The following is a 57,671-nucleotide window of genomic DNA, read 5'->3' as shown; positions in this document are numbered from 1 at the left end:
CTAAAGCTGTCGAGGTTAGTGTACGCCCAGCAGGTAGCTCAAAGCCTGCAGATAACACTGAGGGTCTTCTTGAAACCAGCTTGCCAGGAGTTGGTTTACAAATGAGCTGGCATGACGGCAAACTCGTCTCGTTTGCCACAGACAGTTCGCGCAGATTTGAAGCAGGAAATAGTCAGATCTGGGAGCTCGCGATTACGGCTAAGCCCGTTGCTACAATCACAGAATTTGTCAGCGGTGGTAGATATGTTGGGACAATATCGGTCAACCTGACATATTTATAACTGTATTTATTTTGTTAGCTAGATTATGCGCTACGAGAAATTCCCCACCATAAGTGGGGTGAACCATTAAAGATTGTGGGCCCCACGTTTGACCTTAAGCGAGTTTAAATAATCTAAAATTCACTGGCAGTAAAATTAGGATTTTATATCTATTTACATGAGTTTTGACTGGCTCTGCTTTATAAGTTTATTCCTAATTTACCTAATGCAATACTACTTCCCTTAGCTTTGGACCATATTTAATATCATCGTTTAAGTTCATTACTATTTTAATCATAAAAGGTAAATTTAAAGATGAAAGAAAATATCACTACAAGCCCGCCAATTATTACACTACCTACAATAAACGCATTGCGTCAATTCATGCCGGAACGTGACGGACAATTGGTATACGTAGAGGAATACGACAGTGGATACGTTACAGGCGGTGGCTTGTTCCGCTATCGAGATAAGGGTAGACTCATGGAGGATCGCGGTTATTCTATTATTGGTCTTTATAATAAACACTGGGAGCGTCAACTTGACAGCCCGGATGAACTAAATGTCTGCCATTTTGGTGCAAAAAATGATGGCAGTGCAGACTGCACTAATGCCATTCGAGACATGCAGCGCTGGTCATGGAACGGTTCTGGTAGCGAACGTCGTGTTGTGATACGTTTCCCTCCAGGCCGTTTTTTGATGTCTTCTTTAGATATAACTATGTTAGGCGAAATCCAATATTTTACCTTCTCGGGTGCGCCAACAAGTTTAGGATACACAGCAGCAACCACTCTCATCTCAGATCTTGCCCCGGGAATGATGTTAAGACTTAACGCACGATATTGTGAAATCAGTAACCTGTGTATTGATGGACGCAACGCCCCCGAAGACAAAAAAGAAGAGACCGCTCCCAACACACGTGGATTTTACGAAAACATAAAAAAAGAGGGGCAATATCTTCAAGCAAAATATCTGTGGTTTAAAAGACTAGGGGGCACAGGGCTTTCATTAATTGATACCCTGGATACATCTATAGATCACTGGTATGCTAATAGTTGTGAGGCTAGCGTTATAAAAGCTCGTTGGTCGGGAATTAAATCGTGGGACCATAACACTGCTATAGAGTTATCTAATTTCAATGTACAATATTGTACAAAAGAGCCTGTATTGGATCTCCCTCGCTGCACACAGTCTTTTATATTTAATGGATGGATTGAGCACAGCGATTCACCGGGAGACCTCAGCGAAGGACAATGGGTTATCGATGGTCTAAGCTTAGAAGATTGCAAAAAAGAGAAATTAAAGCTGTGTTCGACAAGATATGTTATTAAACAGCTAAATTTGCAAAGTGGCAGCGGAATCGACAGTAATGATAGTGGCAACACGTTTAGCTGGTTGAGCGAATATGAATCTGGTAATGTCAGAATCGAAAATCATGGCATTAACCTTGTAGGTTCCCTCAGTGTTGACGTAATAACTTCGCAAAAGAGATTAGACAATAATACGCAAAATCCTCGTTGGTTTCATGTCGGACATTTTTTTTTACCAACTCGTGGCGACGTTGTTAGCGTTAAATTACTTGCATCAGCAGGTTATAATGGGATTCGCGAAACCCAAAAAAAATTCTCTAACGCAACGGGTCAGGGGATGACCGAAATTGCACTACAAAAGAACAGCAGTGATTTACTTCAAGGCACTTGGTATGGTATGGGGGCATCACCAGTAAAAGCCGTACAAATAACTAGTGTAACACCTGCTCGTGGAGATCTTTATGTCCAATTAAATGCTTGGACAACTAATGCTGTCGCTTTGGTTGAAACCAATGCTAAAGATCACTATGCTCAAGGAGTGAGTTTCCGATTTAACAAGTTTTTCACACCATTAAGTGATGAAGAATTTAGCAAAATTCCATCTAAAATAACTTGTTATGAACAATTTTGGTTAGGTAATGAAAAAGTGGGAATTGGCTACAATGCCGAGAATTCACTTTTACTCAGTGCCGCAACTGCAGACTCCAAAGAATATAATGACTCATCCTTGGGTTTATCGGTAATTATAAATGGGAATACTTATCTACTACCATTGCTGAAGAAAAAGTAACGTAAATCCCTTTATAACTTAACTAACAACTACCACATTTAGTTTACGTAAGGCCATTTATTCTTAATGGCCACATTTTCATCTTGTGATTGAGGGTGTTCCTTTTACTACACGAGGCATAGATTCAGAAATTTTGTCAAAAAGAGAAACAACTTTGTGACGCTCCTTTTGATAAATTTATACTCAATCTAAGGCCTGATTGTTACTTTTGCTAAGAGAGAAGAGTGAATGCTAATAATTAGCTTAACCAACAAATAATTAACTTAATTGATTTACATTTAACATAACTATGTTTATGCGCACTCAGGTTGTAACGGCTAAATTCAGATGTCCGCTCGGAGATGCGGATGTTTTGTTGGACTGGTTATGTTGAGATCCTCAGATGCTGCCGGTACTTCACCGGGCTCATTGCACCTAATGAGATTTTGATAGACTTTGCCTGCTGGGATCTGGAACTCGGTTATATCGGTCAGCCACTTTTCATTTGGCCTGCAGGATCGAAAATTTCTGGCGAGAAGATTTTCAGGTGCCAGACTGATTTCTCCGCAATAAGCGTTGTAGCGACGCCTTCCGGCTCGTTTAACAACAAGCTGCTCTTCAGCCATCAACCTGCGGACGACCTTCTCAGAGATATGCATGTTATTTTTACGCAGCATCGCGTGCAGACGCCGGTAGCCGTAGCAACGGTAATTCCCGTCAAAGAGTTTTGCCATCGTCACGCGTATTTCAGCGTACTTATCGTGCCGGCGCAGCTTTGCTTTGTGATAGATATAGCAACTGCGCGCAAGTCGCAGTGCATTAAGCAGCTCAGCTAAAGGATATATTTCCTTAAGGGCATCAACAACCTGGGTTTTGTCCCTGTTCTTCAGGGTCTGGAAGCTGATGCCCATGTCTTTTTTTATCAGTTCATTCGCTTTAGTCAGAATGTCACGCTCAAGCTGCAGCTGATGAACTTGCTGTTTGAGCCGTGCGACCTCTTCTGGCAGTGCATCCTGGTTTTTATCCTGAGAACCTGATTTACGTTTACGCATGGATTGATAAGCCTCATCGTCGATTAAGTCTTTCTTCCACTTGTACAGAACCGGAACGCTGACGCCTATATTTTGTGCAACTTTAAGAGCCGTCCCGCGCCAGTTGCAGAGTGCGCGAACAGCCTGTGTTCTTTCGTCCGGACTGAAGCATTTGTTGGTATTCGAGCGAATAATCAGCGGACGTCGTCCCGGATAAATCTCTATGACCCAGCGTTTAAGCACTTCGCTGCTGGGATAGCCGATGGCGCGGCAAGTGAAAGCAAGACATCCACCATGCGTAAGATAATGCTCAACAGCGGCGACTTTCTGCGCATAAGAGTAACGTTCCCTTGGCTTTAATTCTCTCGGTAAATCACCCTTCTCTTCATAAATACGAACCCAGCGGCCAAGCTGTTTTATGGACGGGTAACCTAATTCCCTGACTACTACAGACGCTTTTCTGCCATATAGATAATAGAGTTCAACAGCGCGAATCCGGTCCTCATAAGAATGCATAAATCATCTCCTGAAGGTCCAGGAAAACATCCGCACTCCCTTTTAGCTGGTTCATAATGTCACCCAGATATGGCGCTTTTGCCACCTTTTCTGGGAGATCTCTGCTGATGCTGGTGACCATGTCGAACAAAGAACTTCACCGCCTTCTCGTCATTCAGGCCGTTATCGAAAAACGTCTGCGCCGTCGCAATGCTGCTTCACAGTTGCAGCTCACTGAACGTCAGGTTCAGCGGTTGATGAACCGCTATCGCGAGTCCGGCGCTGCCGGGGTTACGAACGCGCGCCGTGGTAAACCCGGCACTCACCGGATTGATGATGCGCTGCGATGCCAGATACTGACGCTGCTACGTGAAAATTACGTCGGTTTCGGGCCCACACTTGATGCTGAAAAGCTTTAGGAGCGTCACGGGATTACGATTTCTATCGAGACTCTTCGCTGATGGATTACTGCGGCCGGACTGTGAATCCCGCACGCTCCCCGTCATCTCCGCATTTATCAACAACTGCTTCGTTGTACTAATCCATATTAATAGTTTGGAGAAGGTATAGACGCGTCAGCTGGTGCAATTTTCTTGAGTCAACAAGTTGAAAATTGCTCGTAGCCGACGCGCCGTTTTTAAACCTTATCTCAATATCTTTATTTTACTTGCTCCCAGACGTCGCTGCTACCTGGCAGATCCCCCTTAGTCCACCATTTCGCTTTCCAAAGTTTACCTGCATACTCAGCCTGTTCACCGCCAACGTAAGTAACGTCAGCATTCCATTCTTCTTTGTCCGCCTTGCTCATATTCTCCCAGACGTCGCTGGTGCCCGGCTGGTTGTTCTGCGTCCACCAGCGTGCCTTATAATCTTTTCCTTTCCAAATAACGGTATCACCACCGACGTAGACTTTGTCGCTTTTCCAAGTAGTTTGCACGTCGCTATCAGGCTTGTTATCGTCCACCGGCTTGTCATCATCAACCGGTTTATCGTCGACGGGCTTGTCATCATCGACCGGTTTATCGTCAACAGGCTTGTCATCATCCACTGGTTTCTGATCGGCTTTGTGCGTGATGGTGAATTCAAACGGGACAGAATCATGCGCGCCATCATTAACCGTCAGGCGGAAGCCTAACTCATAATCTGAATCGGTGCTGTTGAGATCAATGCTAGCTTTCGGCTGATCGTTATTAATCAACGTTACCGCCGGGCCTGAAATTTGTTCCCAGCGCCAGGTTAAGGCATCGCCTTCAGGATCGTAGGATTGAGAACCATCAAACTCAACATGTGCAACGCCGATGACGACAGGATTAAATTTTACTACGGCCGTTGGCTTGTGATTTTCCACTTCGCTGTGACCCTCACCAGCAGCCTTCTTCATATCATTAATATATTCAACCTGATCGCCAAAGAGGATACCGTTATTATTAGCGCCCAGCGTCCAGACAAAGAAACCGCCGTAGCCATTTTCTGCTTGCCATGCTGCACGTGAGAGGTTGTTTTGACGGGTTTCAGTAAAGCGCCCTTCAGGACCCCATTGGCTGTTGATGGTATTACCAAGTAAAATTTTACTGGCGTTGCCAACGGCTTTGGCGTAGTTCTCCAGCGCGACCTGATACCTGAAGTTTTTGCCTGCGTCATAAGTCATGACGTTGAAAAAGTCAAAAGTATCTTTACCGTTTTTCAGTAGCGGCAGCACTTCACCATGATGAGAAGAACGTTTATCTTCGATAAACGAGCAGTTATCCATCACGGTATTGCTCATGCAGGCTTCTGGATCTGCGCCAACGTGATAGGTGGTTAGACTCAGCAGCTTATCGCTTTTCGGGCCCAGCAGTTCACGCACTCGCTGAGCCAACTTCAGCAGATTATCATTCTCTTCGGGGGTCAAACGAGCCTGTTTTTCATAGTCAAAATCGATACCGTCCAGTTGCACAGAACCGGCTTTCTGATAGTTTGAGAAATTGCAGGTGCCATCCCAACTCGCGTCCAGGCAAGGGCCATCAAGCTCGGTTGGCTTTAGATTCTTTTTATAAACCGGGAAATTGGTTTTCAGTAATTTAACCAGTCCCTGAGCAATTTTTTCGCGGTTCGCTGCGTTGTCAAGGTGTGACCACATTGATTCATAAGTTTCGCCACCAAACGCAACCATCATTTTTTTCTCAGGATGAGCCAGTTTAGTTTGCGTCCATAACAAGTAGCCTTTTTCAAAGTAATAGGCGTCATAGGCGGGAACTTCGATGATCTTGTCTGATGAGGAAATATTTCCTTCCGCATCCCAGCCTCCAAATGAGAGCAAGAATGTATCGACACCAGACTTTGATAAGTCAGCCACTGCGTCAGACGTATAATCTCCCCACGAGGTCAGATAGCTTAGTGTGCGATTATTTTCAGCGCTAAGTGCTGATCCTGAAATGATCGCAGAACCAACAAGGAGCGCGAGCGTTAATTTTTTCAAAATAAATCCTTAACAATAAATATTATTTGATTGCCTATAAAAAATCAGGTCGGCAAAATGAGTAACTTCAGTTATTTCGTTAGTCAGAATACTCTTCGAATAAGTTAACTGAAATGTACTAATTCTACATTTCATAAAGATTCTGCCAGCTTCCGTTAAGGAATATCTTACTGTGGATTTATAACTTTTGTCCTGAGCGATTAATAAAGAGCATGCTCTGGCGCAGTGACTTTAAAATAGGCGGCCAGTTAAATACTCTTGCGCTAAAAAATTTATTAACATAGTAGGATTAAGAAGGCATTCAAAAAGATTTAGACGTATTTTATTATCGTCACGTAGGCCGCGAGCCTAATAATATTCATTCTTCCCCTACAGCTAATCCGCTGACGAAACAGTGCACAGTCTACTGAAAAGCGTTATATGATCCCAGAATGTTAGTTATCGAAAGTATGCCAATAATTTATATCCCAAATCCTTAATAATATTCTATGAATATATTCGCGGTAGACTCGATGGCATTCCACAAGGTTAGCGACGCAGCATTAAAAAATATTAATTGCTGAAATATTAACGCTCAGCTTAGCGATCACCGTACTATACTGTGTATTGCAACGGAGTGAATGTGCAGCACCTTGCTGAAGTTTAGATCGCTATGTCGAACATGCGCGTCTGGGCCAACAGGCAGTAAAGTTGGCAATCGCTCTGCACACCCAGCTTTTCCATTGCACGCAGCTTATGAGCGCTTACCGTTTTATTGCTCAGGTGCATCTTGCCTGAAATTGCGGTCAGCGACAGGCCACGACACAGCATGCGCAGCACGTCATTTTCACGCGCCGTCAGCTCCTGACCCGCCAGCGTGTCGCGGCGAAAAAGGGAATCCATCAGACCGCGCTCAATATACACCTCATCATCCAGCACCGTGGAAATAGCCCGCGATAGCATGCGTTCGCATGTGTCGCGACTAATATATCCTCTGGCACCCGCTTCCAGAGTCATCCGAATGATATTGGTGTTACGGAAGGGCGATAGCACAACAATCCGCGTTTCCGGGAATTTGCGCGCCAGCCATTTCACCAGCGCGGTGCCGTCAAGCTCGGAAACTGGGCTTTCCGAGCGTCGAGTATTCAGCGAAAATCCGAGAAAAACCACATCGACTCGCTGCCCGGACATAACGTTAATCAGTTCAGCCGGCGAATCGGTATCGCTGATCACGTTGTAGCTTACGCCGTCCATTGCGCTGGCGGAGAGGGTATTAATCATTGAGGCGATGCCCCGGCGGATAAGCGTGTGTTCGTCGGCAATCAGGATATTAACAGACATAGTATTGTCTCCGGATATAAGTAAACATGCATCTGATGTGGAGAAATATACCGGGCGAAGTAAGATGTTTCTATCATACCAGTCAGAAAAATATTGTCTTCGACATAATTCCTCGGGAGAACCTCTAAATTAAGATTAAAAAAAAAGCCCATTCAATGATATTGAACGGACTTTCGTCATTCCCAGAGTGAAGTAAAATGATAGCATGGATAGAACGGTAACCCGCCGTTTTCCAGCAATTATTTAATTATCCAATAAGGTAATAGAGTGCAACACACCCACACCAAAACAAAAGGGAAAACAAAAACATGCCGACCCAAGCCTGATTCCTTGCCCCCTTATCCTTATGGATATTATTTTTTTCCCTCGAATTTGATATCAGACTTGTCATTTTCATCCATTCCGATAGATTATTTTAGATCACCACTTGACATAGTTTTTTAATGCTAAAATAAGCATCTTTAAAATATGGCATTCACATTCCCGGTTAGTCAGGTTATTTTGCAGCAAGTTGAAATGATGGCCTATCTGACAAGTCAGAAAGAGAGTCAGTATTTTTCTCGAAAAAAAATAATATAATTTACGTCAGATTGAGCGAGCGAAGTAATACAGCAGTAGAAGCCATCAATTTAACATTGGCAATCTCACCATCATATTTCTGGTTTATCGCCGTTATTTGATGATTGAAATGATCGTTTTCCGCCGTCAACACATCTAATAATGTGCGCTTACCCAACTTTAGCCACTGATCAAAAAAGATTTTACTCACCTTCTCACTCTCAGCGGCCAGCGACTGATAATTTTCAGCCTGTAACCGTGATGAATCGCGTGTTTGCACAAGGTCATGGATCTGATGCTGCATATCAAGGCGGGCTTGGTAATACTGCTGCTCATTACCGTTCGCTCTGGCTTTTGCTGCTTGATGCGCGGCCTTTTGCGCTCCGCCAGAGAAAACATTCCACTGTAGGTTGATACCGGTCGCCCACTCTCCCTCATCGCTAAGGGCACCGTGTTGAGCTATTTTACTTACGCTCCAGTTGATCTGAGGATAACGGCTGGCCTCAACGGCGCTGGCCTGAGCATGCGCTGCGATGGTTTCAGCTCTGACTTTCAATAAAACTGGATGATCGCGCAAATGTTCCAGTAATTGCCGGGCGGTATAGCGCGGCATACTCCATTTTAATCCAGACGGAATAATCGTCTCCTCTCCCGTAAGACGCTGCAGCTTAATTTCGGAGAGACGCAGCGCGTTATCAATACTTTCCTGCGAAGACTGCGCAGATAATAATTTTGCTCTAGCCTGAGTGAGCTCATTGCCACGCCCGGGATCGACCTTAATGATCGCCTCAAGCATATGCGCTAGCTCGTTCATTCTTGCGACATAGTTCTTCGCAATTTTCTGCTGTTTATGATAACGATCCAGATTCATTAACTCTGTTAGCGTGCTATAGGCGATCTGTTCATTTACCGAAGACAGATTATATGCAGACGCCGCTTCCAGATGCTCAGCTCCGGTGATTTGAGCCGCCGTTTTTCCCCAGTCGTAAAGTGTGGTATTTACCGAAAGGGAAAGATTGCTAGAATTAATATTATTCCGTACAGATCCCGTTCTCCCGGATCCTGCCAGCGGACTAGTTCCGCCTAATTGAATCTGCGGCCAGCGCTGCGCTTTAACCTGATCGATATCCCAGCCAGCGGCCTCTTTATCAGCGCCCGCGCGCTGTATTTCCGGGCTGTGGTTTAGCGCTTTTTTTATCTGGTTAATAATAAAAGGCGAAGGTGAATTGTCCGCTGCTGATGCTATAGCAGATAGTCCCGCTATTACGCATACCATAATTTTTATCTTTATTAAATTCCACATCACAACTCTTTATCTCTCTCTGAACGCTTCTTTCGCTTTAAGTACAGGCTTGAGTAAATAAGACAGAATGTTCTTTTCGCCGGTTTTTATTTCAACGCTAGCAGTCATGCCCGGCATAATTGGAAAAGTTTTATTTTTGACGCTCAAATAGGCGCGGTCGGTACGAATATAAACACGATAATAAGTCTGATCGTCACGTCCCGATTTTGCACGGCTTTCGTCAACAAGCGTATCCGGACTGATACTTTCGACTACGCCGTTAAGCCCGCCATAAATAGCGTAATCATAAGCGGAGACTTTTACCGTTGCAGGCAGGCCGGGACGTAAGAAAGCCACGTCTGCCGGTCTGATCTTTGCTTCGATTAGTAATGTATCCTCCAACGGAATCAGCGTCATAATCGGTTTACTTTGCGTAATCACGCCACCAATGGTGGTAAAAGCGATGCTATTAATTGTTCCTCTTACCGGCGCAGTCAGCACGCGCCGCTCCATAAGATCGCGGCGCTGCGTCAAACGTTCCTCGCTTTGCGCAAGCTCAGTTTCGAGTCGTGTTAGCTCGCCGTTCGCATCAGAGTGATATTTATTGGTACGGTCAGCAATTTGCAGGCGCAGATCGTTGACTTGACGACGCAGGCGTAGGATTTCCATATCTGAAATCAGCCCTGCCTTTGCCAGCGGCTCAGAGAGCGCAACCTCTGACTGAGACAGTGTTAAATTGCGTGTCAGCGCCGCAATGCTCTCATCAAGCAATTTACGCCGGGTTTTATAGGCGCGCGTCTCATCTTTCACTATCGAATGAAAGGTTTTGATTTCATCCGGGAACGTAAGCTGCAGATCAAAGGCCTCGGCCCGCAGGCGTGAAATAGCGCCTTTAAGGCCATAGACTTTCGATAGCTCCTCGCGGTACTTCGCTTCGGTACTGGTGGCGTCCAACTTCAGCAGTGGCTGGCCTTTTTCCACAATATCTCCTTCACGTACCAGCAGCGTTTCAAGAATGCCATCCTCAAGACTTTGAATTACCTGCTCATGACTTGCTGGTATCACCTTCGCTTCACCACGCGTCACCTCTTCGACGCGGGCAAAGTGCGCCCAGATCAGCCCTATCGAGACCACGATGGCTATCAACCACAGCATTACCATGGTGAACGGGGTTTTTTGCATAATGATTGCGCTTTGTAAATCATCCACAAAGCGCATCTCTTCTATTTTAAGTCGTTGTGCCTGCTTCTTAGCGGCCGCTCGGCGTATTTTAAAAAAATGATATAGATTAAGCCTTTTCATCACGGACTAACCTGTGTGTGTAGTGGTTGGAGAAGGCCGCACAGGACGATCGCGACGCGTTGGATTGAGTGCGGCAAGCACCTGCTGTTTAGGTCCATCGGCAATGATTTTTCCATCATCCAGCACGATTAGACGATCCACGATCGAGAGCACGCTGTGACGATGCGTCACCATTACCAGCGTTTTCCCCAGAGTTGCCTGCTTCAGATGATCAACAAATTTTGCTTCGGTCTGTCCGTCCATGGCGCTGGTCGGTTCATCCATCAGGCAAACGTCCGGTTGCAGCAGCAGGCAGCGTGCCAGCGCAACCAATTGCTTTTGTCCGCCTGAGAGACCCAGTCCCATCTCACCGATGGGCATATCGAAGCCAAGCGGATGACGATTGGCAATGGTGTCCAGCCCGGTTAGACGCACGACTTCAAGAAAGCGCACGCTAGTTGCCGCAGGGTTGCCCAGCATGACGTTTTGCCTCAGCGTTCCCTGGAATAGATGGCACTCCTGGCTGACGTACCCCACACAACTGCGCCAGTCAGCAGGATCTATCTGCTGCGCATCCAAGCCATCCATTAGGAGCTGTCCGCCGGTAGGCTGATATAGTCGCGCCAGCAGTTTGAGCAGAGTGGATTTACCGCTGCCGACGTTGCCAAGAATGGCCACGCGCTCGCCCGGCTGAATGCGAATTGACATGGGCGATAACACCACGCTGGCATTATGTTGATCCGTTTTCGGGTAGCTAAAGGAGGCGTGCTTAAGCGCAATCTCGCCTTTCAGCTCTGGTGCAACCAAATAGTTTTGCTGCGGATTGCGCTCTATTGGCAGCTTCATCAGTTGGTTTAGCGACGTCAGCGCCGTTTTCGCCTGCTGATATCGCACTGCCAGCCCGACAACGGCGGCCAATGGAGAGAGTGCTCGACCGGAAAGGATCACCATCCCAACCAGCGCGCCCATCGTGATCTCACCGGCATGGATCAGGTAGACGCCCCACACCACAATAAGAATGGTACAAACCTGCTGGACGTAGCTCACCATATTAGTGGTGAGGCTTGAGAGATAGCGGGTTTTCATCGATGAAGCCGCCGCCAACGCGCTGCAATCATCCCAACGTTTCTGCATCACCCCTTCTCCCTTACAGGCCTTCAGCGTCTCCATGCCGGTGATTGACTCGATAACTAGTCCCTGCTTCTGAGAGATCTCCGCCACGTTCTCTTTCATAAAACGCGCGAGCGGCCACTGAATAGCTATGCTGAATAGAATGATTACTGGCATCGCTAGAAGTGGGACGACCGCCAGAGGTCCGCCGATGCAGTACATAATCCCCATGAAAAGTAGGCAGAATGGCAGATCGGATAGTGTCGCCAGCGTGGCGGAGGAGATAAAATCTCGCACTGATTCGAACTCTCGAAGCTGGTTCGCAAAAGAGCCGGACGAACGTGGCTTGTTCTCGAGGCGCAGTGCAAGCGTCTGACGAAATAGACGCGAGCCAACAAGCAGATCGGCTTTTTTTCCGGCAACGTCTATCAGGTAGGTACGAATTTGTCGGGAACAAAATTCAAAGGTGATGGCGATCAGTACGCCAATGGCCAGTGACCAGAGGGTGACGTAAGCTTGCGTCGGTACCACGCGATCATATACGTTCATGGTGAAAAAAGTGGTGGAAAGGGTAAGCACATTTGCCAGCAGCGCGGCCAACGCAGCGTTGAAAAAATAGTGGCGGTAGCGCCACAAATTAGCAAACAACCAGTGACCTTCCCGCTGACTTTCGGGGAGAATTTCGCTCTCGTGGCGAGCTACACGCTCTATTTTTGCTTTGGAAAGCAACACGAAATCAAGGTAGTTCTCATCCATTTTTTCCGCAGAGATGATCTCATCGCTGCCGTTTTCATGACATAAACGGTAGCCGTTTTCACAACGCTCCCTGACGATCGCATAGCGTCCCTGTTTATCCGTGACAGCAACGGGGAAAAGATGTGTTGATAGTTCGCCGATGGGGCGTTTTGTCCAAGCTGCATCAATACCGGCCTGCTCAAGCATGCGTATCGCCACCTGCGGAGTCAGCGTTTTATCGCGCGGCAGTCCGGCGCTAAGTGCTGCCTGACTGGCCGGCCGCCCATGATGTAGCGTCAGCCAGATCGTAGCCCACAGTAGAGTACTATCTTCCGGTTCTTCACTATTTTGAGAAATGTTTTCTGAATTATTTTCTGACATGTTTTCTGCTCTGGCGCTGAATGTATTCAGGAGATAGTTAATTATCAGGCTATTTTCTGTGATAACAGGCGAGACGGGATCAGGATATGGGGAGCCGATTCCGGGAATATTCTCAGAGCCTCATAAGAAAAAAAACGTTCACGCCCGTGGGGACGTGAACGTTTAGCCATTAGATAATTACAACACAGTAACGTGGATGCGATCGTCTACGAGGATCTGAGAGTGGGAACTGCTCTCCCAGGCCTGGTAAACCGTTCCGTTCACTTCCACTTTGCCGCCCTCATGCCAGCTGTCCTGACCGCCGGTCAGCGCAACGTTACCGTTTTCTCCTTCAACAGTCAGCGCTGGCGCGTTGGCATCCTGTCCTTCACTCAGCGCTTTCAGCTCGTTGCTGCTGACGGTAAGGGTGTTTTCCCCGTCGGCTAAATCAACGTGATGCAGCGCCTTTAGAGACTGAGTTAGCGAGGCCAGGTCGACATTCTGATGATCGCCATCCAGGATCAGCGCACTGCCCTCAGTCATCGCATGGCTGTCCGGCTCCAGACTCATCGTATTCATCGCAGCCGCCTTGCTCTCCATGACATCATGGTGGTTATAGATGATGGTGATGGAGCCGTTGCCTGTCGCAGTATTGTAATGACCATTAGCGCCGACGATAATATCCATACGCCCGTCGCCATTCATATCGGCAACGTCCAGATCGGATCCAAAATGGCCGTTGGTCACCTCACCCCAGTGCACTTCCGCCAGTCCTTTTTGCAGCAGCGTATCGATGCTGATTTCGTTATTGCTGTCCATCACATAGTCGGCGGTATGGCCTCCGTACACTACGTAAACTGCGCCAACAGCCTTGCCAGCCGCGTTGATGGCGGTCGGGTCAGAGATAATCAGATCCGGTATGCCGTCGCCGTTGATGTCATAGGTCCCCAAAATGCGTGAACCAAAGCTTTTAGTTCCGCTTTTATTCGAAGAAACAATGGCAAAGCCGTCATCAATGGCGAGATGATTGTTGCCGCTGGCACCAACGTGTAATTCGCCATGCGTACCGATTTCACTCTTCCCACGGAAAATCCAGACCTTACCGCGCACCGCATCCTGCGGAGCCGCGATGGCGAAGTCAGATGACTTATCGCCATCATTGTAAAAATCACCCAGACTCGCAATCACCTTCTGGTTTGGTTCGGTTTCAATACCTGCACCTGGCCCGCCGGCAATGACGGTGCCAGGATCGACCGCACCAAACCACGTCGTATTCATATTTTGAATACGCACCATATGGTCTTCATCCAGAGAGCTGATGTTAATAGTTTTATTAATACCCCCCTCTTGGCCGTAGATCAGATAGGCCGTTCCATAACATCCATCGTGTACAGAGACATCGTCAATGATAATGAAGTCTTCCTGTCCATCGCCGTTGACGTCGCCCACGCTCTGTATCGAGTTACCAAAGTTCTGGTTTTGGGTCTTGGATCCCTGCACTTCGTGATGAATGTAATACCCATCCTCTTCACCGTTAGCAGACGCGAAGCCGCCTCCGGGATGTTGAGCATCTTTCTCGGTTTTATTGAGCTTGATATTGCTCCATTTATGCTGAGGATCCTTCGAACCTTTTAAAACGTAGGCTCCGCCAGCGCCATCATAAGCTCCATCGATATTGCCAATCACCAGATCCTGTACGCCGTCGCCGGTATAATCGTAGGCGGTATTGCTATAGGCGAACCAGTCATCAGAATCGACGGTTACTGAGAAGCCGTAAACATTGTTGCCCAGATCGATATCATGAAGATCCAGTTCCGATAACTGCCCGTCACGAATCTGATCGCCCCAAATGACATAGAGTTTATCGTTCCAGTGTGAAGCAATGACCAGATCGTCAATGCCGTCTCCGTTAAGATCGACTTTCACAATATCCTGTGCCATGCGATCGGTGGTCGGGGTCGTAATATTATTTCCGTCCTTGACTGTGCCGGAGTTGTAAATCCTTAAACCGACCTCCGGATGCTCTTCAAACAGCTTGTGAACGTCACTATATTGGCTCAGCAGTCCGGTTTTATTACCGAACAGTACATAAACCATCCCACCATATCCGGTCTTGCCTGGCGCACCGCCGCTGGGGGCGCTGATAGCGATATCGTCATAGCCATCACCGCTAAAGTGGCCGATATTTTTCACCACGGTACCAAACTGCGCGATATTGCCTGTGGTCGACCCTTCGTTATAACCAGAAAGCGACGAGCGCTCAGGCGCATTAACCTCCAAGCTGCCGTTGGAGGAGCCATTCAAGTTGCTTACCTGCGAAGGGTTACCTGCAGCGTCCACAACAACGGCCTTGATGTGGTGTTCGCCTTCGGTCATCGATTTCAGCTGCGCCTTCCAGCTGCCGTCTACATCAATGCTGTCAACGGTCGCCAACAGTTTGTCGACGTTTTTATCATAGATGCCGTCGCCGTCCACGTCGTCAAAGATCAGTACCTTAACGCTTTCCGGGCTGTCGCCATCTTTCAGATCAACCTTGCCGCTCACACGGGGGATATCGGTATCGGTGCTGTTGCTACCATCCAGCGTATTCAGCGTGGTCATGTTATTGTTAGTAGTATCAACGCGCAGTGGCAGCGCAGTTTCATCACTGACGTTGCCGTAACTGTCTGTAGCCGTCACGACCAGGGTGTGATCGCCATCCTTCAGCTTTTTATCTTCCGGCAGTTCAAAGCGCCAGTTGCCTTCCTCGTCCGCCGTGACTTTGCCCAGCACGGTCTCACCGTCATGGATGGTAACGAGCGAGTTCTTTTCCGCATGGCCGGTCAGCACGACCGTATTGTCGTTGGTCAGACCTTCAATAATCGCAACGTCTGTGCCGCTCAGGTTGCTGATCAACGCGACGTTATCGGGCGCGTCAGGAGCGACCGAGTCAACGCTCACTTCCAGGCTAGATGAGACAGCATTGCCTACCGCATCTTTAACGGTCACCGTCAGCGTCTGGTCGCCGTCAGCCAGCGCTTTATCTGGCGTAATACTCCAGTGGCCATCCTTATCGGCTTTCGCTGAACCAATTACGTTACCCGCTTTATCAGTAATGGTCACCGCACTGTCCGGTTCCGCTTCACCACGAATCACCGGCGTTTTTGTGTTGGTGTCCGTGCCTGTAACGTCGTCGCCAGCTTTGTCGGTCAGCGTGATATTTTCAGCCGCTGTCGGCGCCGTGGTATCCACCTCAAGCGCCGGCAGCTGCACCGCCGGCGAAACGTTGCCAGCTCTGTCGCGCTGCTCCACTTTGAGGTCATATTTGCCGTCTTCTAACGCGCCCGGCGTGATGCTCCAGCTGCCGTCTTCGCCCACGATGCTGCTGCCCAGCGCGTTGCCGCCGCCATCTTTCAGCGTCACGGTCGCGCCCGGCTCGCCCTTGCCGCTGACGGTCGGCGTGCTGTCGCCGGTGATGTCGGTAATCGCCGCGCCGCTGTCGTCCTTAACCTCTACCTCAGTCACCGCGACCGGCGCCGTGGTATCCACCTGAAGCGCCGGCAGCTGCACCGCAGGCGAAACGTTGCCGGCGCTGTCGCGCTGCTCCACCGTCAGGTCGTGATTGCCGTCTTTTAACGCGTCAGGCGTGATGCTCCAGCTGCCGTCTTCGCCCACGGTGCTGCTGCCCAGCGCGTTGCCGCCGCCATCTTTCAGCGTCACGGTCGCGCCCGGCTCGCCCTTACCGCTGACGGTCGGCGTGCTGTCGCCGGTGATGTCGGTAATCGCCGCGCCGCTGTCGTCCTTAACCTCTACCTCAGTCACCGCGGCCGGCACCGTGGTATCCACCTGAAGCGCCGGCAGCTGCACCGCCAGCGAAACATTGCCCGCGCTGTCGCGCTGCTCCACTTTGAGGTCATAATTGCCGTCTTCTAACGCGCCCGGCGTGATGCTCCAGCTGCCGTCTTCACCCACGGTGCTGCTGCCCAGCGCGTTGCCGCCGCCATCTTTCAGCGTTACGGTCGCGCCCGGCTCGCCTTTGCCGCTGACGGTCGGCGTGCTGTCACTGGTGACGCCGGAAATTAACTCGCCGCTGTCGTTGGTCACCTTGATGTCGCTCGCCTCCGCCGGCACAGCGGTGTCAATATCAACCGTCGGAAGGTTAAGGGACGCGGTGCTACCAGCCTTGTTCGTCTGCTCAACCTTCAGATCGTATTTACCATCTTTCAGGGTCTCCGACGTGATGCTCCAGTTACCCTCATCATTAACAGTGGTGCTGCCCAGCACGGTGCCGCCGCCATCTTTCAGCGTCACGGTCGCGCCCGGCTCGCCCTTTCCGCTGACGGTCGGCGTGCTATCGTTGGTGACGTCGACGATCGTCTTGCCGCTGTCGTCTATGAGCACTACATCCGTCACCGCGCCCGGTACTCTGGTGTCAATCTCAACGGCCGGCAGATCGAACGCCGGCGAAACGTTGCCCGCGCTGTCGCTTTGCTCCACCGTCAGGTCGTATTTGCCGTCTTTTAACGCGCCCGGCGTGATGCTCCAGCTGCCGTCTTCGCCCACGGTGCTGCTGCCCAGCGCGTTGCCGCCGCCATCTTTCAGCGTCACGGTCGCGCCCGGCTCGCCCTTGCCGCTGACGGTCGGCGTGCTGTCGCCGGTGATGTCGGTAACTGCCGCGCCGCTGTCGTCCTTAATCTCAACGTCAGTCACCGCGACCGGCGCCGTGGTATCCACCTGAAGCGCCGGCAGCTGCACCGCAGGTGAAACGTTGCCGGCGCTGTCGCGCTGCTCCACTTTGAGGTCATATTTGCCGTCTTCTAACGCGCCCGGCGTGATGCTCCAGCTGCCGTCTTCGCCCACGATGCTGCTGCCCAGCGCATTGCCGCCGCCATCTTTCAGCGTCACGGTCGCGCCCGGCTCGCCCTTGCCGCTGACGGCCGGCGTGCTGTCGCCGGTGATGTCGGTAACTGCCGCGCCGCTGTCGTCCTCAATCTCAACGTCAGTCACCGCGACCGGCGCCGTGGTATCCACCTGAAGCGCCGGCAGCTGCACCGCAGGCGAAACGTTGCCGGCGCTGTCGCGCTGCTCCACCGTCAGGTCGTGATTGCCGTCTTTTAACGCGTCAGGCGCGAGGCTCCAGTCACCATTGTTGTCCACGGTGGCGGTTCCCAGCACCTTATCGTTGCTATCTTTCAGCGTTACGGTCGCGCCCACTTCACCTTTACCGCTGACGGTTGGCGTGCTGTCTTTAGTGATATCAGTGATATTCTGATGATGGTCGTCGGTGACCACGATGTTTTCGACTTTATTCGGCGCAACGCTGTCGATTTCTACCGGCAGCGGCGCTGACGTGTGGTTACCTGCCGGATCAGTGATGTCCACGGTTAGATCGTGGCTGCCTTCAACCAGGGGTTTTTGCGGTTTAACTGTCCAGTTGCCATCTTTGTCCACAGTAGTGGAACCCACTGCTGAGCCTTTTTCATCGGTGACAACAACCGTACTCCCCGCTTCTCCTTTACCTTTGATATCAGGCATACCGGTATTAGTGGCGCCTCCTTCAAGGATGTTGCCGTTTTTATCTGTAAGGGTAATATCACCCAGCGGCTTGATCTCAGTATCAATAGTCAGCGCTGGCAGGTGTACTACCGAGGTATTACCAGCCTTGTCGCTCTGTTCGACGCTTAACGCATGATCGCCATCTTCTAGCTCTCCAGGCGTGATGTTCCAGTCTCCGTTGTTGTCAACGGTGGCAGTGCCAAGCACCTTGTCGTAACTGTCCTTCAACACGACAGTCGCGCCCGCTTCGCCTTTACCGCTGACGGTAGGGGTCTTATCATTGGTGATACCATTGATCAGCTTGCCGTGATCATCCGTTAATACGATCTCGTTCGCCTGATCTGGAGCGATAGTATCGACGCCGATATCAATGTTTTCAGAGGGGAGGCTATGGTTTCCCGCCTTGTCCTCCACTACCGCGCTCAAATTGTGCTCGCCATCTTTCAACGCCGGCGTAACAGTCATTGACCAGCTGCCATCTTTGCCGATGGTGGCTTCGCCAATGGTGATGCCGTGATCGCGAATAATGACTTTACCGCCAGCTTCAGCAGCATCCACCCGGCCACTAATCGTAGGCGTGGAATCAGCAGTCATTCCGCCGGCGTGTATACGATTGCCCTCGTCGTCGATAACTCTGATATCTTCGGAATTAATCGCAGTAGGCGGCGAGTTATCGTTCTGATGTTTATCATCGTGGCTATCGCCTTCGCCTTTATTTGCGGAAGCAATCGCAACGCCAGCAAGCCCAGCCGCAGCAATACCACCGGCGACCGCAAGGGCACCTTCTGAAAGAAGTCCGGCTAAAAAGCCGTCATTATTGTCATCGTCTTCATCACTGTCCAAAATGATAGAATCTTCAACGCTGATGTCAGTAATGGAGTCATCGCTGGTGGGAAGAGAAGCAAGGGTTTGCGTGATCGATTCGCCGTCTGCCAGGTTGGCCAAAGAGTAGACGTCTGTACCGTTAGCAATATAAAGATGTGGCATATCTTGCTCATCAATAGCATAAATATTGACGGGATCGTTAAAATAATTTTCGATAATAACCGCTTCGTGCCCATTATCCAGGAAAACATGCAGATCCGCTTTCTGACGCGTGAAACGCAGATGCTGCATGGGCGTGCTTTTATCTAAGGCGCGGAAGCGGATGCTGTCACATGCATCCATTGTTACCGTAAGAAGTGTTGATTGTGCGATATCGATATAGTGTGGATTGTTGTTCCCCGAAAGGTGTTGCAAAGGATGAACACTAGGGTTCAGTTTTTTAGTCATGGTTAAACTCTTTTATTTAGTGTGAGATTTTAGATAAATAATTATTGGGTTATTTAATATGTCTACGCTGTTCAAAAGCATACCACTACCTCTTTATCCCTCAATTAATAAACCATGATTTTAATGGTAATTAATGAACCTATTTCATGATAATCATGAAAATATTAATTATGCAGAAAAATAAAACATAGATATGCGGTAACGCCGTAAATGATGCCCATGAATTATTTATGATATCTGGAAAAAAACATGATTTTTTTGTTAATCAATCAAAAAAATGGCCTCCTTAGGGAGGCCGTTATGAATATTCCAGACTTATTTCACTTTTCTCCACAGTGAATGCGCTTCAGCCGGATTCCAGTGATCGAAACTGGTATGCGCATTTAGGCAAAGGTAAATGTGACCTTTATAGCTGACTTTATCGCCTGTTTTGTAAGCGACACGCGCGGCAAACTCAGGTACGGAAGGATCATTAATGCCGCCGTTATCACTATTTTTTACTTCTAGCGTAATAATCTTTGAGACGCTTCCATGGGCATTACTTGCCGTAACACGGTATTTAGCTACGCCAGTAGCCCCACCCCTAACCCAGGCGCGCATAGTATTAAGATCTTTTCCCTGTAGAGGAGTAGTGTACGTCGGCGCTCCAGCGTGGGTTTGCATCTGGAAGGCCGAATCCCCTTCAATAAGTTCCCACTTGAACATTGCCGCGCCCTTGGTCGCAGAGGCATCCATGACGTAACCTGTGTTAACGTCTGTTTTGTTTCCAATGATATGGCTCAGTGCAATATGAATAACAGGTGCCGCATGTTCCTCTTCGTTACCATTTGGCGGAGTGTCATCGGCTGGCTCATCAGGCTCGACGGGAGGGGGAGTAACGATGCCAGAATCTTCGTCAGGAGTCTGATTATGACCGGCAAATTCAACGTCGATGATGTTATAGAAGGCGTTAGTGGTATCATGTACCGTCCAGACCGCCAGGATCTCCTGATAGCCTTCGCGCTCAGGAACGTTACAGGTATGTACAACGGAGGCGCCACTGCCGGGACGTTCGCCGTTCGCAACCGGTACGGTACAGAAAGGAGTGCTTTCAAAGCTTGCGCGAGTTAACGGCTGCGCTGGATTCCAGTCATTTTTAGTAATGAAGTACTCATATTTACTCGTAGGATGCGGCGCGGTGAAATACCATTTGAATTGGTGCTGGCCTGCAGATATTTCAGTTTTTACCCAGCGCCCAGAACCTGTTTCATCCATTTCTGCGCCACGCGTTTGATTGGCACTAGCAATCTGGCCATCTTTCGGACCCGATGCCGGGTAACCTTTAGGCGCCTCAAGGCTTTGCGGTTCATACTGGATATTGCCACAGCTTTGATTAAGCTCACCGGCATAGCCCGGTACTTTTGATGTGATATCTTTGCACAAAAATGCACGCGAAGGCGGATCCATTACAAATCCGTGAGCCCATGAGCCGGCGCTGACCATTAATGTAGCAACAGCAATTGCTATTTTAGTGATTTTCATAAAATTTAAATTCCAGCGATAATTAATATTTAGCTTTTAACCGTTTCGGGAATATGCAAAACACACGTATTCCAGCCCGCCTCGGTTTGAATATCCAGATGAATAAAATGCCTTACCGGATATACTAATTATCTTTTATCTAAGAATTTAAAAGGATAAGGATTTTCTATACCCCATTAAGAATAATGCGATACGACCTGAGTAAAAACCACGCCGCCTCTGAAAAATTGGGATGCCCACGCGTAGAAGATAATGACGGTCAGATTACATACATTTTACGTCACGCCTACCTACAGTGTTTTTTGCTGCCGCCATTGGCTACCAGTCGGCAGGAGCGTCATAGCAGCTGTTGTTTCTACCCCCCATATAATGCCGCAGGATGGGATTGCGCAGGATTTGTAAATCCAGACTTGATTATGCACCTTCTTTTTCCCTGCGTCGGTCACCTGTAGAATGGCGTAAACCGTTGGCGCTCATCATCATTGTATAGAGTTGTATTGCTAAGTTTGTGTGCCAAACGTATTCATCTTCTGACTTTAAGGCTGACGCTAAACCAAAAAATATTATTATGATGGCTTGCAACAGGGCCAATATAATCATTAATAAACCTATTAGAGGATGTTTTTTTCGAAATATTGAATTGAATACTATTAACCCGCAAGGTTATTTGTTAGCAGCCGCTGATATTTTTTCATTATGCAGATAAAACGCGCCAATACCTGCTGTAGCTCAGTATGATTTAATATGCCCTGTGCAAGAAAATCTGGCAGCTTCTCCATCGTTAAACAATAGTGTTCTGCACGATGCAGGCGCAGCAGGTTCCATGAGGCTTTCAATCGATGAGCTACCCGCGCTACTTCCTGGGCGTCAGGCGTCCCCGCATCAAGTGTAGCCAGGTCACTTGCAAGCGTCGTAGCAAGCTGTTGAAGCATCAGCGTGACCATGTCATCTTGCTGGTCGGCCAGCGCCTTAATTTCACCTAGATCGATCTTTTCATCTCCTTTCTGGAGGAACTGTGAAAGAGCCTGTTGCAACCGCGTCTCGCTAAGAGGTTTACGCAGGAGCGCATTCATGCCAGCATGAATCGCCCGCTCCTCTTCACGTCGCAAGGCATTTGCCGTACAACCTAGCATCACAGGCGGACAGTTTACCTCATCCAGCATACTTCTAAGCAGTATCCTTTCCACCAGTTGGTAGCCATCCATTTCTGGCATTTGACTATCGGTAATCAGGACATCAACCTGATTATTGCTCAGATAACTGAGAGCTTCGCCTGGCGTGGCGCAGGCGGTAACGCGGTGCCCCAGACGTGTTAACTGCAAACTCATGATAGTAAGATTAGGCAAGAAGTCATCTACCAGGAGTACTTCGCACGCATTTGCAACACTAGTATTATTTCCTGCACGCTCTACCGGCGCAACGGCGTGCTCTAGCGGTAAGCAGAGCGTAACGGTAGTGCCTTCGCTGACCCTGCTTTGCAGAGTCAGCGAGCCCTGCATTAAAGAAATCAGTTGATTGCAGATTGCTAATCCTAATCCGCTGCTATAAGGCGTATTCGCATTAAGCTGAAACCACGGCTGGAAAATACTCTCCTGACGTTCATTAGGAATACCGATGCCGGTATCGATAATCTTTACTGTCAACTCTTGCGCATCAAAACCCACTTCAAAGGTCACGCTGCCTTTCTCAGTATATTTGATGGCATTCCCCAACAGGTTGGCGAGGATTTGGTTGAAACGGACGTGATCAAATCGACAGAATATATTTTCTGGAACCTGAATATCGCAGTACCATTTAAGGCCTTTGGCCGTTGCGCTGCTCGAAAAAATAGCGGCGGTATTAACCAGCACCTGTCGCAGATTGTGGGTGTCAGCTTGCAGCTGAAGTTCGCCCGCCTCAATACGGGAAAGATCGAGAATATCACCAACTAAATCGCGAAGGGTGACAGAAGCCTGCCACGCCAGCTCCAGTGAGGGATGAGTTTCACGCTCAATATCTAGCAGCCCTAAAATGACATTGAGCGGTGTACGAATGTCGTGACTCATGCGTGCCAGGAACGTCGTTTTTTCTTCGCTGGCTTTTTCAGCATGTGAAAGAGACTGATTCAAAGCGGCTTCAAGTGCGGCTTTTTCACTGATATCGACCCAGCCGCCCACCATTCCTTGCGGCACATTTTCGCTATCAGTGTAACGCGCTAGCCATCTCAGCAGCGTTACTGGCTGAGGCAGGTGCGTTAGCGTGACTTCATCCACGCGCGGCTCTGCTGAGTAAAGTGTTGCCATACGATTAGGCAAATCGAGCCACTGTGCCATCGACTGCCCAGCTTCTTTAGGCAGCGACGCGCCTTCAGCCATATCTGAGGGTATGATGGTGGAACGGGCAAAAGCCTCATTGAAACGTACTACTCGTCCGGCAGGATCACAGACAAAAAGGGCGACCGGCGCGCTGTTTAATAAGGCCTGCCAGAGATTCAGCGCATCGTTAAGCTGGCGGTGAGTATGCGCGTTTAGCCGCTGATGAATGAAGACGCGGGCGGCCATTGCAATCGTGACAATAACTGCAAAGCCAGCAATGACGGCCAGCAGTACCAGCCAGAGTGCCATACGGTTATCTTCTTCATGCTGTCCATTTTCAATCCAGCGGGCTTTACTGCTAAGGATATTTTCGGCCGTAACTCCCTCAAGAATATCGCTGACTCGCTCGTGCAGTACAGTAGCGCCATCAGGCAGAACGAATCTCAACGGTATTTCGGGTAAATCGATGCCCCCCAAAATCAGGTTATCGTTGCTACGTCGGTTAAGCTCATAATTTAAACTGAAAGCATCGGCAATCAGACCGTCAGCACCGCCAGCCTCTACCAACGCCAGTCCGTGAGGGATATCGTCAACCACCACTAGTCCGGCAGATTTAACGTTCTTTCGTAATATCGGTATATCTACTACGTTACGCATCACGGCAAGGCGACGGTTCTGCAATGAAGTTAGATCGCCCCCAAGGGGGTGAGCTTTGGCGCTAACCATTCCCAGAATCTGATGGTCAAAAGTGAATCGTTTATCGCCTTGCCCTTCGCCCTGCGTCGCGCCCATTATCAGATCAACCTTGTGGGCTTTTAGCATCCTTTCTGCCTGAGCCTGTCCAGCAACCTGCATTAGCTGTAATGAAAAAATCGTGCGAGGAAAAAATGAAGTCAGTAGCTCGTGCCAGACGCCACGCCTCTCACCCTCTTCGTCTTCAATGATCAATGGCGGATGAGCATCCACCACTGCAATCCGTAGTAGTAGGGGCTGGGCGATTTTACTGTTGATGACCGTGCGTCTATCTGTCACGCTGCCAGTAGGCAAGCTCCATCTCTGTTCAAGTTCACGCACTTCCTGGTTATCGCTGCGACTCAGGCGACGATTGATCTCTGACGCCAGCCCGGTGTCTTTGGCGCGGACCCACGCCCGGTAGTACAGCGGGGGAAGACCAGGAATGAGTCTGTGTTGCAGATTGTTCAGCGGCGCACGACGCATAAATTGCTCAATCATGAAACAGGGTGCGACCAGCCCGCCAGCTTCATTACGCATCAGCCTGCGCAGATTGTCATAGAGTGAAGCATCGCCCTCAACTACCACCCGTGAGTTATGTCGAAGTAACGCACGCATAGATGCAGGAATATCTGGCATCACCAGTAATGGCATCTCCGCGCGTTGTTCACCCAGTATACAAAGATGGAATGTCATTAATGGCTGGCTACCGCTGAGTCCCTGGTTGTCGAGGCTTTCCGCACTGACAAACAGGTCAATCTTATTTTGCATCAGCGCCTGCAGCGCGTTATCAGGTGCATCAAAAGGAATGATATGCGGTGGGTTTGATGAATCTAACCAGAGAAGCGATATATCATCGGCCAGAATGCTTCTTTCAGGTGGAGCACTCGAGATTGGAGAACGCCCATTTAACAACCCGACGCGCACCTCTGCGCAAACCTCTGCGCTAAGCAGACTTAAAACCACTAGCAAAACCAGCCGTAATGATCTCATTAACTATTAAGCCCTAACTGGCGAGCGTATTCATAGAGTTCCAGCTCAGTGGTGACGCCAAGCTTCCGCATCGCACTGGTTTTCTGAGCGCTGACAGTTTGTTTGGTCCGCTTCAGCTGGGCGCTAATATCATTTACTGTCATGCCTCGCAGCAACAAACGTAGCACTTCGCTCTCTTTTGGGGATAACGAAACGGTTGGCGCTTGTTCGTTGTCTGCTTTGGCTCTAGAACGTAATATCGCCGGAGAAAAAAGTGTCTTCATTGTTTGCAGAAGATCAACCGAGAGGCTGCTTTTATTCAATACCGCTCGTACGCCAAGTCGTGTCAGCGAATTCTGAATCCCCGGATTGGAGATCATCGTTACGACAATCACTACAATATCTGGCCAGCAACGCTTAATATATTGAATCAGTGAAAGACCATCTGCATGAACTTTTCCAGGCATACTCAGATCAGTTATGACAATATCGACAGGCTTCTTGAGAAGTTTATCGATTAACTCATCCGAGCTAACTGCTTCGTGGATGATTTCATATTTATCTTGCTGAGACTGAAGTAACGTTCGCAATCCTAACAAATAGACCGGATGATCATCAGCAATTAGAACCGTTTTGCGCATCTTCCTTCTCCTGGCTGCCAAACACTTATGTAACAGATAGTATGATTAACTATAACATCCATATGATGTTACGCTCATTTTTACCTGTTCTTAAACGTAATGAGCATTCAAAAGAGACATCCTTAGAGACAAAGGTTTCGCGGCGGAGGGCCTGTTCAGCCCGCCTCGCGACAGTTTTTTGGTACCTGGGTTATCTGGATCTGATCATTTTTTCTCACACAAACTTATCCAATTATCATTCATCATCATTAGCCATCTCTGTTCAGAAACTGGTTTAAAAATTATTGAAATTGGTGCGCCTTTTCTATTGAGCGTAGAAGATAAGCTTGCCTGGCTATTATTATCGATTAAGCCTACACGCCCATATATTGCATTCCCATACTGAGTAACATCCGTAAGTTGCACTGTTTGTTTTACAACAAGTTCGTCCTTACCAGATCTTTTGATTCCGAACATACTCACCTGTTCCCTCTTCGGCCACCAGGTAATGATGCCATTGAAGGTATAGGGTTGCAGATCGTTGCCTATAAATTGGCCTTCTTTTATCACGCTGTAGCAAGGAGACTGTGGCACATGCTTTGTCTCCTGCCAGTGATGAATGAGAGCAAAACCCCCGATGCTGGAAAAAATAAGAAAAATTAGTAAACTGAAAAATATTCGTACTGACATTGACTGTCCTTTTGAGTTATATCTTTATTACACTTCGCCACCCATATTTTTGGCCCATTGCCCGCGATGTAGACCTCATGCACATTTTTATTCAATGTTTGGCTAATTCTCTGCAGATTTTCAGATGAAATCTGTTCAGCCGAGAACGAATGGAACTTCACTGCGCCAATGCTTTTTTCCAATGGAAATTCGACCATATGAGGACGACTTAACAATAAATAAATAGAGGGCCATAAAATCACCCCCATCAGAATGAGTAACGCCAATTTTTTTGGTAAGACGATCGCCTTTGTTTTATCAATGAAATTTTCATTTGCAGCGGGCTCAACGGGCACAACGTCCTGCAAAGATAACGTACCAAATTCTTCATTATTATCAGTGGGTAACAGGTCCTCATTCATTGTTGTATCTGTATAAACAAGTTGTGTGACAGGAAGTTCATCACCTACTGACCGGGGTAGTTCTGATGTATTTTTATCAGACTCGTCATTCCCCCCTTCTTTATCTTCTTTGTCTTCTTTAACAAAAACAACACCATAACGCGGTATTGTTTTGATCATAGAGCAAGGAAGACCAGCATTATTTAATTTGCGCCGCAGCATTTTTATGAGTTGGTGATAACTTGACTCTCCCACTATCGTACCGTTTTTTAACCATATTTCATTGATGATATTATCTTTACTACCTTTACCATCAAGTATAATTTCAAACAGCTTCTTCTCACTTGGTGTAAGGTAAACGGTTCTCCCCAGCTTATTGTTTTTTATACAAGACAGGTCGGAGTAAAAATAGACCTGAGACGTTAAAGGGACACTATTGTTTATGGCAGGCATCTCTATTTCCTCTTGAAATTAATCACCTTTATTCAATTAATATCGACCGTCATGAATTAGGAATTTTCTTGGGTAATCTTACTAGCCCCGTAAAACTGACAGTAATGAGAAAATAAGCCCAGATGCTAAATGGAAAAATCAGTACTTTTTCATATAAATATCATATCAAATATCAGGAATGGGATAAAAACCCGCCATTCCTCAACATTCTGAACGGTGAAAGTTGTGTATGAAAAACGTTATTCATAAGGCGCACAATCATAATAATGGTGTAGCGATATGCTCGCTAACTGAAAACTCTTTCAAAAATCAAGAAGATCAATCATCTCACAGAGAATTTTCTTTGAGTAATAAAAGATATATATATGAAAAGTAATTTGATTTTTTACTTTTTGGGAAAATTATATCAAATATTGAGTAGAATCAACGAGCTACGTTAGCTGGTTTTTGTGAGAAAGAATGGTATGTGCGAACTATGATTTATATAAAAATGAATCTGTTCAGAAAAAATTAGTCGGCAAGCACTGCAATCCCACCCGACAGCATTTTGTCGGATAATGCCGGGGCAATAACCAGCAGACAGGGCACGCTCTGCTGACCTTTTAGTATATTAATTTCTCTTATGAAAAGGCCGACTTGACCATTTAGAAGCCAATGATCAAACGCCACAATAAAAGGCGCTTCACAACTGGCTTCCAGCAAGGCCAGCGTTGTCGCTACTGGGAAAGAATGTTTAAAAAAGTGGTTGGTCGGCACTGACCAAGTTAACCTCCGGTCTGTAGAGGCAAGATGAAAAGTGATGTGCGTAGAGGCGGTTGAGAGCGCTGAGGAGAGCATCTGTTGCCTCGCTAATTTAGCTTTTTGCAACCGGCCGCTCTCAGCAAATCGAAATAGCGTAAAAGCTAACAACGAGGAGAAAGCAACATACCATTGCGCGCTCCAGATCCCCCATATGGGCGAACTGCCAGCATCACGCGTCCAGACAAACGGCCCAAGCCCTATTAGCGTCGCCTTGATGACCGTAACATAATTTATAACCAGTAATATCCCAAGCAAGCGTCCATTGAGCAAAAGTGATGACAGCAGCAAGCTGCTTAACAGCAGATAGGTGGGATTGAAACCAGAAAGAATGGACTTTGGCCCGGCAAAAGATTGGGCAAATAAGAAAAGCATAATTATAACGTTGATACCCATTATGCCTGCATCTGTGCCTCTCACCGCTGTCATTATCGTGTTCGGCCCCTGCCGTATGCTCCTTGCAAGTGGCAGAAAGGCGAGGCAGCCGGTTAGCAGCGCCAGTGACCAAGATACCAAGTGCGAAGAGGCGATATCGTAATTGCTTAGCCAGAGACAAAGTGTGAGTAGCGCGCCCGCGCTAAAGGCAATAGTCGCCAATACGCCACTTTTCAGTAGAGAAAAGAGAAGTGGTCGACGTTGCTCCTTTAAGTGTCCATAACGCTCGAGCATCAGATAAGCCAGCGCACAGAGTGGTATGCTCAGCCCATCAAAAACGGTAAAAAGCACGGCAAGCGGCAGCGGTCGCCCCATATAGAAACCGCAAAGCGTGTGCAGAAGCATCGATGTGGTAAGCCATAATGGCCATTTTCCCTGTGGGCTGATAACCAAGGTGAAAAACAATACGCCCGCTGGCAGCCATGTGGTGGTTGAGAGACTCCAGGGATCGCGACTGCCGAGGCTCAGCAGCGCCAACGCACTCCACATCAGACAAAAAACCAGCCACTGCAACGTAAATTTTACCATCCCGCCTTCTTTTACTCTTCTCATGGTTAACTAAATATCGAGATAAACTATTATCGGCAAGCACTAGGCAGGGGTGCACTGGGATCTTTTTCCAGTGTGAATGCCCATTCACGATAATTTTTAGCGTCCCTGAATTTTTCGCTGTCTTTAACAAAACCTTCTTTGCGTAACGGTTTGCCTAATCCTTTACTGTATACGCCTATCCAACGATGTTGATCGTCGAATATCATCCCCCACGCTTTTTGCCCTGTAAGCGGATCGGTAAACCACTGGCGTAAATGATAGCGTGTTTTTCCGCTCCGCGTATCCCGTATCAAAGCCTCAAATCCGCTAGGGAAGCAACCATTGCCATGTTCATCAATACGATATAGCCGCATCGCCTCGCGAATCTGTTCTCCCCGAAAAAGCAGTTCCGTCTCTTGCTGCTGCCGACGTTGCATTTTTATCGCGTCCTGACTTTTTAACAACGACAGCGCTACTGCGGTCAGCGCCAGTAACAACATGAGATAGGTAAAGCCCCCCTGCCTGAGAAATGATTTATTTCTAACCACTGTAATTGTCCTGATTTACCGAAAGCAACGGCGAGGACACGTCAATTATTTGCCCTTGCTCGTCCGTGGAAACCTCCCAAGTGTCACGACGATTTGCCAATGGATCTAACGGCAATTCTCGCAAATAGCCTTCTTCAACCAGTTCATCAAGCTGCTGTGGCCCAACCAAACGATCGTGACGAAAACCATCAATGGCCGCGCGGAGGGTGTGAAGATTGTGCTCCAGAACCACTACTTTGGCGCGCTCAGTCTGCTTGAAAAAACGTGGCGCAACTAGAGTCATCAGGGTAGCGATAATAGCCATCACCACCAGCAACTCGATCAGGGTAAAACCTTTTTCACCATTGCGCATAAGGCACCCCGTTCAGGCCAGTCATGCTGCTACCGGAGCGAATATCGTAAACGTCTTCGCCGCCGCTAAAGTCATCGGGCGCTTGGTTTGACGACCTGAGCTGCCAAGTTTCCGCATTGCTTTTGCCTTCACACTGGCAAAAGGGATCGCGTGGCACCGCGCGCATAAAATAGAGCTTCTTTTTGTTTGGTGAGCTCTTATCCACAACACCTTGTGTCAATAATTGCAGCGATCGCGGGTAATTTGATGCATCTGCCTCTTTGGTAATCCGACCCTCTGAACTGGCCTGAGCGTAACGGTCCAGCGCTGTGCGAATCTCCCGCAGCGATTCGCGCAGCTGCTGCTCGTTACGCTGCTGCTGATGTCGCTGCACCATAGGAAGTGCAGCGGTGGCCAGCGTGGCCAGCAATGTCAACGTGACCAACATCTCTATCAGCGTAAATCCCTGTTGCTCACGCATTGATTATCCCTCACTGCTCGTATCGCTGAGAACCGGCGCAGGCAGTGATACTGCGGTAGCGGGAAAGCGAGCTGGCGGGGCTAGCGGTGGTGCCTGGAACGTGCTGTCAGCAGCTGGCTTCTCTGCGCCCCGCAATTGGAAACCGGTATCGCCCTGCATATCTTCAGTGCCCATATTAATGGTGCTGATATGGCTACCAGGCAAATCAATATTGTGTTCAATAACAGGCGTAATCAGCAGTACTACCTCAGTTTTTTCGTGTTTCTTTTCCGTACTGCCGAAAATACGGCTCATGCCAGGAATACTACTGAGATAAGGCAGGCCGGAGGCACTGTTCTTTTCATCGTGTTTAATCAGACCGGCCAGCATCTGGGTTTCGCCATTCTTGCTGCTTAATACAGTACTGGCTTCGCGATTATTAGTGCGATAATAGGCCACGCCATCTTTCGATTTTTCGGCGCTACCGACGGTACTAAGGTCGAACTTCACATCCATTGAGATGGTGCCATCAACGCTGATATCCGGTATCACTTCCAGTTTCAGACCAACATCCTGATATTCAACTTTCTCCTGTGAAAAGCCCTCTGACACCGTACTGGTTAAAACCGGAATACGTTCACCAATATCTACCAATGCTTTTTTGTTGTTTTTAACCCGTATGCGGGGATTAGCCAGCACCTTAGCGTTATCTCGAATTTTCTGCATGTCGGCGCTGATACCCTGACTGGCACCCAGATTGACAAACAGGTTATCGCCCCGGAACCCACCGCGTGCAATTTGCTCTTTCGCCCCTTCAATACCGTTGAAACCAACACCGATTCGGCCAGGATAATTGATTCCCAGTTTTTCAATCTCTTGGGTATTCACCTCAAGCACTTCCACCGCCAATGTCACTTCCGCTTCAGGGCGGTCAAGCGTAATTAGCAGGCGTTCAGCTTTTTCTACACTCTCTTTTGAACCGCGAATGGTCACAGAATTGGTTCGCTCATCGACGTGAACATCTTTGAGTTTGACCATGTTGCGCAACGCCACATTAATGTCTTTCGCTTTGGCGTAACCCAGGAATACCGTTCTTATCACTATATCGCGATAAATTTTCTCTTTTTGCACCGAGGCCGGATAGATAAGCAATGTAGTGTCGTTCAATACCTTCTTACGCAACTGATTTGAAAGCAGCAATAAATTCAACGCATCCTCTGCGGTGGTATTTCTTGCCACTAAGCTTGCGGTAGCTGAGGACGGTACATCCTTATCATAAATTATATTCACGCCGCTCAGCTGGCTAATCGTATCGAAAATCGCCATTAGATTATGGTGACGAAAATTCAGCGAAACAGGCTTACTAAGCTCGCGATTGAGCCTGGTTTCAGGTTGATTCTGTACAGCGATCTCGCGCAGAAGATGGTCGCGAAGCGTCTGAGCATTTGGCCAATTTGGATCTTCCGAAAGAACTTGCTGAACTTTTTTCAGAGCGTGCTCTGGATCGGAAACGATCATCGCTACCGCCTGCTGATAAATCTTATCCAGTGCTCGCCATGATTCCACACGCAGCAGCCCCTGTTTTGCGCGCATATTACCTGGCTGGAAAGCCAGCGCATCATGCCAAAGTAGTGACGCCTGACTGTAATCATTTTTCGCCAGCGCACTATCAGCCTCTTTTAGATAGCGGTTGACCAGTTGAGTAGTCAAATCCTGGTGTTGAATACGAAGTTGGGTATCATTGGGTGCGGCAATACGCGCTTTGTCATTTTTAGCCAGCGCGTCAATCAGCGAGGCATTGGTGATTGGCTGCATTACTGACGGTTCAACTTTAGTGAGTTGGGCACAGCCCGCCAGCATTGAACACAATAGCGTTAATGTTATAGTGAGTTTGTTCATTTTATATAGTTATCTAATGGGTGCAGATTTCAGGTCACCAAGCTCAATTTGCTTGAGTAATTTTTGTGGCTCCCACTCGACCGTAATAGCATCGTCGGCTATTTTCGTCAGGCGCCACTCGGGTGTTACCGCACTACCAGGATGAAGAGCGTTCTTAATCCCGCAGCGTTGGCAAATAAACCGGTCATGATTACCGTTACTGATAATCACAATCCTTTTTCCTTCCTGCCACCAGGCTCCCACTACGTAATAAGGAAAGGCGGGTACCTGTTGCGCCTGTACAACGGGCCTGACAAAGTCAGGAACCACTATATGCCGCACTCCGGATGGAAAAAGATCAACAAATTCATTCTGCTCTTTCCCCGACGCCTTCTTCTCAGGCGCCGGCCGTACGTTTCGCGGTACGGCCACTGTTGGTAGAGCTTCGTCAGCGGTAAAACATTCGCTTGCCACTAGGGCACATCCTGTAAGCAACAACGCAATGACCAGATAGCGTGGAAGTTTCATCCCTGCCCCCTGCGCAATGTCAGTTGCAGCGTCATAGACAGCGCCGTGCTATCAGCCTGTACACGTTTTGCGGAAAGCTTCTCGACCGTAATCGGCAACGCCTGCGAAATCTTTTTTATTGCCTTCATTAGCGAAGTCCAGTCGCCCTGAAGCGGCACAGAAAGTTTCAGAGTTTTACCGCCGGTTTCTCCGGCCGAAGAAAAATGGTAATTACTGCTTTTTGCCTGAAGATTGTATTCAGAAAAGATGGCAAACAGCATTTTCACCTGCTGATACTCTGTTACGCTAAGGGTTCCTTGCAAAGAAGGGCTATCATTTGCTATCGCTGGCAGCGGCGTACTGAGTTTTAGCTGCATCGCTATCAGGTCTTGCTCAAGATGCGTATTTTGCGGCACCAGCCATCCTAACCATCCGATTGCCAGTAATAGTGGAAAGGCCATCATTAAAAGTGGCCACGTTCCGGTGTTTGCGATTAATCGCGTACCGTGCCAGCGCACCACCGCCAAAGAGGGCGTCAACAGACGTCTACTCATGCCTGCTATCTCCTTTGTTTCCGATATTAAGCGTTAGCGTTGCGCTTACCGGCCACGCACGTTCTTTATCAGGCTTTACGCGGTGGTTCTGCAGCTCAACTCTTGCCGGTATCTGCTGCAACCGTCCGCTGTAATCCAGCAGTGCCGGTAGTGTTTTAGCTGCCACCTCCAGACGAATGTTTTTCTGTTGTAGACTGGCATCGATTTCCAGTAAAGACACATCTGCCGAAAGCGCTTTACCAATAGGATTTAGCAAATCCAGCACGGCGGGTGGGGAATACTTTTCCTTTGTTTCACGGCGTACTTTTTCAGCAATCTTGTTTGCTGCCTGCTGATGGGCGAGCAGCTGCTGCTGTACCTGTTCAAAAGTGGCTTCTAAATGCCTGTGCTGATGCCAGGCATGAACGACGCTAACAAGTAGAAGCAGAGTCAGGATCACGACTACCGCTGAGGTACGAATTGCCCAAGCTGGTATGGTTGTAAATCGTGGAGTCATGAATAATTCCTCGTCAGATTATTCAGAGATGGTTTGTTATCTCTGCAGGTTTTGCAGATGATTAAACCGTCGCTTCTTGAGGAAGAAAGATACGTTTTGGCGGGAGGTTTCACTATAGTACCAGTCAGAAAAGCGCACAGCCGCTTACGTTAGCGAGCAGCTGCTTGGGACGCGGGTTAAAGCGGATCATACAACGGCCAAATCCCAGCGCGCGCTGTCCAGACAGAATGAAGGAGCGTGCCTTAATCCAGTCAAGCGCCTGACAAGACCCAACTGTTCAACCAACGAAAAATCGTGCAGCGCTAATTTATGAACATGCTGCCAACGATGGCCAGATCGGCAGGCGAATGATGTGTTTTCATCGTCCGCCACAATAAAAATGCCCTCGACCGGCAGCGGCTTGTCGCAACGCTTTAGCAGAGACTGGAACGGCGTTACCGCGCCTTTGAAGCGCAAATGCTGTTGCCGTGCGGCGCCGCATATAATCTGCCAGACTCGTTGCTCAATGGCAGTAGCGAGTGCAGCCTGGCCGTGTTCAAGCGTTTCAAATTCAACCTTCATCGCGTGGCTGGCTAGCTCTGGAAACGTACCTGGAATGAGCGATTGCGCATAGCAGCGCATCTCCTCCAGCGAAGTAATACCTTCCTGCCAGGGGACTACAAATGTATTGACCAGGTCATTGCCGAGACGGAAAGTCACGTTGTCCTGCCAACGAATGCCGGCAGGACGGGCCATCAGTAGACGATTTAGAGCCTCTTCCAGATGCTCTTCCTGTTGTATGGGCTGATCGCGGAGGAGCGTTTCTCCCTCCCATAGACGAACCCTCCCCGGAAAAATGTCGCACTGTAATTTTTTAGCCATGCGCAATAACACGTTTAATCTCCTGTAATGTTGTTTTCCCTTCCAGAACCGCACGCAGCGCAATGGTTTGAAGGGCAACGAATCCCTCAGCAACGGCCACTTCTCGTAAGCGACGGGCTGAAGAGCGTGTCAACAGCGCTTCTTTCATGGCATCACTAAACGTTAGAACTTCAGCAAGGGCCAGGCGCCCCCGATAACCACTGTGGCGACAGGCATCGCAGCCGATGCCTTTACGCCAGTTGGCAGGAACGTCTTGTAATGAACTCTCCTGCCAGAGAGTCAGCGCTTCTGCATCGGGCTGTTCGCTCACGCCGCAGTCGGGGCAGATGCTGCGCACCAAACGCTGAGCCACTACTCCATTGAGTGCGGTAATCAGGCTTGCAGGCTCAACCTGCATATAGAGAAAGCGTTCTAATACGCTGAATACGTTGTTGGCATGAACGGATGAAAGCACCAAGTGCCCGGTCAGAGCAGCCTGAACGGCAATACCCGCTGTTTCGCCGTCACGGATTTCACCCACCAAAATAACGTCCGGATCGTGACGTAAAATGGCACGAAGTCCTCGAGCAAAGGTAAGACCTTTCTTGTCGTTCACCGGGATCTGCAAAACATCGTTAAGCTGATATTCCACCGGGTCTTCAATCGTGATAATTTTGCTCTCGCCACTATTGAGCTCGCTTAGGGCCGCATAGAGCGTCGTTGACTTACCGCTGCCGGTAGGACCAGTAACCAGAACCATGCCATGTGGTCGATGCGTTAACTGGCGTATTTCATTAAGCGTATAGTGATCAAAGCCCAGCGATTCCAGCGTGAGCGTCTTATCGGATGACTTGTCCAGGACACGTAGCACCGCGTCTTCACCATGAATACCCGGCACCACAGAAACACGAAAGTCAACCGGCCGCTGATGGATCATCGCTTTGAAACGGCCATCCTGCGGCGTACGTCGTTCAGCTATATCCATGCAGCTCAGCACTTTCAAACGCGAGATAACCTGCTCAGCGTGCTGCGCGCCCACGCAATGGCGAATAAAATGAAGCACACCGTCAATACGATATTTAACTGCCAGACCATCCGGAATGGCGGAAAGATGAATATCACTGGCACGACTTTGAAGTGCGTCATAAAGCGTGGCATTGACCAGTTTGATTACAGCATTGTTTTCACGGCCAATGCTGGCGGGAGAGATTTCAAGAATCAGCTCGTCACTATCGCTTTCAGTATTCTGCTGCTCAAGCTGATCCAACGTGCGCTGCTGTCCAGTGAGCTTGTCCAGATTCTGATTTAGCCAGTACAATGAGGTTAGAGCTAGTTGTGCCGGAAAACGCTGTGCCCACTGTCGTAATGTCAGCGAAAAAGGATCGGCTACAGCCAGCCAGGCCTGCTCGCCTTCGCGCAGCGGCAGCACGCGATGGGCCAGTGCGTCAGACAGCGAAACCAAAGTAAAGTCAACCTCCAGGCGGGGGGCCTGCTCTTCGCTGATGACCGCCAGCCCCAGAGCTTTAGCCATGGCCTCAAGATAACGCGGGTGATCGTCCAATAAGGTTGTCAGCGCAGCGCATCGCATCGCATCGGGAAGGGCCATTATCTCGTCCAGCTGCTCGAGCGCAGCAGTTGATGTGTTCATCAGGAAAGGCCTCCGGCTAGTTCAAAAATTGGCATATAAAGTAACAACACAACCAGACCCACGATGCCGCCAACCAGGATCATCAATAATGGCTCTAACACTTTACTAAACATCTCTATGGCTCTCTCAAGCGCATCATCGTAGAAGACCGCAATACGCTCACACATCATCGGCAGTTGGCCGCTGCGCTCGCCAGCCTGGAGGAGTCGAGTTGCAACCGGAGTTGCCATATGCTGTTCGTCAAGCGTGGTTGACAGAGACTGCCCTGCCTGCACGTTCTCCAACACTTTTTGCAACTGCTGGTGGTGTGTAGCGGGCAGAATAGCTCGGGTCAGGCTCAGCGCCTGTACGACCGGCATGCCGCCCTGAAGCAGCAGCCCCAGTGTGCGATAAAAACGCACCATAATGGTCAGGCTGTGCTGGTTTCGTAGCTGTGGAAGCCTTAACAGCTGATTAAGTAACATACTCTGCACTCGAGGTTCTTTTAGCAGTAGAGTCAGCCCAATAACACACGCACTGACTGCAGCCAATAAAACCATACCGTGCTGATCGACCAGCTTTCCCCACCACAAAATAAAGCGCGCACTACCGTTAAGATTCTTCATGCCGTCAAACACTGCGGCAAAACGTGGAATTATAAATCCCAACAGAAAACCCAGAATCAGGCCGCCGACCACCATCACAATGATGGGGTAAGTCAGCGTTGATTTGATCCGCTTACGCAGAACCTCCATCCGTTGTTCATAGTACTGAAAACGTTTCAGCGCCTCAGGCAGATGACCTGTTTGTTCAGATGACCTGACGGTATTCACCAGCAGCGGTGGGAATATCGCAGCCAGGGCCGTCATTGCTTGTGAGAGCTGGCAGCCCTCGTAAAGTTTTTTGAGCAGAGTGTCGAGAACGCTACAGAGTTGCTTATCACAACTATTGGCACGCAGTGCCTCAATGGCTTCTGTGACGACCAATCCTGCATCCAACAGCGCTACCAGTTCCTGAATAAACAGAGTAAGTGGAAAGCGCTTTTTATTGACTGTCGCGGCGGGGGAAATCCGCATGACAACATAGCCTTCAGCTTGTAATTGTTTCTGGGCATGTTCCGGTGAAGCGGCCATTATTTGAATGGTCTTCCGTTTACCTTGTTCAAGACAAATAACGTCAAAATTTATCATTGTTACCCGCCAATTTACCTGATTGCGTATTTTTTAACTTTATGTAGTGTGGGATAACCTTTTTTATGTATTTTTCACGCAAAGTTTTTCTAAGCTTAGTCTTAGCCAGACCCGCGTTATATGCGCCCACAGCTTCCCATGAATATCCGAAATGGCGCATATTTCCAGCCAAAATCCACGCTCCCGTCATAACATTCTGACAGGGGTTATTCATAAGTACGTCGCGGTCAATATTAAATTTACCCAGTACGGGCAAATGACTACTATTTATTTGCATCAATCCTAAATCAATGGTCCCATTTCGGTTTTTATTAACCGCGCCAGAATTCAGCCCAGATTCTACAATGGCAATCGCCTGTAAGAGTTCGGGTTCAATACCATAACGTGCTCCAGCCTCTTCCCAGCAGTCAGCAAGCGCAGGAAAAGTCGACACGTTTAATAATAAAAACAGCAAGAGCTTTTTCATCATCAGAAACCATAAACCAGAGGTTTTCCTTCCTTATTTACAGCCATGATGTCCACTTCGTTTATACTGTTCTTTTCCTGAGTCGGATTGTGCCAGAGATAATCGTTGCCCCATGGATCGAGAGGAATTTGCTGGCTTAGATAAGGGCCATGCCAGTGCTGCACATTCGCTGGTTTCTCGGTAAGCGCTTTTAACCCTAGATTCTCAGAAGGGTATGAACCCGTGTCTAAGCGATACTGGCTGAGTGCATCTGCAAAAGAACGCATCTGACGTAGAGCGGTTTTTTCCTTCGCCTGATCGACGTTGGAGAAAACCTTGGGGCCGACAAACCCTGCAAGTAGTGCGATAATCATAAGCACGACCAGCAGTTCAAGCAGTGTAAAACCGCCTTGACCATAGTGAGATAATTTTTTTTTCATTTTGGGTGTCTTATAAATTAAGGAAAAGGATAACGTCATTACCCATGATATTTTCCTTATAAATACGTGAGGGTGAAGTTGACAGTTCTCTGTTGAGCAAGGAATTGGGGAGTGATTAGTAAGAAATATCTCAATCGTTGAGACATAATGTTTAAATGAGCAATAACACTTCGCTAACAATTATTGGACGTTGAGAACTTTATTTACTCAATGCTTAATCCTGCCTTGAGCCTTTTACCTGTTCTATTTGAACAGAATTCACCCGTATTTTCGGTTGCTGGCACAATAGATTGTCTTCCAAGTTCATAATTTACCGCTAAGGCTTAAAGGAATGCAGGAAGAATATCTTCAGGAAAAAACCTGAGGTTGTTATCAAAAATTTCATTCATAGTTACGCTTCCTGTTAATGATGTGATTCAGACATTCGACCCGTAGAACCTTTAGTGTTCTATCAAGATATTGCTCTGAATTTTCTTACTACATTAGCGTAGGCTCCCCCTTTCAATGAATACAGTGCACGCCCGGAACTAGCCGCTTTATTTTTTTATTTTTATAATTGATAAAGTAGTGAAAGCTTCCCTCCACTACTGGACCATACGTATTTTTTAAGGACATTTAATCTACCTTGCACATTGCACAAAAAACTCATGTCAATGTTTTTTATTCCCTAACTGCTGCCGTTGATCACATTTCAGATTAAAGTATTGAAAAAAATAACATTAAAGAAGAACAAACTCATAATTAAATCCGGACAATATCAATACTAGAAAAAATTGCTAATGCTAACCTATCTCTTGTTGTTTATTAAAAAATCAGCCGAGGCCTTTATGATTAAGTTTAATCTCACAGCTGTTCTTTTTTCACAGAGCTTTCGTTCTGTCCGCCAAACGCCAGCGCAGCCGTAAGGCATTGTATAGCATTATTGTATGCCGCGCTTTCTGAGGTCAGTGCCAATGCATTTTTATCGTCTGCATGCGTGATATTTTGAATGGTAAAAATATGACTTCCTTCGACGCTAAGGCCTGAGTGGGCAGTAATAGCACAGATTACTCGGAATACGATGGCGTGCTTTTCATTGTCACGCATTAGCTCATGCCACTCATAGCGAACCACCTTTATGAGTGTTTGCATGTTGATACTCTCAGTCATAATTATATCTCTGTCAAAGGAGGGTAATATTTTCTATCTTACATTCACATAACTTAATGGCAAAATGAATTTCAGTTAATAATAGTTTTAATCTTTATTATCAGGCAGAGACGAACTATTAAATAGAATAGAAAATGAATACTTAACTTAAATTTAACTATCGAAAGACTATTATCTAAAGCCATTTTGTTAATACATCTTACGTTTTATTGACCATGTGGAAGTCAGTCATGCCCCGTACAGATCTTAATTTGTTGATTGTTCTCGACTCGCTTTTGGAAGAGTGCAGCGTGAGTAAAGTAGCAAAACGCCTGAACGTTACGCCGCCGGCGATCAGTAAATCACTGAATAAGCTACGTGACTCGTTTCAGGATCAAATTTTAGTGCGTTCAGGCTCCATGCTGATTCTGACGCCCCTCGCTCAAGAATTGAAGCCGCAGATCCGCAATCTGGTTAACAATATCGATAACGTGCTCAATCAGACGCTTTCATTTGAAATTGAACATCAGTCGTTGAAGTTTAACATTGCCGCTAACGATCTCACTATAGCTATGCTAAATTCCGCCATTCTGGCCGACCTTCAGCAGCAAAATAAAAATGTTATATTGGATTTCTGCTGGGATCATGGTGGCGTTGATTTTCTGCGTCAGGATAAAATCGATCTTTATCTTGGAGAACCAAGAATGTTAAGTCCTGAAATTAAAATTAGAACTATCCATCGCGATAGTTGCCTTTTCATAGCCAATAAAGCACACCCAGTATTCAATCAACCTTTTACGTTTGAAAATCTTGCGGCCTGCACTTACGTCAGTACTAAAGGTAAGTTAAATGAAGAAATTGATGCTTTGTTTGCTTCCAGAGGTAAGCATAGAAAAGTAGTGGGTATTACGCCCGGTTACCTGACAACGATTGAAACTGTACTAAACACTAACACGCTGGCCGTGGTTCCGGCATTCTTTTCTCAAGCCATCGGCGCGGGGTATCAGAATGCCGTCACATTTAAGTCTGACTTTGCATTACCCCAGACGTCCCTGATTCAGGCGTGGCATCCTCGTAACGATAACTCACCTTCACATAAGTGGCTTCGTGACTATATTAAAGATTTCCTCGCCCGTAAAATTATCCATTGAGTAAAAAAAGCCCCAGTCTGATAACAGTACCGGGGCGGATTATGGCTGTTATAGCGATCGCTATTTTTGTTGCATTTTGTTAAAAAATTCCATTGCTTCTTTAGGGAAACTGAAAGCGGAGCTGCTTTGCTGGTTTTCTTCGCCCTCCTGATGTGGCTTACTCTCCGCCGGTGTTTCTTGGTTTTTCTGAGACGCATTCATCATCTCCCCCATACTGGATGAGGCCATTTCGTTAATCTCTTTCATGGCTGACATCATTTTCTCCATTTCTGGCCCACCGTTCAGATTCATTCCAGCAACGCCAGACATAAAGCTTTGCGACAGGGATTGCTGTGTTGACTGACTCATTGTGTTCATGTTCGTCAGCATCTCAATTAATTTATTAGGATCTAGCATGTTATCTCCACTATTTGTTTTTAATACCCGGACACGGAAAATGTCTAAGCGCTTTTGACCATAACGGGAAATCGTTGAGCGTTGAACGTAACTCCATTTTGAATAACCCATTCATTGAAGAGATGCCCATTGTCAGCTCCTGACGGTCGCGATCCAAAGGCACAGGATTACTCATGTCATAAAGCCGAAACAGCGCCCACGGTCCGTTAAAATTCACCGACTCAATGCGACCGTTCACATCCTTAAATGACAGGCGCACATAGGCACCTCCATTTTTTCCCGGCCAAAGGACATTAATCGGCTGCATATTACCGTGGCTATACCTGATAACCTGTCCGTCAATATCCAGAACGGCTTCAACGATATTTGGCGATAACGACAGAGGACGCAGATAGAGCGCGAAAGCGACTTGGTCCCCGCCTTGATTGAAAAAGGTTTCGCTGATTGACTTCGCGTTCTCAAACGATCGTAACGTGCCAACGCTTAATAAGCCGCGACTCTCATTTCGCACGCGTAATGTACCGCCGGTATCGTCGACGTAAGGCAAAATATGCTGATCGAAATAACGCTTCATCGCCCCCGACGGGCTAAAAATACGCGCGAAGTCACCAATGCCAATTTCATTTCTGGCACGTCGGTCAAACGGATACTGTTTGCCAATATTATCGCGACAAATCGCCGCAACAAAAGTCTGTGCGCTGTTATTCAGATTCTGACGGCTCAGCTGTTCCCGCTGCGTGTTGCCCACGTCCAGCAAATCCTGCATGATTCCCCGCACCGGTTCCGGCTGCTGTGCAGCAGCGATACGCAGGGTGCCAATTGTATTCTGGGGCTGAACTTCACCAGCTCTCAACGTAAGCGCCAGCGTGGAGAGCTGACTATAAATCTCCTCAAACTGGCGCGACAGCGTATCTGTATTTTCACCACTGTCAGGCGTCAGCTGGCGCCCTAGTCTACGAACAGCATCAAAGCGATGCTCCAGCTCTTTCTCTGGGACGATTCGAAAAGGATAATGGTTCATCGACGGGTCGTCGCTGCCCATTCTTTGCAATACCCGACGCTGCATAGATTCATGGCGTTTATTTAGCCAACCGCTGACCGCGCCCTCATCTTCCGAGCTAGTCAGGCTGGTTTGCCGCGTGATGAAACGTAGAAGATTCGATAAAGGCGACGACGGTGCAGAGAACTGACGCGCCAAGAGTGCGGCATCATCAAGGCTGCTGATGGGACGCACACGAATATCCTTTAAAAATGCTTCCCAATGCTCAGCATATTCCAGAAGATAAAATTTACGAACGTCGTCAGTCAGTTTCTGGCGGAATCCCTGTGAATTCAGATTATCCCGACCGCCATCGCTGTCCTGTAGCACCCAGGCTTCCTCCTTCACCATTTTTTCTACGGCCGCGTCCAGTAGAGGATTAAATATATGCCGATAGCTATTTAGGGTATAGAACGCCGGTACAGCCATATCCGTGACGACAGCCGTCCCTTTACGCCGCATCACCAGAGAAACGTTGGCGCCCGCCGCGCTCGCGAGTGAAACATTTTCGATAGTGGCAGGAACACGGCTTTCAAGATCGCGTAGTACACGAGTGTGGATAGGGATCGACATCGCTTTAACACGGGCAAAACGCACCAAGTCAGCACGCAGTTTGGTTACCGGCGCTTCACCGCGCAACGTATCAGAAAACACTGCCGCAAGATGCTGTCTGAACACACGCTTATCATGGTCGGAATAGCCCTGAGGGGCAAAGAGGTGCCAGCGGAGCGCAAACCAGTTTTCCAGCTCCGTAGCGGAGCGATACTCCGGTTTTGCCATCATCAGGTAAATTTTCAGCGTATCGTAAATATCCGTCTGTTTATTGGTTGAGATATCACGCTGCAACTCCTCGATAATGTAGCGCTCAAGTGCAGGCCAGAAAAATTTGAATAGATGTCGACGGTAAGTCTGTTCCGCTTCCCGATTGATGAGGCTGTGCTCAAAATAGGGATTGCCCAGAGGAGAGTCGCTGTTTTCCTGACGAGCAGCCATATAGCCAAGCTGTTCATATGCGGAAACCAAATCGTCACTAACACGATTAGTTGCGGGTATTTCCCGCACCATACGTTTGGTTTCGTTGAACCTGGCAGTAATGTACGCGATATAATCCTCTTCCCAAAAGTAGCGGGAAGCCAGCACGTTTACTGTACCTGCCAGCAGAACGATAACCATCGCATAGCGTAACAGTAACCCGGCGCGATGACGCCATGATAATGCGCGGTGATTCAGCACGCCCCGCTCGGCAATGGCGCTGTTAAACATGGCGCCGTACAGCTTGCCGGTAGAACGGATGTCTACATCCTCACCCATCCAGAGGTTACCTTCAAATACGCGCGTACTGCCGAACCACACATGACGAAGGCAGCCACTATGACCCACGGGAAGCTGAGGAAAAACTTGCTCCAGCAGACTGAACAGCGGCTTACGCAAGTTACCCAGCGATTCGGTAAAAAAGAGTAGCTGCCTGCGCTGCTCAGCGGTATCGACACGATGCAGTTGTGAATGAACATAGTGGCTAATGCTCATCAGCAGGTCTGAGTAAGCTGCATCGCTGCCGATATAATCAATTTGCCCTTCACGAGTGGTCGTCATAGCAAAACCCACGCCCTGGCTCAACAGGTCATCATCCATGACGGCCAGGAACTCCTCCCCACCCGGCAACGCATCGATATTATTTAACGCCAGATAGACCTTAATATCATGACGAAAGAAACTGGCCATTTCCTGCACGCGTGCGCAGAGCGCATCAGTCATCGATTTACGTTCGGTCAAAGAGGCATTTAAGAGCCAGGCGCTGTCCAGACAGAGGATTACCCCGTCGATAGCAGGATGACGACGAAAACGACGGATCAGCGCGTAAATCCTCCGCTGTGCCCGGCTGGCCTCCTCGCTTAAACCGTTGAGCTGGAGCCACTCTCCAGCCGTATCGATAAAGACCGCTTTGTCCGTGAGCCACCAATTAGCGTCAAGGGTTGGTCCTACATCCGCTGTGTGACGCAGCCCATACTGCTCAGACAACTGAAAGCGCTGGCCGCTTTCGGTTATCAGGGATGTTTTACCGCTGCCCGACGGGCCCAAGACCATAATCCAGGGCTTATCGTTACGATAGCGTCTGAAAAAAAGGTAACAACAGCGCTGCCAAAAACTTCTACATTCTACCAGTCCCGTATGTTTAAGGGCGCGCATGGCATCATAAAAGCGGCCCGATACGCGATCGCGCTGTCGTCCCTGGTCCAGCGGTTTACCAGTACCGCGCGACTGTCTCAACAGCCACGCTAAGCTGCCCGCGACCCAAGGCCAGAGTGCCCAAATGGCGATCAACGTAATTAGTGTGGCTCTGACCATTACCGTCGCCAGTGGGCGAAACGATGCAATGTAAACCAGCGGGCCAATCCACCAGATAACGAGCGATAAAACTAAGGCAATCAATAAAATAGCTATTCTGCGAATCATAATCATTACTACCCGATCAGCGAGTCTTTCCTGCTATGGAAGGGCTGGAAAGCAACGCCGGCATTTCGTCACGTTGCTGGTTATCATTTTCTGCTCCGGCGTTAGCGCGTTCGCCAACTTTCCAGAGAATATCTACGCGACGGTTTTTACGCCGTCCTTCGTCGGTGCTGTTATCTGCAATTGGGTCGCTGTCGCCTTTACCAAACGCTGTGATATCACGTTGATATTTGCGATTGATGTCTGTGCCTTCACGCAGTTTCTCCGCCACTTTTTGCGCTCTCTCCTCAGAGAGAACGAAGTTAGGATCTTTGACTTTGCTATAGCGGAACGGCAGATTGTCGGTATGTCCAATCACTTCAAGATCACCAGGCCAGCCCGCAAGTGCCTCACCTAAGCGTTCAATATTTCTTTTTTTGATAAATTCCTGTGAGAGAACAGATTTACCCGTGCGAAAAGCGCCATCAGAGGTGAAGAGCAACAGCCAGCCGCGCGGATCGGGTTTAGCTTCAAGCCAACCCTCTTTCAGGATTTGGGGCAGTGGCTGCGGCAGCGTTTCCATGATGTTAATTTTTCTTGGTACCGGCGGCTCCCAAGCGGCGATAGCGCTGCGAATAGATCTGGATTTATCGTGCAGATGAAATGCGATACCGCTATAAGCCAATAGGCAAATTAGCGCGCCCATGCTTAAAAGACGAAACGGGCTAATACACGCGTACCTGCTGGTGGTAACCACCTCGTTCTTGATCAAATTGAGCGGTGGCAGATGGTTCATTTCGTCTAGCGCCGCGTTCAGACGCAGAAAAAGATCGGAGAGTAAAACGTCGCCGCGATCGAGAATGTGGTATTTGCCCTTGAACCCCATTGAGAGGATCAGGTGATAAAAGCCTAGTAGCGACGCATGACGGCCCGGCTCCTGCATGTAATATTCCAGGTCGTCAAAACATTTTTCCCCACCCCATGAATCACGATGAAACTCAATCAGCAAATTTAGCGGGGCTACACCATGCTCTTTAAGCTCTGTTCCGATACCGTCAATAAACGTACATAGGAGATAGGAAACACGACGGATATCATCAGGTGCAAATTGTTGCCTGAGCAGCGTTTGTTGAAAATGTTGAACCTCGCGGAACAACTGGGTTCGTATCGTAATATCGTCAATGCCGCTGTTACCTCTTACGCGCTCCGCAACCAATAGCGAAGGCATCGCGGCGGCTACCCAAGGATTTTTCCAGCAGCCCGCAAGTGTGCCGACTCGCACGGGTGTTGCGGATCGGATAACGGGACTGCGCGCCGTTGTGTAATACATTTCAGACGCCTGCTCCTGCTCACGTGGAACCATGCGGTATTCGCCCACCTGCACGCCACCCGAAGTTGCGCACTGAGGTTCCTCGCGGCCGGCATCCTCCGAGCGGCGGCCGTTAGCAGAAAGTGAGGCGATGCCCGCCATCCCTATGTTTACCGTGGGCGACGTCGCCAAACTGTTAACCTGTTGCAAACCTGACCGTGATTTAGAAATTGCCTCACTTAACTGCCGACTAAAGTCTGTCATCGCCCTCTCCCGGACCGAAGTCCCCAGGCATCAAAGCGCAGAGTTGGAAAGTCGCCGACGACGCTGAAAGCCATGGCGGCGCCTGACATCATTTCTTTATAGAGCGGGTCAGAAGCATCAACCTCGAAATAGACGCTATCGGGATAATAAGGAACATGGCGTGGCGGTGCTCCTAGCGCACTGATGCGTACGCCTGGCAGTTGAAAATCGATGAGCTGGGCGATTTTCTCCACCGGGCCCAATTTGATCTGACCCGGAAAATCGCTGCGCAACACTTCGGAGGGAACATCTGCGCTGACGGCGAAGATGAGTCGTTCAACGCCCAAATGGGCATCGTTTTGACACAGGTAAAGATTATTACCATTACTTTTAAAGGGCAGCGCAACGGCAGGAGACTCAATCACCAAAGATAGCGCGCGCCTTAGCGCTGCAAACAGGCAGAAAAAACCCTGAGCGGGCCGTTCGTGTTGATAGTTAAACTCATGCCGGAGCTGCACCGCTTCCGCGCCGGGAACAATAGATAACCGGCCCAGCAGGGAAAGCAGTGTCTGAAACAGGGTCTCCGGGTGAACTTGGGCGCGGCTGAGCAAATGCGACAAAAGTAAATGGTATTCACCCAGTAGCTGCATCAACATCAGCTCAAGCACTTCATTAACGCCACCGCCATGAAAATGGGTATCCGCCATCCGCACCGCCGTCAGTCGCTGTCCAATTAGACCCACTAATTCATTAGTGGCACTCAGCAGCCAACCGGTGGCACGCAGGTCGAGCATCGGTGGCAGCATTTTTCCATCCAGCACCAAACCCCCTTCCACTCTCTGTTCGCTGAGCAGGGTGATGGGCAATACAGACTCAGCTGAGCTGCTATTTTCAATTAGACACAGACGGGTCTTCAACTGTCCCAACTGGATAAGTGCGTAACGAGGTTGACCTTCATCTCCCGGCAGCAAATTACGATCTTGCAGGCGGCTGTCGGTAGCCAAATAGCGACTTCCGGCATCCCCACCGGTCAGATCTATTTGCGTATTACCCGGTATATTCAACGCTACCGCTAGACAAACGATCTTATTTTGATCCTTATCATTTAGCATGAGGGGGGCTGGAAGAGGATCCTTGTCAGGCATGTTAAATACCGTACCGTCAGGAAAAACGCCTCGAGCCCGTCGTATAGCCAGTTTTCCCTGCGCCAGTAATTCTCCGTCGATTTCGAGCTCATTAAGCCCCCAGCAACAAACCGAAATACTTTTAACTCTGCTGTGAATAATATTTTCAAAATATCGCTCTTGTTGCTGGAAGTGCTGAGGTTCCATCAGCATTCCCTCAACCCAGGCGACACGGTGTGTCGGTAGCATATTAGCTTTCCATTCTATTTATAAACTTATCAGCGATGTATTTTCCACAGCGACATGAATGATTGAATTTTCTGCCACCGGGATCTCTTTTTCTATCACTGAGTGCGCGCCAATACCCTGTTGGAATTCGGCACCAATGATTGTCCAGCGAGGTTGTGTATCGTTTTCCGGACATGTAGTACGATATGAACGGTTTTGGCCGGGCGCAATAATATATACTTCGTGATTAATGACCTCAGTGTTTCCAGCCAAGTTGCTACATATCTCCCCCTTATATAAATAAGGCGGACGCCAGCCTGCTCGTCTTGTTTCAATGATGCAAACGCGTACTGGTTGCGAAATATTACTTTCATCCGGGTTTATATTACGTGAGGCTGTCACTTTTATCTCACATAGTTTAGGCTGCAGGTTTTCATTATCGGATAAAAACTGGCTGCAGCTAACATTAAAAAATAAAAGGACAAGAATCAGATGGTTTCTCATGCTAGCAACTTACATATACCTTATATTGGCTTGGTGCTTGTTGTACGCAAACGGTATTTCCGGTGTTCGCAGTACCACAACATCCTTGATAAGTCGCGCCACTACCTCTCACAATTAGTTTCGTCGAAGCCGTTAAGTGCATCCCTTTTCCTGAATTAGTGCCGGACGCGATGCCGCAACCGGCACTATAAGTCTGCGTACAATAGAATTGTGTAGACAACGTTTGAACGTACCCTCCGCAAATAAGAAAGTTAGGTACATTTCTTATTGAACAAACATTAGACATATCATTCGAAGCTACGACCACAATAAGCCCAACGCTCATCACGTCACTACTGGAGAGGCTGTTACCTGCCGCACTGGTGTTTACTGCTGGCATTATTTATCCCATATGAATTTGGCTTCCATCAACCTTAACGACCGTCGAGCCGCTAATAGCGGTGAGTTTTCCTTTTACTGACAAAACTTCCTCTGCCTGATAACTGATATTTCTGGCTTCAACATCTTCGACATATTTTATTTTACGCCAGGCGTTATCAGCCTTTACAAACCAGCGTTTACTAATTTGGTGCATACATTCAGCTACCCAATGTGATAATTTCGATCGCAGCGTGATATCTTCCGCTTTAATTAGTACTTGCCTGCCGCCATTTAACGTCAGGCATGCCGCCGAAATGGATAATTCACGTTCGCCGCAGTCAATATTTAACACACTACTTTGTCTACGCTGTAAAATATCTGTCACGTAAACTTTATCCTGATCAACCATGGCCCGAACACGATCGCCTTCCTGCAGCTCAATCAAACAGGTGATGGCGGTTTGCAATTCGTAGGTTTCATGAGATGCCAGATAAAGAGTTCCGCAGCTTCTGCATTTCAATTCAGAGATAACCTGCCCTCCCCAAGGCAAACGATTATCAGTTAAATTTTCGTCCTTGAAACTGGGCTCATCTTTAAAATGAGGTTCATTTTTTGCAAACAGTTCAGACATAACGGCTTCCTCCTGCTTTCACCACTTCCGCTGACATTTCAACGCCAGGCTGATTAATTCGGTACCATACTTCCAGTTGCGACAATAAAGGTTCGCTGGACATCGCCTCGTTATCGGAAGTAATACCTGTTGCGCCGTGGAGTCTCGCGCCCAGAAAACTTCGCAAGTTATAAAACGCAACTTCACTGACTTGCGCCTGACGAAGATCGGCATAGCTGAAATCGCCGCCCTGCACGTTACAGCGGACCATTGTCACTCCTGCCAGTTGTGCTTGGTCAAATCTGGCGCCTGAAAAATCGCAGTCGTCAAAAATGGCATCCGTTGACTGACAAAAACTGAGTGTTGCCTGCTTAAAGCTACAATTACGGACTTTTGCTTTAGTCATTACGGCATGAACCATATCGCTATGGCTTAAATCGCTATTACTCAGACGTGAGGCAATAAAACTGGCTGACCCCAACGGAAGAGACGCCAAGTTGACCGCTACTAAATCACAATCGTTCCAGATAGCGTGGGCACAATCGCAATTTCGGTAGTTCACGCGGTCCAGAACACAACGTATCATTGCCTGACGACACCAAGAGCTTCCCTGCCATTCGCTCTCCATTAACTGAGTTTTAAACCATCCCCCATCGTTAAAAATACTCTCCGTCACCTTGAATGCATATAAAGATGATGAGACCGCAGACCAACCTGACAACTGAACTTCATGCAGTATCATCTGAGCAATATTAACCTGATGGAGACTAAATCCGATTACAAGGGAGCGTAGCCAGTGTGTATTCATTAATTCACACTGTTGCAGACTGCCGCGTTCCATTCTGCTTTCCGATAACGTCAGTCCTTTTATTTCGCAACCAACAAGATTAATTTCACTAACATTACACGCCAGGACACTGACATTGTCCATTACACAACGTTCAAAATGTAATTTCCTGAAATGACATTGCTCAAAGGTAACGTTGGTAAAATGACAATCGATATAACGTTTTTTTTCGACAATTATCGCCGTAAAATGTTGGTTGTTATAGCGTTGATGCTCCTCTTTGAGTGGCTCTTCAGGAATATCAAAGTCGCTTAAATCCAGCGGCGCACTACCTGCCACTTGATCCAGCATTTTAGTTTTTTTATTCATGCCTACCTCCCGACTGCTGATCCTTGATATTTTGGATACCAGATAGCCTCATCACATAAACAGTGATGAAAAACGCTGTCGCTGTTTGTCACTATCATCGCAAGATTTGCGCCCAATAAATTGCACTCGTCAAATCGTGCGTCACGCATATCGGCATGGTAGAGCGTTGCCTGCTGTAAACTGCTTTTCGTCCAGCTTCCTTCATACATTTTCGATTCTTTAAAGCTGCAGCCAGCCATTTCACATTGCATAAAACGGCCCATGCTCAGATCAGCGTTAGTGAAGTTAGTTTCATGACAGGTACACTTGTTAAACAGGCAGTTCTGCAGATCGACGCCCCTCACCCCTACCTGTTGAAAAGCAGTTTGCTCAAAGACTGCGCCCTCGAGCGTGCAATCGCTGTGCAGAGTGGTACTGTCAAGACGACACAATTGCCAGACCGACTGATCCCCTTTTACCGCCAGCAGCGACCCTTTTGTTATCTCAACGCTTTCCAGACGTGCGGCGTACAGATTGCAGCAATCGAATATTGCGCCGGTTAACGTCACCGAGCGCAGTACAATTCTCTTCAAATCACAGTGTGAAAGAGAGCAGTTCTCCAGCGCGCCACCGGTGTAAACCGTATCCTCAAGTGTGCTTAGTTCAAACATGCAGCCTAACCATTGCGTATGTTCGCAATTAAACGTTATGGCTTTAACATTATCGAAGCTAACTTGCTCCAGAAGAGAATTCTCAATATGGACCTGATGCATATTGCAGTCGCTGAACCGACTTTTATGAAATGTGCAATCTCTGAAAATGGCGCCATCAAAACTGCAATTTTCAAATTGACAATATTCAAACCGACTGCTGGTCAATACGGTTTTTGAGAAGGTGCAATCAATAAACTGACATTGATGAAAGACTTTTTTGTTGAGATGCAGATTTTCCGCTGACTGGCAGGTGAAAATTTCGCCCTCAATGCGCTCGGCAGGCGTACTGGCAAGCAAGTAGAGCACCCTTCGATTTTTTTCGGGGAAAGCCTCCCAGTCAATTTTTTCAATTACAGGCTTGTTCTTCTCACCGGCATTTAGCCGTTGCTCTTGAATTTTCTCGCGCAGAAATTGATAGTGCGTCGCAAAATCCATTCGGGGGCCCGGCTGGTAACAGAGCGAATCAGGTGCATGTGCAGCGGTTGCAATCACGTTCATACCTGAGTCAGACGGCATCAGATCAGGATCGTAAAGCGACTCAAATTGGCTGGCATTAGGAGACGCCCGCCGTTCCGCCACCTGCTGGAAATGCGCGTCGCTGCGAGATGCTTCCAGCGAATCCAGCGCACACATGACGCTCTGCAGAGGCTCGTGTAGCAGATAATCTAACGGCAGCTGTCCGGTAAAAATAACCAAGCCCATGTCGTGATCAGGAAGCAGCCAGACGGTTTTGCGCTGCATCATCAAGGATTTCAACTGTGCAGGTGCATGTTTATCCCGGTAAAATACCCGCGCCTGCACCTTTGGCAGTTGTCCCTCAATTTTTTCTCCATCAGGACGAAAACCGGTAAGTGAAAAATCCAGATCGGCAGGCCAGGTTTCGCTGTCGCAGCGCTGTTCCGGCGGTGCCAACTGGAAGAAGTGCAGATCCAGAGACGAAGGATAACCAGGGAACAGCTTCTCCAGATAGCTCTTACTCGCCATCTGAGATGTAACCTTATCCATTAAGCTCTTGCGCATATCGAAATATTGCGGCACAGGTCCTGGAGAAGCCAGTGGCGCCGCTGGCTGCGGCCTGCCTGCTACCAGCGGCATCAACACAGGCGACTGGTCGTCCATGTACCCGCGGCCCAGCGGATTTGCGGTGCATCCTTCTCCTCCAAAACTTTGCTTGTGATCCAGCGGCATCTGCGTAAAGGGCTTCAACTGCACCGTACTGCGCGATGACTCTCCCTGGATTCGCCATGTCCGCTTCAGATGTCCAAGCGTTACCGAAACATCATGCGTAGTGACGCTGGTGCTTGACCTTGCATGTCCCGCAAGCAAAAACTCCGCACAGGGCTTAGGTTCCGCTAAATCCAATACCCGAAATGACATGGGTGCCTTTTGCCAGGCGCTCCAGATGTCTGCTTCGTGCGCAAAATGATGCGGTTCGGATAAATAAAAACCTGCAACAACGCTTACGCCCAAATAACTTTGTTGACCAATTTGGTAGCGGCCATTGAGAAAGATCAGCTGCTGGGGCTTGATGATCTGCATAGAATACCTTTAGTTAATGAGCAGAATGCCAACGTTGCGGCTTTCAAAGTCAGTATTATTAATAACTGAGCCGTTATTAACAATTTTGGTCAACATGCTCCCCACGTAAACTCCGTAATTTTCATTTCGCACGCCAACAATACTGACCTCTGCGGCATTGATATTCAGAAAGTTCCCCATGCGGACTGTATTAATGCCGTAAAGGTTAGTGTTAACACCGACAATACTGTTGTTAATGCCAATCAAACTGTTTTTATTAAGAATGGCGCTGTTATCCATGCCAATGAAATCGCTATTAACGCCGGTGAAACTTTCTTTAAAGCCAGTCAGACTTAACTTATTTACCGTCAAATTATTTTGAAGCCCGGTAATATTATTATCCATGCCACTAAAAGTGGTATCTATCGCGTTGAAATTCGTTTTTAAGCCAGTGGTATGCGTGCCAACCGCTGTGAAAGTAGAATCCATTCCCAGCACGGATGTTTTCATGGCAATAAATTCAGCATCCACCATTTTCATACTTGAGTGGATACCGGTTATATCTTTTTGCACGTTAGTAAGATGCACTCCAAGCCCCGTAACTTTAAAGCGCAGGTTAGTGTAATAGTAATGCTTATTAAATAAGCAATAATAATCATTAGTTACGCGGTCAAAGCGGTTATTGTCTACCCAAATATCGAGATTGTTTTCGACGGTATTACGCATATCCCGTTCAGCATGAATAATGACCTTTTCCTCACCACGGTCGTCGACTAGTGTGATTTCGTTTTGATTCTGCGGCAGTCCGTGCTGTAGCGAACGTGACTTAATACCTGTATAGCCAATCTCTTTCGGCAAATTATAAGGCGGCGGATTTTCACCGTTATAAACGATACCCGTGACGAGTGGACGGCTCAAATCCCCATCCACGTAGGTAATTAAAACTTCCTGCCCCACGCGCGGCATGGCGACCATTCCCCAGCCTTTACCGGCCCAAGCCTGAGCGACCCTGACCCAGCATGAACTGTCCTCTTCCGTGGTTTTGTATCGGTCCCAATGAAAATGTACGCGAATACGTGCATGCTTATCCGTATAAACTTCTGAACCGGGCGGACCTACTACTGTGGCGCTTTGCAGTCCGGAAACGCTTGGCCGAGGAGTTAACAGGCGTGGACGATTGGGAACGTCGTCATTTAGCGCGATGATTTTACAGGTCACTTCACTGCGCGCTGCTAGGCCGCTGGCGCTGTCGTCGCCTCCATGTTCGTAAATATAATGCGCTTCAATCAGCTTAAAGCCACGATTACGAGTTGCATCAGGGTGCCTGGTCAGCGTGAAGGCGTAGCCCGGTCGCAGGCCAAGCACATTGCTTTCTCCCTGCAGCAGCTGGCGCTCGCTTTGCATCATCTGCAGCCGAAGGCGGGCAAGCTTTTCTCCCTGCGCAGTATCGCTGTAGCCTGTAGCATAGTCATACCATTCGAGACGAACCCGCGGCAAGCCGCTTTCCGGCGCCTCCTGATCAACCTGAAGATTATTGCCGGGATGGAGGTAGTCGTAATCGCGCAGCACCACTTCATTTGGCCGCACTTTTCTTGAGCGATGAATAGCCTGAATGCCCTCGTGAAGCCCAACCGTTGTATTTTCAAGGAACGGAATTCTGTCATATCCATCGGGCATCTTTTCGAAATTCTGGCGATCGGTGATCACCATAATATCTTTGTCTTTACCTTCCACCTCGTTATATTCGTAGCGGAAGTAGTACCAGATTCCTTCCTCTTCCAGTAGTCGATTGATAAAGTTTAAGTCACTCTCCTCAAACTGTGCGCAATATTCACGTTGAGAATAGATATCATCAAGTTCGAAAGAAAATTCGGCGATTGAACTGTAATGCGAAAATACTTCTTCGATAATATCGCTGACGTTCTTATCCTGGAAAATACGACAGTTGCGATTCTGGCTTAAAAACCATAACCAGCTGCTCATTTCCAACCGATAGACATATTTATTGCCGTTGGGTTTAAGATCGTAGCCTGCAGTTACCCATGCTGAATAGAGCCGCATATTGTAATAGGGCAAGCTATCTAAGCCGTCAGTAAGCGCGTTGAAATAAGCTGGTTGGCCGTCACTGTAACCGACATAGATAGCGATTTGCTCGCCGAGCAGATCTTCAAGATCCACCACCTCAGGGGACTCAAATTCCAGAATAAAGCTCTGGCAGTGCGAAAGCCCCTCTTTCGTTTCGAGTTTAATCAAACGCGCGTTGACGCTAAAAAGTTTTTCGTTTGAATAATTAAGGAAAAACTTACGGTCAATAATTTCCGACAGCTCGGACATTATTCCTCCTCCCATAAAAATGAATGTGTCCATGTTCCAGGCCGTTCAGTTATCCCGACCAGAACATGTTTTACATCGCGGCCTTATCCGTCAGGCAAAAGCCATGCTTAATTCTTCGTTTTCCAAAATCAAGTGGATTTGCTTCGTCTCTTCTTCTCGTTTCTGGCGGCGGAGTAACTCATTGCTTATCGCAGGCAGAATAGTCTGACGTAGTAAATCATCCACGGCACGACCACTGTTAGGATGTCCCATCGTTTGCGCTGCTACCCAGTGCGTAACCGCATCATCAAAGGAAAACTCCGCCGAGAGGTTATCCTTTAAACGCTGCCGAAGAGCGTTAAGATGCTTGTTCGCTATTCGCTTAAGTGCCTCTTGATCTAGCGGCCAGTAAGGGATGAGGTGCATTCTGGCCAGCAGTGCGGGTGCAAACTTCCGCTCTAGTGCGTCATGCAGTAAAGGACGTAGCTTGTTCAGCTGCATGTCTGGCTGCTCGCTCAGCGCCCGCTCTATTTCTGGCGCTCCTTGGTTACTGGTTAACAGGATAAAGCAGTGACGGAAACTTATGATTCGGCCTTCACCATCCTCCATCCAGCCCTTATCAAATACCTGATAAAACAAGTCATAAACATCCGGGTGCGCCTTGTCGAACTCGTCTAGCAGAATTACTGAATAGGGCTGACGCCTTACGGCCTCGGTAAGTTTTCCACCCTGACCGAAGCCTACATAGCCCGGAGGCGCCCCCTTAAGCGTGGAGACCGTGTGCGCCTCCTGAAACTCGCTCATATTAAAGGTGATTAAGTTGTGCGCACCGGCGTAGAGTGCTTCTGCGAGGGCTATCGCCATTTCAGTTTTTCCGGTGCCAGTTGGGCCGGCTAACATGAAGACGCCAAGCGGACGTTCAGGATGCTGAATACCTGCACGGCTGATGCGCACCGCCTGAGCAATATCCCGCACGGCGGCTGGCTGACCAAATACACGCGCTTCAAGGTGCTTTTCGAGGTGCAGGGCATTGTCCAGATCGTTCTGTAACATGCGACCGGAAGGAATACCCGTCCAGTCAGAGAGCACGTCTGCTACTACATGCTCATCTACCCACGGATGCACCAGCGGTTTCCCCTGCTGGATGATGGTTAGCGTCTCGAGCATGGGTAAGAGATCGCCATTCTGCTGCTGACTTGCTTCACTCAGGCGAGCAACCAGCTGCCGCTCCTGAGCACAGCGATCCTGTAATTTGGCGATAGCGTTCTGATTCTCTTTCATCGCCCGCTGTAGGCAGCCGAGCCGCTCCTGCACATCCCCGCCCAGCGGGATTTCAGCATTAAGCGCCGCGACTTCAACGCCCTGCACATTCAATGACGCATCTAATATCTCAATCGCCTGCGGCGTGACGTGCTGGCTGAGCGAGACACGCGCACAGGCAGTGTCCAGAAGGCTAATCGCCTTATCCGGCAGCTGACGAGATGGAAGATTACGCAGCGACAGTCTGACCGCCGCACGAATGGCCGCATCGCGGATCACTACGCCGTGATGGCGAGAAAAGGCTGGTGCAATGGCGCGCAGCATAACCACTGCCGCTTCTTCATCGGGCTCGCCTACCAGCACGCGCTGAAATCGGCGTGTCAGCGCCGCATCAGGTTCAATAAACTGCTTGTATTCTGACCAGGTTGTGGCTGCGATCATGCGCAGAGATCCGCGCGCCAACATTGGCTTGAGCAGGTTTACCGCATCACCGGTGCCCGCCTGACCGCCAGCACCTACCAGCGTATGCGCTTCATCACAGAAGAGAATAACCGGAGAGGCTGACTGGCTGATGGCATCAATCAGCGCCTTAAGACGTGACTCAAACTCTCCGCGAACGCTGGCGCCCGCCTGCATCCTGCCCAGATCCAGCGAGAGCAGCCTGGCACCCCGAAGCAGAGGGGGCACGTCGCCGCTGGCTATTTTACAGGCCAGCGCCTCAACCACGGCGGTTTTACCTACGCCCGCCCCGCCCACTAAAATAGGGTTGTTCTGGCGACGACGTAGCAAAATATCTATCACCTGACGCAGTTCACTGTCGCGCGCCACGACGGGATCGATCTTCCCCTCTTTCGCCTGTTGCGTCAGATCACTGCACCATTTGTCCAACGTCTCATCGCTTTTCTGCTCATTGCTGCTAATCACGGTTTCAGATGTTCTGACCGTATCCTGCTTCTCAATGGAGCCACTCAAGGGTGTATGAAAAGTCTCCATCAATTGAGGTACTGGCAATTTCCTGAACTCATCGCTCAGCCTGTATAGCCAGTGCTGAAGAGTGGCATCCTGCAACATACCTAATAAAATATGCACTGTACGTACAACTTCGCTATCATCCATCATCTGACTCATCAGCAGCCCACGCTCAACAGCCAGCTCAAGACGAGCAGAGAGATCTTGTGCCGCGTTCACCCGGGTTGGCATATGCTGTAAGATGTTATCCAGCTGCTCATTAACCCTTAAGAGGTTAACGTCATGGCTGGCTAACAGCATCGGCAGATCTCCATTTTGCTGGTCAACCACCACTTTTAGCCAATGTTCAAGCTCCACGTATTCGTGCCTGAAAGTACGACATAACTTTGTCGCTTTAACGACGGACTGATAAGCAAAATGGCCCAGTCGTGAAAATAGTCTTTCTCGCTGATACACCTGTAATTCCTCAACTTTAAATAATTTGCTGAAATACTGTCTGTGTGTAGAATCCTTGCCTGGTTTTCAGCCAACCATTTCGGCTAAGTTTTCCGCTTCCTAGTCGGGCAGACATCTCTTTATGCGTATTTATCACTAAATCAACATCAAACATCAGCTGGCTTCCTACGTAGTTACGGCATATGGCCAACAGTGCTGCCAGCTTCTCGCCCCCGGGCTGAAATCCCGGATATTCCGACGCTGTTAGCGGGCCGACTTCTATTTTTA

Annotated in this window: 39 protein-coding genes and 2 pseudogenes (2 of these 41 cut by a window edge); 4 read left to right on the top strand and 37 right to left on the bottom strand. The window is 48.4% G+C overall.

Annotation, left to right across the window (positions count from 1 at the left end):
• On the top strand, positions 1-281 hold the 3' portion of the coding sequence (locus ACYAC5_RS23745; protein WP_462063428.1) for a fimbrial protein. Its footprint begins 268 nt before the window's first position; 281 of the gene's 549 nt are visible here — the last part of the coding sequence; its start codon lies off the left edge, out of view; it ends in the stop codon at positions 279-281.
• 294 nt (positions 282-575) lie between these two features.
• Positions 576-2,360, top strand: a complete 1,785-nt coding sequence (locus tag ACYAC5_RS23740) for a glycosyl hydrolase family 28-related protein (protein ID WP_462063427.1) — start codon at positions 576-578, stop codon at positions 2,358-2,360.
• A gap of 428 nt (positions 2,361-2,788) precedes the next feature.
• Here ACYAC5_RS23740 and ACYAC5_RS23735 read toward each other — a convergent pair.
• Positions 2,789-3,886, bottom strand: a pseudogene (locus ACYAC5_RS23735) (IS3 family transposase); the annotation flags it as partial.
• Positions 3,887-4,005: 119 nt separating this feature from the next.
• On the opposite strand from ACYAC5_RS23735, the pseudogene ACYAC5_RS23730 reads away from it, so the two are divergent.
• A pseudogene (locus tag ACYAC5_RS23730) lies at positions 4,006-4,347 on the top strand (helix-turn-helix domain-containing protein); the annotation flags it as partial.
• 176 nt (positions 4,348-4,523) lie between these two features.
• Here the strand turns inward: ACYAC5_RS23730 and ACYAC5_RS23725 are convergent.
• The 25 genes from ACYAC5_RS23725 to ACYAC5_RS23605 form a co-directional block, all read right to left on the bottom strand.
• On the bottom strand, positions 4,524-6,323 hold the full coding sequence (locus tag ACYAC5_RS23725; protein WP_462063426.1) for a carbohydrate-binding protein: 1,800 nt from the start codon (positions 6,321-6,323) through the stop codon (positions 4,524-4,526).
• 642 nt (positions 6,324-6,965) lie between these two features.
• Positions 6,966-7,643 carry a LuxR C-terminal-related transcriptional regulator gene (locus ACYAC5_RS23720; RefSeq protein WP_462063425.1) on the bottom strand — a complete coding sequence of 226 codons (678 nt, stop codon included), beginning with the start codon at positions 7,641-7,643 and terminating at the stop codon, positions 6,966-6,968.
• A 580-nt stretch (positions 7,644-8,223) separates the two neighbouring features.
• Positions 8,224-9,504: a TolC family protein gene (locus ACYAC5_RS23715; protein WP_462063574.1), complete on the bottom strand. Its 1,281-nt coding sequence runs from the start codon at positions 9,502-9,504 to the stop codon at positions 8,224-8,226.
• Between the two features lie 9 nt (positions 9,505-9,513).
• On the bottom strand, positions 9,514-10,785 hold the full coding sequence (locus tag ACYAC5_RS23710) for an HlyD family type I secretion periplasmic adaptor subunit (RefSeq protein WP_462063577.1): 1,272 nt from the start codon (positions 10,783-10,785) through the stop codon (positions 9,514-9,516).
• A 6-nt stretch (positions 10,786-10,791) separates the two neighbouring features.
• Complete coding sequence (locus ACYAC5_RS23705) at positions 10,792-12,990, bottom strand: type I secretion system permease/ATPase (protein WP_462063573.1); 2,199 nt, start codon at positions 12,988-12,990, stop codon at positions 10,792-10,794.
• Between the two features lie 177 nt (positions 12,991-13,167).
• Complete coding sequence (locus ACYAC5_RS23700) at positions 13,168-19,776, bottom strand: Ig-like domain-containing protein (RefSeq protein WP_462063572.1); 6,609 nt, start codon at positions 19,774-19,776, stop codon at positions 13,168-13,170.
• A gap of 315 nt (positions 19,777-20,091) precedes the next feature.
• On the bottom strand, positions 20,092-21,297 hold the full coding sequence (locus ACYAC5_RS23695; RefSeq protein ID WP_462063571.1) for a lytic polysaccharide monooxygenase: 1,206 nt from the start codon (positions 21,295-21,297) through the stop codon (positions 20,092-20,094).
• 650 nt (positions 21,298-21,947) lie between these two features.
• Complete coding sequence (locus ACYAC5_RS23690) at positions 21,948-25,289, bottom strand: ATP-binding protein (RefSeq protein ID WP_462063570.1); 3,342 nt, start codon at positions 25,287-25,289, stop codon at positions 21,948-21,950.
• A 26-nt stretch (positions 25,290-25,315) separates the two neighbouring features.
• On the bottom strand, positions 25,316-25,936 hold the full coding sequence (locus tag ACYAC5_RS23685) for a response regulator (protein ID WP_462063569.1): 621 nt from the start codon (positions 25,934-25,936) through the stop codon (positions 25,316-25,318).
• 204 nt (positions 25,937-26,140) lie between these two features.
• A complete protein-coding gene (locus ACYAC5_RS23680; RefSeq protein ID WP_462063568.1) occupies positions 26,141-26,605 on the bottom strand; it encodes a hypothetical protein in 465 nt (154 codons plus the stop codon).
• Positions 26,575-27,438 carry a winged helix-turn-helix domain-containing protein gene (locus ACYAC5_RS23675; protein WP_462063567.1) on the bottom strand — a complete coding sequence of 288 codons (864 nt, stop codon included), beginning with the start codon at positions 27,436-27,438 and terminating at the stop codon, positions 26,575-26,577. Before ACYAC5_RS23675 ends, ACYAC5_RS23680 begins: the two co-directional genes overlap by 31 nt.
• Before the next feature lie 510 nt (positions 27,439-27,948).
• The gene (locus ACYAC5_RS23670; RefSeq protein ID WP_462063566.1) at positions 27,949-29,199 is read right to left on the bottom strand and encodes a hypothetical protein; all 1,251 of its coding nucleotides are present in this window, start codon (positions 29,197-29,199) and stop codon (positions 27,949-27,951) included.
• A 50-nt stretch (positions 29,200-29,249) separates the two neighbouring features.
• Positions 29,250-29,750, bottom strand: coding sequence for a hypothetical protein (locus tag ACYAC5_RS23665; RefSeq protein WP_462063565.1), 501 nt, complete (start codon positions 29,748-29,750; stop codon positions 29,250-29,252).
• Positions 29,743-30,102: a type II secretion system protein gene (locus tag ACYAC5_RS23660; protein WP_462063564.1), complete on the bottom strand. Its 360-nt coding sequence runs from the start codon at positions 30,100-30,102 to the stop codon at positions 29,743-29,745. The genes ACYAC5_RS23665 and ACYAC5_RS23660 overlap by 8 nt, the downstream gene beginning before the upstream one ends.
• Positions 30,089-30,562: a type II secretion system protein gene (locus tag ACYAC5_RS23655; RefSeq protein WP_462063563.1), complete on the bottom strand. Its 474-nt coding sequence runs from the start codon at positions 30,560-30,562 to the stop codon at positions 30,089-30,091. Before ACYAC5_RS23655 ends, ACYAC5_RS23660 begins: the two co-directional genes overlap by 14 nt.
• Before the next feature lie 3 nt (positions 30,563-30,565).
• Entirely contained in the window at positions 30,566-32,440 is a 1,875-nt protein-coding gene (locus ACYAC5_RS23650) for a secretin N-terminal domain-containing protein (RefSeq protein WP_462063562.1), read from the bottom strand.
• 9 nt (positions 32,441-32,449) lie between these two features.
• Positions 32,450-32,947 carry a hypothetical protein gene (locus ACYAC5_RS23645; RefSeq protein WP_462063561.1) on the bottom strand — a complete coding sequence of 166 codons (498 nt, stop codon included), beginning with the start codon at positions 32,945-32,947 and terminating at the stop codon, positions 32,450-32,452.
• Positions 32,944-33,480 (bottom strand): hypothetical protein, encoded by a 537-nt coding sequence (locus tag ACYAC5_RS23640; protein ID WP_462063560.1) that lies wholly within the window; start codon positions 33,478-33,480, stop codon positions 32,944-32,946. The genes ACYAC5_RS23645 and ACYAC5_RS23640 overlap by 4 nt, the downstream gene beginning before the upstream one ends.
• On the bottom strand, positions 33,473-33,976 hold the full coding sequence (locus ACYAC5_RS23635) for a hypothetical protein (RefSeq protein WP_462063559.1): 504 nt from the start codon (positions 33,974-33,976) through the stop codon (positions 33,473-33,475). Before ACYAC5_RS23635 ends, ACYAC5_RS23640 begins: the two co-directional genes overlap by 8 nt.
• A 186-nt stretch (positions 33,977-34,162) precedes the next feature.
• The gene (locus ACYAC5_RS23630; protein ID WP_462063558.1) at positions 34,163-34,849 is read right to left on the bottom strand and encodes a hypothetical protein; all 687 of its coding nucleotides are present in this window, start codon (positions 34,847-34,849) and stop codon (positions 34,163-34,165) included.
• Complete coding sequence (locus ACYAC5_RS23625) at positions 34,830-36,464, bottom strand: GspE/PulE family protein (RefSeq protein WP_462063557.1); 1,635 nt, start codon at positions 36,462-36,464, stop codon at positions 34,830-34,832. The genes ACYAC5_RS23630 and ACYAC5_RS23625 overlap by 20 nt, the downstream gene beginning before the upstream one ends.
• On the bottom strand, positions 36,464-37,633 hold the full coding sequence (locus ACYAC5_RS23620) for a type II secretion system F family protein (protein WP_462063556.1): 1,170 nt from the start codon (positions 37,631-37,633) through the stop codon (positions 36,464-36,466). Before ACYAC5_RS23620 ends, ACYAC5_RS23625 begins: the two co-directional genes overlap by 1 nt.
• Positions 37,620-38,102: a lytic transglycosylase domain-containing protein gene (locus tag ACYAC5_RS23615; protein WP_462063555.1), complete on the bottom strand. Its 483-nt coding sequence runs from the start codon at positions 38,100-38,102 to the stop codon at positions 37,620-37,622. Before ACYAC5_RS23615 ends, ACYAC5_RS23620 begins: the two co-directional genes overlap by 14 nt.
• On the bottom strand, positions 38,102-38,518 hold the full coding sequence (gene gspG / locus ACYAC5_RS23610; protein WP_462063554.1) for a type II secretion system major pseudopilin GspG: 417 nt from the start codon (positions 38,516-38,518) through the stop codon (positions 38,102-38,104). The genes ACYAC5_RS23615 and gspG overlap by 1 nt, the downstream gene beginning before the upstream one ends.
• Positions 38,519-39,361: 843 nt before the next feature.
• On the bottom strand, positions 39,362-39,667 hold the full coding sequence (locus ACYAC5_RS23605; RefSeq protein WP_462063553.1) for a hypothetical protein: 306 nt from the start codon (positions 39,665-39,667) through the stop codon (positions 39,362-39,364).
• Between the two features lie 230 nt (positions 39,668-39,897).
• Between ACYAC5_RS23605 and ACYAC5_RS23600 the strand changes: the two genes are divergently transcribed.
• On the top strand, positions 39,898-40,797 hold the full coding sequence (locus tag ACYAC5_RS23600) for a LysR family transcriptional regulator (RefSeq protein ID WP_462063552.1): 900 nt from the start codon (positions 39,898-39,900) through the stop codon (positions 40,795-40,797).
• Between the two features lie 60 nt (positions 40,798-40,857).
• Here the strand turns inward: ACYAC5_RS23600 and ACYAC5_RS23595 are convergent, their stop codons facing one another.
• The 11 genes from ACYAC5_RS23595 to tssG form a co-directional block, all read right to left on the bottom strand.
• The gene (locus tag ACYAC5_RS23595) at positions 40,858-41,193 is read right to left on the bottom strand and encodes a DUF6277 family protein (RefSeq protein ID WP_462063551.1); all 336 of its coding nucleotides are present in this window, start codon (positions 41,191-41,193) and stop codon (positions 40,858-40,860) included.
• Positions 41,194-41,203: 10 nt separating this feature from the next.
• Positions 41,204-44,692, bottom strand: a complete 3,489-nt coding sequence (tssM, locus tag ACYAC5_RS23590) for a type VI secretion system membrane subunit TssM (protein WP_462063550.1) — start codon at positions 44,690-44,692, stop codon at positions 41,204-41,206.
• A 10-nt stretch (positions 44,693-44,702) separates the two neighbouring features.
• Complete coding sequence (gene icmH / locus ACYAC5_RS23585) at positions 44,703-46,235, bottom strand: type IVB secretion system protein IcmH/DotU (protein WP_462063549.1); 1,533 nt, start codon at positions 46,233-46,235, stop codon at positions 44,703-44,705.
• Complete coding sequence (tssK, locus tag ACYAC5_RS23580) at positions 46,232-47,587, bottom strand: type VI secretion system baseplate subunit TssK (protein WP_462063548.1); 1,356 nt, start codon at positions 47,585-47,587, stop codon at positions 46,232-46,234. Before tssK ends, icmH begins: the two co-directional genes overlap by 4 nt.
• A gap of 18 nt (positions 47,588-47,605) precedes the next feature.
• Complete coding sequence (locus ACYAC5_RS23575) at positions 47,606-48,070, bottom strand: type VI secretion lipoprotein TssJ (RefSeq protein WP_462063547.1); 465 nt, start codon at positions 48,068-48,070, stop codon at positions 47,606-47,608.
• Positions 48,071-48,452: 382 nt separating this feature from the next.
• Positions 48,453-49,061: a DUF3540 domain-containing protein gene (locus ACYAC5_RS23570; RefSeq protein WP_462063546.1), complete on the bottom strand. Its 609-nt coding sequence runs from the start codon at positions 49,059-49,061 to the stop codon at positions 48,453-48,455.
• Positions 49,054-50,196 carry a pentapeptide repeat-containing protein gene (locus ACYAC5_RS23565; protein ID WP_462063545.1) on the bottom strand — a complete coding sequence of 381 codons (1,143 nt, stop codon included), beginning with the start codon at positions 50,194-50,196 and terminating at the stop codon, positions 49,054-49,056. The genes ACYAC5_RS23570 and ACYAC5_RS23565 overlap by 8 nt, the downstream gene beginning before the upstream one ends.
• A gap of 2 nt (positions 50,197-50,198) precedes the next feature.
• Complete coding sequence (locus tag ACYAC5_RS23560; RefSeq protein WP_462063544.1) at positions 50,199-52,427, bottom strand: DUF2169 family type VI secretion system accessory protein; 2,229 nt, start codon at positions 52,425-52,427, stop codon at positions 50,199-50,201.
• Positions 52,428-52,436: 9 nt separating this feature from the next.
• Positions 52,437-54,740 carry a type VI secretion system Vgr family protein gene (locus ACYAC5_RS23555; protein ID WP_462063543.1) on the bottom strand — a complete coding sequence of 768 codons (2,304 nt, stop codon included), beginning with the start codon at positions 54,738-54,740 and terminating at the stop codon, positions 52,437-52,439.
• Between the two features lie 90 nt (positions 54,741-54,830).
• A complete protein-coding gene (gene tssH / locus ACYAC5_RS23550) occupies positions 54,831-57,404 on the bottom strand; it encodes a type VI secretion system ATPase TssH (protein WP_462063542.1) in 2,574 nt (857 codons plus the stop codon).
• Between the two features lie 16 nt (positions 57,405-57,420).
• Positions 57,421-57,671: the 3' end of a type VI secretion system baseplate subunit TssG gene (tssG, locus tag ACYAC5_RS23545; RefSeq protein WP_462063541.1), read on the bottom strand. It continues 760 nt past the right edge of the window; only the last 251 of its 1,011 coding nucleotides appear in the window; the start codon falls outside the window, past its right edge — the gene reads right to left on this strand; its stop codon occupies positions 57,421-57,423.

This window comes from Pantoea sp. y20, assembly GCF_054903455.1.
The sequence above is the reverse complement of the archived record's forward strand: the minus strand, read 5'-3'. Positions and strand labels throughout refer to the sequence as shown.

Excerpts from the sequence above, each read along its gene's own strand:
- ACYAC5_RS23740 (WP_462063427.1), top strand. The coding sequence starts at position 576 with ATGAAAGAAAATATCACTACAAGCCCGCCAATTATTACACTACCTACA.
- ACYAC5_RS23720 (WP_462063425.1), bottom strand. The coding sequence starts at position 7,643 with ATGTCTGTTAATATCCTGATTGCCGACGAACACACGCTTATCCGCCGG.
- ACYAC5_RS23715 (WP_462063574.1), bottom strand. The coding sequence starts at position 9,504 with ATGTGGAATTTAATAAAGATAAAAATTATGGTATGCGTAATAGCGGGA.
- ACYAC5_RS23710 (WP_462063577.1), bottom strand. The coding sequence starts at position 10,785 with ATGAAAAGGCTTAATCTATATCATTTTTTTAAAATACGCCGAGCGGCC.
- ACYAC5_RS23705 (WP_462063573.1), bottom strand. The coding sequence starts at position 12,990 with ATGTCAGAAAATAATTCAGAAAACATTTCTCAAAATAGTGAAGAACCG.
- ACYAC5_RS23700 (WP_462063572.1), bottom strand. The coding sequence starts at position 19,776 with ATGACTAAAAAACTGAACCCTAGTGTTCATCCTTTGCAACACCTTTCG.
- ACYAC5_RS23695 (WP_462063571.1), bottom strand. The coding sequence starts at position 21,297 with ATGAAAATCACTAAAATAGCAATTGCTGTTGCTACATTAATGGTCAGC.
- ACYAC5_RS23685 (WP_462063569.1), bottom strand. The coding sequence starts at position 25,936 with ATGCGCAAAACGGTTCTAATTGCTGATGATCATCCGGTCTATTTGTTA.
- ACYAC5_RS23680 (WP_462063568.1), bottom strand. The coding sequence starts at position 26,605 with ATGTCAGTACGAATATTTTTCAGTTTACTAATTTTTCTTATTTTTTCC.
- ACYAC5_RS23675 (WP_462063567.1), bottom strand. The coding sequence starts at position 27,438 with ATGCCTGCCATAAACAATAGTGTCCCTTTAACGTCTCAGGTCTATTTT.
- ACYAC5_RS23670 (WP_462063566.1), bottom strand. The coding sequence starts at position 29,199 with ATGGTAAAATTTACGTTGCAGTGGCTGGTTTTTTGTCTGATGTGGAGT.
- ACYAC5_RS23660 (WP_462063564.1), bottom strand. The coding sequence starts at position 30,102 with ATGCGCAATGGTGAAAAAGGTTTTACCCTGATCGAGTTGCTGGTGGTG.
- ACYAC5_RS23655 (WP_462063563.1), bottom strand. The coding sequence starts at position 30,562 with ATGCGTGAGCAACAGGGATTTACGCTGATAGAGATGTTGGTCACGTTG.
- ACYAC5_RS23650 (WP_462063562.1), bottom strand. The coding sequence starts at position 32,440 with ATGAACAAACTCACTATAACATTAACGCTATTGTGTTCAATGCTGGCG.
- ACYAC5_RS23645 (WP_462063561.1), bottom strand. The coding sequence starts at position 32,947 with ATGAAACTTCCACGCTATCTGGTCATTGCGTTGTTGCTTACAGGATGT.
- ACYAC5_RS23640 (WP_462063560.1), bottom strand. The coding sequence starts at position 33,480 with ATGAGTAGACGTCTGTTGACGCCCTCTTTGGCGGTGGTGCGCTGGCAC.
- ACYAC5_RS23635 (WP_462063559.1), bottom strand. The coding sequence starts at position 33,976 with ATGACTCCACGATTTACAACCATACCAGCTTGGGCAATTCGTACCTCA.
- ACYAC5_RS23625 (WP_462063557.1), bottom strand. The coding sequence starts at position 36,464 with ATGAACACATCAACTGCTGCGCTCGAGCAGCTGGACGAGATAATGGCC.
- ACYAC5_RS23620 (WP_462063556.1), bottom strand. The coding sequence starts at position 37,633 with ATGATAAATTTTGACGTTATTTGTCTTGAACAAGGTAAACGGAAGACC.
- ACYAC5_RS23615 (WP_462063555.1), bottom strand. The coding sequence starts at position 38,102 with ATGATGAAAAAGCTCTTGCTGTTTTTATTATTAAACGTGTCGACTTTT.
- gspG (WP_462063554.1), bottom strand. The coding sequence starts at position 38,518 with ATGAAAAAAAAATTATCTCACTATGGTCAAGGCGGTTTTACACTGCTT.
- ACYAC5_RS23605 (WP_462063553.1), bottom strand. The coding sequence starts at position 39,667 with ATGACTGAGAGTATCAACATGCAAACACTCATAAAGGTGGTTCGCTAT.
- ACYAC5_RS23600 (WP_462063552.1), top strand. The coding sequence starts at position 39,898 with ATGCCCCGTACAGATCTTAATTTGTTGATTGTTCTCGACTCGCTTTTG.
- ACYAC5_RS23595 (WP_462063551.1), bottom strand. The coding sequence starts at position 41,193 with ATGCTAGATCCTAATAAATTAATTGAGATGCTGACGAACATGAACACA.
- tssM (WP_462063550.1), bottom strand. The coding sequence starts at position 44,692 with ATGATTATGATTCGCAGAATAGCTATTTTATTGATTGCCTTAGTTTTA.
- icmH (WP_462063549.1), bottom strand. The coding sequence starts at position 46,235 with ATGACAGACTTTAGTCGGCAGTTAAGTGAGGCAATTTCTAAATCACGG.
- tssK (WP_462063548.1), bottom strand. The coding sequence starts at position 47,587 with ATGCTACCGACACACCGTGTCGCCTGGGTTGAGGGAATGCTGATGGAA.
- ACYAC5_RS23575 (WP_462063547.1), bottom strand. The coding sequence starts at position 48,070 with ATGAGAAACCATCTGATTCTTGTCCTTTTATTTTTTAATGTTAGCTGC.
- ACYAC5_RS23570 (WP_462063546.1), bottom strand. The coding sequence starts at position 49,061 with ATGTCTGAACTGTTTGCAAAAAATGAACCTCATTTTAAAGATGAGCCC.
- ACYAC5_RS23565 (WP_462063545.1), bottom strand. The coding sequence starts at position 50,196 with ATGAATAAAAAAACTAAAATGCTGGATCAAGTGGCAGGTAGTGCGCCG.
- ACYAC5_RS23560 (WP_462063544.1), bottom strand. The coding sequence starts at position 52,427 with ATGCAGATCATCAAGCCCCAGCAGCTGATCTTTCTCAATGGCCGCTAC.
- ACYAC5_RS23555 (WP_462063543.1), bottom strand. The coding sequence starts at position 54,740 with ATGTCCGAGCTGTCGGAAATTATTGACCGTAAGTTTTTCCTTAATTAT.